The sequence below is a fragment of the Brachybacterium horti genome (assembly GCF_054777615.1).
Genome location: NZ_BAAHAM010000003.1, coordinates 505,329 through 560,783, shown reverse-complemented (window position 1 = coordinate 560,783; position 55,455 = coordinate 505,329). Strand labels below are relative to the sequence as shown.

The 55,455-nt window shown below is 73.7% G+C and carries 55 protein-coding genes (2 of these 55 running past the window's edge); 40 read left to right on the top strand and 15 right to left on the bottom strand.

The genetic code is table 11. The features are described 5' to 3' along the window. From groL to guaB, 5 genes are all read left to right on the top strand, one after another. Window positions 1–881, top strand: the 3' portion of a protein-coding gene (groL, locus tag ACYVAP_RS11995) for a chaperonin GroEL (protein WP_137771435.1). Its footprint begins 706 nt before the window's first position; only the last 881 of its 1,587 coding nucleotides appear in the window; its start codon lies beyond the left edge, outside the window; the stop codon is at window positions 879–881. Window positions 882–1,069: 188 nt separating this feature from the next. Beyond that, complete coding sequence (locus ACYVAP_RS11990) at window positions 1,070–1,759, top strand: hypothetical protein (RefSeq protein ID WP_498860794.1); 690 nt, start codon at window positions 1,070–1,072, stop codon at window positions 1,757–1,759. Then, a complete protein-coding gene (locus tag ACYVAP_RS11985) occupies window positions 1,756–2,763 on the top strand; it encodes a pseudouridine synthase (protein WP_498860793.1) in 1,008 nt (335 codons plus the stop codon). The genes ACYVAP_RS11990 and ACYVAP_RS11985 overlap by 4 nt, the downstream gene beginning before the upstream one ends. Then, window positions 2,760–3,584: a hypothetical protein gene (locus ACYVAP_RS11980; RefSeq protein WP_498860792.1), complete on the top strand. Its 825-nt coding sequence runs from the start codon at window positions 2,760–2,762 to the stop codon at window positions 3,582–3,584. The genes ACYVAP_RS11985 and ACYVAP_RS11980 overlap by 4 nt, the downstream gene beginning before the upstream one ends. Before the next feature lie 117 nt (window positions 3,585–3,701). Then, window positions 3,702–5,201 carry an IMP dehydrogenase gene (gene guaB / locus ACYVAP_RS11975; RefSeq protein ID WP_498860791.1) on the top strand — a complete coding sequence of 500 codons (1,500 nt, stop codon included), beginning with the start codon at window positions 3,702–3,704 and terminating at the stop codon, window positions 5,199–5,201. 18 nt (window positions 5,202–5,219) lie between these two features. Here guaB and ACYVAP_RS11970 read toward each other — a convergent pair whose 3' ends face one another. Further along, complete coding sequence (locus ACYVAP_RS11970) at window positions 5,220–5,645, bottom strand: VOC family protein (protein WP_264451008.1); 426 nt, start codon at window positions 5,643–5,645, stop codon at window positions 5,220–5,222. A 120-nt stretch (window positions 5,646–5,765) separates the two neighbouring features. On the opposite strand from ACYVAP_RS11970, the gene ACYVAP_RS11965 reads away from it, so the two are divergent. From ACYVAP_RS11965 to ACYVAP_RS11955, 3 genes are read left to right on the top strand one after another with little or no spacing between them, the layout of a single operon-like run. Next, entirely contained in the window at window positions 5,766–6,485 is a 720-nt protein-coding gene (locus ACYVAP_RS11965; RefSeq protein ID WP_498860790.1) for a 3'-5' exonuclease family protein, read from the top strand. 40 nt (window positions 6,486–6,525) lie between these two features. Beyond that, a complete protein-coding gene (locus ACYVAP_RS11960) occupies window positions 6,526–7,635 on the top strand; it encodes a GuaB3 family IMP dehydrogenase-related protein (protein WP_498860938.1) in 1,110 nt (369 codons plus the stop codon). A gap of 25 nt (window positions 7,636–7,660) precedes the next feature. Then, window positions 7,661–8,248, top strand: coding sequence for a GNAT family N-acetyltransferase (locus tag ACYVAP_RS11955; RefSeq protein ID WP_498860789.1), 588 nt, complete (start codon window positions 7,661–7,663; stop codon window positions 8,246–8,248). Window positions 8,249–8,254: 6 nt separating this feature from the next. Here ACYVAP_RS11955 and ACYVAP_RS11950 read toward each other — a convergent pair whose 3' ends face one another. The 3 genes from ACYVAP_RS11950 to pta form a co-directional block, all read right to left on the bottom strand. Then, window positions 8,255–8,830 (bottom strand): hypothetical protein, encoded by a 576-nt coding sequence (locus ACYVAP_RS11950; RefSeq protein ID WP_498860788.1) that lies wholly within the window; start codon window positions 8,828–8,830, stop codon window positions 8,255–8,257. Window positions 8,831–8,928: 98 nt separating this feature from the next. Further along, the gene (locus ACYVAP_RS11945) at window positions 8,929–10,209 is read right to left on the bottom strand and encodes an acetate kinase (RefSeq protein ID WP_498860787.1); all 1,281 of its coding nucleotides are present in this window, start codon (window positions 10,207–10,209) and stop codon (window positions 8,929–8,931) included. Continuing rightward, the gene (pta, locus tag ACYVAP_RS11940; protein WP_498860786.1) at window positions 10,206–12,314 is read right to left on the bottom strand and encodes a phosphate acetyltransferase; all 2,109 of its coding nucleotides are present in this window, start codon (window positions 12,312–12,314) and stop codon (window positions 10,206–10,208) included. Before pta ends, ACYVAP_RS11945 begins: the two co-directional genes overlap by 4 nt. Before the next feature lie 142 nt (window positions 12,315–12,456). Here pta and ACYVAP_RS11935 point away from each other — a divergent pair, with 142 nt between their 5' ends. The 4 genes from ACYVAP_RS11935 (at window position 12,457) to ACYVAP_RS11920 (ending at window position 15,772) form a co-directional block, all read left to right on the top strand. Continuing rightward, window positions 12,457–13,338: an SURF1 family protein gene (locus ACYVAP_RS11935; protein ID WP_498860785.1), complete on the top strand. Its 882-nt coding sequence runs from the start codon at window positions 12,457–12,459 to the stop codon at window positions 13,336–13,338. Next, window positions 13,313–13,693 carry a DUF3817 domain-containing protein gene (locus ACYVAP_RS11930; protein WP_498860784.1) on the top strand — a complete coding sequence of 127 codons (381 nt, stop codon included), beginning with the start codon at window positions 13,313–13,315 and terminating at the stop codon, window positions 13,691–13,693. The genes ACYVAP_RS11935 and ACYVAP_RS11930 overlap by 26 nt, the downstream gene beginning before the upstream one ends. A 96-nt stretch (window positions 13,694–13,789) precedes the next feature. Continuing rightward, window positions 13,790–15,379, top strand: a complete 1,590-nt coding sequence (gene guaA, locus ACYVAP_RS11925; RefSeq protein ID WP_498860783.1) for a glutamine-hydrolyzing GMP synthase — start codon at window positions 13,790–13,792, stop codon at window positions 15,377–15,379. Between the two features lie 222 nt (window positions 15,380–15,601). Continuing rightward, a complete protein-coding gene (locus tag ACYVAP_RS11920) occupies window positions 15,602–15,772 on the top strand; it encodes a hypothetical protein (RefSeq protein WP_168198122.1) in 171 nt (56 codons plus the stop codon). A 7-nt stretch (window positions 15,773–15,779) separates the two neighbouring features. Here ACYVAP_RS11920 and ACYVAP_RS11915 read toward each other — a convergent pair whose 3' ends face one another. Both ACYVAP_RS11915 and ACYVAP_RS11910 read right to left on the bottom strand, forming a co-directional pair. After that, window positions 15,780–16,850 (bottom strand): GNAT family N-acetyltransferase, encoded by a 1,071-nt coding sequence (locus tag ACYVAP_RS11915; RefSeq protein WP_498860782.1) that lies wholly within the window; start codon window positions 16,848–16,850, stop codon window positions 15,780–15,782. A 121-nt stretch (window positions 16,851–16,971) separates the two neighbouring features. Beyond that, complete coding sequence (locus tag ACYVAP_RS11910; RefSeq protein ID WP_498860781.1) at window positions 16,972–18,723, bottom strand: MDR family MFS transporter; 1,752 nt, start codon at window positions 18,721–18,723, stop codon at window positions 16,972–16,974. A gap of 171 nt (window positions 18,724–18,894) precedes the next feature. Between ACYVAP_RS11910 and ACYVAP_RS11905 the strand changes: the two genes are divergently transcribed. Then, window positions 18,895–19,530, top strand: a complete 636-nt coding sequence (locus ACYVAP_RS11905; protein ID WP_498860780.1) for a TetR/AcrR family transcriptional regulator — start codon at window positions 18,895–18,897, stop codon at window positions 19,528–19,530. 11 nt (window positions 19,531–19,541) lie between these two features. Here the strand turns inward: ACYVAP_RS11905 and ACYVAP_RS11900 are convergent, their stop codons facing one another. Continuing rightward, window positions 19,542–20,549 (bottom strand): acyltransferase domain-containing protein, encoded by a 1,008-nt coding sequence (locus ACYVAP_RS11900; protein ID WP_498860779.1) that lies wholly within the window; start codon window positions 20,547–20,549, stop codon window positions 19,542–19,544. Between the two features lie 92 nt (window positions 20,550–20,641). Between ACYVAP_RS11900 and ACYVAP_RS11895 the strand changes: the two genes are divergently transcribed. Continuing rightward, window positions 20,642–22,240, top strand: coding sequence for a P-loop NTPase family protein (locus ACYVAP_RS11895; RefSeq protein ID WP_498860778.1), 1,599 nt, complete (start codon window positions 20,642–20,644; stop codon window positions 22,238–22,240). Window positions 22,241–22,310: 70 nt separating this feature from the next. Here ACYVAP_RS11895 and ACYVAP_RS11890 read toward each other — a convergent pair whose 3' ends face one another. Genes ACYVAP_RS11890 through ACYVAP_RS11880 form a run of 3 tightly spaced genes read right to left on the bottom strand, consistent with a single transcriptional unit; the run spans window position 22,311 to window position 25,049 of the window. Beyond that, the gene (locus ACYVAP_RS11890) at window positions 22,311–23,057 is read right to left on the bottom strand and encodes a phosphoglyceromutase (RefSeq protein ID WP_137771420.1); all 747 of its coding nucleotides are present in this window, start codon (window positions 23,055–23,057) and stop codon (window positions 22,311–22,313) included. Window positions 23,058–23,104: 47 nt separating this feature from the next. Beyond that, the gene (gene dtd, locus ACYVAP_RS11885) at window positions 23,105–23,530 is read right to left on the bottom strand and encodes a D-aminoacyl-tRNA deacylase (protein ID WP_137771419.1); all 426 of its coding nucleotides are present in this window, start codon (window positions 23,528–23,530) and stop codon (window positions 23,105–23,107) included. 7 nt (window positions 23,531–23,537) lie between these two features. After that, window positions 23,538–25,049, bottom strand: a complete 1,512-nt coding sequence (locus ACYVAP_RS11880; protein WP_264451655.1) for a phosphotransferase — start codon at window positions 25,047–25,049, stop codon at window positions 23,538–23,540. Between the two features lie 57 nt (window positions 25,050–25,106). Between ACYVAP_RS11880 and ACYVAP_RS11875 the strand changes: the two genes are divergently transcribed. The 7 genes from ACYVAP_RS11875 (at window position 25,107) to purM (ending at window position 31,226) form a co-directional block, all read left to right on the top strand. Continuing rightward, entirely contained in the window at window positions 25,107–25,532 is a 426-nt protein-coding gene (locus ACYVAP_RS11875; RefSeq protein WP_137771417.1) for a DUF3151 domain-containing protein, read from the top strand. A 120-nt stretch (window positions 25,533–25,652) separates the two neighbouring features. Next, window positions 25,653–26,951, top strand: coding sequence for an adenylosuccinate synthase (locus tag ACYVAP_RS11870; protein WP_137771416.1), 1,299 nt, complete (start codon window positions 25,653–25,655; stop codon window positions 26,949–26,951). 1 nt (window position 26,952) lies between these two features. Then, entirely contained in the window at window positions 26,953–27,363 is a 411-nt protein-coding gene (locus tag ACYVAP_RS11865) for a sterol carrier family protein (protein WP_498860777.1), read from the top strand. After that, entirely contained in the window at window positions 27,360–28,157 is a 798-nt protein-coding gene (locus ACYVAP_RS11860; protein ID WP_498860776.1) for a copper homeostasis protein CutC, read from the top strand. The genes ACYVAP_RS11865 and ACYVAP_RS11860 overlap by 4 nt, the downstream gene beginning before the upstream one ends. Further along, the gene (locus ACYVAP_RS11855; RefSeq protein ID WP_498860775.1) at window positions 28,154–28,504 is read left to right on the top strand and encodes a hypothetical protein; all 351 of its coding nucleotides are present in this window, start codon (window positions 28,154–28,156) and stop codon (window positions 28,502–28,504) included. The genes ACYVAP_RS11860 and ACYVAP_RS11855 overlap by 4 nt, the downstream gene beginning before the upstream one ends. Window positions 28,505–28,578: 74 nt before the next feature. Then, the gene (purF, locus tag ACYVAP_RS11850) at window positions 28,579–30,078 is read left to right on the top strand and encodes an amidophosphoribosyltransferase (RefSeq protein ID WP_264450869.1); all 1,500 of its coding nucleotides are present in this window, start codon (window positions 28,579–28,581) and stop codon (window positions 30,076–30,078) included. Beyond that, entirely contained in the window at window positions 30,075–31,226 is a 1,152-nt protein-coding gene (gene purM / locus ACYVAP_RS11845) for a phosphoribosylformylglycinamidine cyclo-ligase (RefSeq protein WP_498860774.1), read from the top strand. The genes purF and purM overlap by 4 nt, the downstream gene beginning before the upstream one ends. Before the next feature lie 99 nt (window positions 31,227–31,325). Here purM and ACYVAP_RS11840 read toward each other — a convergent pair whose 3' ends face one another. Beyond that, the gene (locus ACYVAP_RS11840) at window positions 31,326–31,517 is read right to left on the bottom strand and encodes a DUF3073 domain-containing protein (RefSeq protein ID WP_103385032.1); all 192 of its coding nucleotides are present in this window, start codon (window positions 31,515–31,517) and stop codon (window positions 31,326–31,328) included. A gap of 422 nt (window positions 31,518–31,939) precedes the next feature. Between ACYVAP_RS11840 and ACYVAP_RS11835 the strand changes: the two genes are divergently transcribed. Genes ACYVAP_RS11835 through ACYVAP_RS11825 form a run of 3 tightly spaced genes read left to right on the top strand, consistent with a single transcriptional unit; the run spans window position 31,940 to window position 33,679 of the window. Beyond that, window positions 31,940–32,155 (top strand): BldC family transcriptional regulator, encoded by a 216-nt coding sequence (locus tag ACYVAP_RS11835; protein WP_137771409.1) that lies wholly within the window; start codon window positions 31,940–31,942, stop codon window positions 32,153–32,155. Continuing rightward, window positions 32,152–33,189, top strand: coding sequence for an alpha/beta hydrolase (locus ACYVAP_RS11830; RefSeq protein ID WP_498860773.1), 1,038 nt, complete (start codon window positions 32,152–32,154; stop codon window positions 33,187–33,189). The genes ACYVAP_RS11835 and ACYVAP_RS11830 overlap by 4 nt, the downstream gene beginning before the upstream one ends. Beyond that, window positions 33,179–33,679, top strand: a complete 501-nt coding sequence (locus ACYVAP_RS11825; RefSeq protein ID WP_498860772.1) for a hypothetical protein — start codon at window positions 33,179–33,181, stop codon at window positions 33,677–33,679. Before ACYVAP_RS11830 ends, ACYVAP_RS11825 begins: the two co-directional genes overlap by 11 nt. A 20-nt stretch (window positions 33,680–33,699) precedes the next feature. Here the strand turns inward: ACYVAP_RS11825 and ACYVAP_RS11820 are convergent, their stop codons facing one another. After that, entirely contained in the window at window positions 33,700–34,866 is a 1,167-nt protein-coding gene (locus ACYVAP_RS11820; protein WP_498860771.1) for a flippase-like domain-containing protein, read from the bottom strand. Between the two features lie 56 nt (window positions 34,867–34,922). Here ACYVAP_RS11820 and ACYVAP_RS11815 point away from each other — a divergent pair, with 56 nt between their 5' ends. Together ACYVAP_RS11815 and ACYVAP_RS11810 are read left to right on the top strand one after the other, a co-directional pair. Further along, a complete protein-coding gene (locus tag ACYVAP_RS11815) occupies window positions 34,923–35,258 on the top strand; it encodes a hypothetical protein (RefSeq protein ID WP_498860770.1) in 336 nt (111 codons plus the stop codon). A gap of 74 nt (window positions 35,259–35,332) precedes the next feature. Then, window positions 35,333–38,110, top strand: coding sequence for an ATP-dependent DNA helicase (locus tag ACYVAP_RS11810; RefSeq protein ID WP_498860769.1), 2,778 nt, complete (start codon window positions 35,333–35,335; stop codon window positions 38,108–38,110). An 81-nt stretch (window positions 38,111–38,191) separates the two neighbouring features. Here ACYVAP_RS11810 and ACYVAP_RS11805 read toward each other — a convergent pair whose 3' ends face one another. Both ACYVAP_RS11805 and ACYVAP_RS11800 read right to left on the bottom strand, forming a co-directional pair. After that, the gene (locus tag ACYVAP_RS11805; protein WP_259360541.1) at window positions 38,192–38,584 is read right to left on the bottom strand and encodes a hypothetical protein; all 393 of its coding nucleotides are present in this window, start codon (window positions 38,582–38,584) and stop codon (window positions 38,192–38,194) included. Window positions 38,585–38,616: 32 nt separating this feature from the next. Continuing rightward, window positions 38,617–38,880: a hypothetical protein gene (locus tag ACYVAP_RS11800; protein ID WP_498860768.1), complete on the bottom strand. Its 264-nt coding sequence runs from the start codon at window positions 38,878–38,880 to the stop codon at window positions 38,617–38,619. Window positions 38,881–39,069: 189 nt separating this feature from the next. Between ACYVAP_RS11800 and sucC the strand changes: the two genes are divergently transcribed. The 5 genes from sucC to ACYVAP_RS11775 all read left to right on the top strand — a co-directional run bounded on the left by sucC (window position 39,070) and on the right by ACYVAP_RS11775 (window position 44,130). Continuing rightward, window positions 39,070–40,236, top strand: a complete 1,167-nt coding sequence (gene sucC, locus ACYVAP_RS11795) for an ADP-forming succinate--CoA ligase subunit beta (RefSeq protein WP_264450875.1) — start codon at window positions 39,070–39,072, stop codon at window positions 40,234–40,236. 9 nt (window positions 40,237–40,245) lie between these two features. Then, window positions 40,246–41,136, top strand: coding sequence for a succinate--CoA ligase subunit alpha (gene sucD / locus ACYVAP_RS11790; RefSeq protein ID WP_264450876.1), 891 nt, complete (start codon window positions 40,246–40,248; stop codon window positions 41,134–41,136). 139 nt (window positions 41,137–41,275) lie between these two features. Continuing rightward, a complete protein-coding gene (locus ACYVAP_RS11785; RefSeq protein WP_498860767.1) occupies window positions 41,276–42,007 on the top strand; it encodes an iron dependent repressor, metal binding and dimerization domain protein in 732 nt (243 codons plus the stop codon). Between the two features lie 186 nt (window positions 42,008–42,193). Further along, entirely contained in the window at window positions 42,194–43,207 is a 1,014-nt protein-coding gene (locus tag ACYVAP_RS11780; RefSeq protein ID WP_498860766.1) for a C40 family peptidase, read from the top strand. Between the two features lie 95 nt (window positions 43,208–43,302). After that, window positions 43,303–44,130: a hypothetical protein gene (locus ACYVAP_RS11775; protein ID WP_498860765.1), complete on the top strand. Its 828-nt coding sequence runs from the start codon at window positions 43,303–43,305 to the stop codon at window positions 44,128–44,130. Between the two features lie 49 nt (window positions 44,131–44,179). Here ACYVAP_RS11775 and ACYVAP_RS11770 read toward each other — a convergent pair whose 3' ends face one another. After that, complete coding sequence (locus ACYVAP_RS11770; RefSeq protein ID WP_498860764.1) at window positions 44,180–45,025, bottom strand: HAD family hydrolase; 846 nt, start codon at window positions 45,023–45,025, stop codon at window positions 44,180–44,182. Window positions 45,026–45,143: 118 nt separating this feature from the next. Between ACYVAP_RS11770 and ACYVAP_RS11765 the strand changes: the two genes are divergently transcribed. The 9 genes from ACYVAP_RS11765 to ACYVAP_RS11725 all read left to right on the top strand — a co-directional run. Continuing rightward, entirely contained in the window at window positions 45,144–45,917 is a 774-nt protein-coding gene (locus ACYVAP_RS11765) for an IclR family transcriptional regulator (protein ID WP_498860763.1), read from the top strand. 25 nt (window positions 45,918–45,942) lie between these two features. Next, window positions 45,943–46,929, top strand: coding sequence for an alpha/beta hydrolase (locus tag ACYVAP_RS11760; RefSeq protein ID WP_498860762.1), 987 nt, complete (start codon window positions 45,943–45,945; stop codon window positions 46,927–46,929). Beyond that, window positions 46,926–48,380: a condensation domain-containing protein gene (locus tag ACYVAP_RS11755; protein ID WP_498860761.1), complete on the top strand. Its 1,455-nt coding sequence runs from the start codon at window positions 46,926–46,928 to the stop codon at window positions 48,378–48,380. The genes ACYVAP_RS11760 and ACYVAP_RS11755 overlap by 4 nt, the downstream gene beginning before the upstream one ends. Beyond that, the gene (locus tag ACYVAP_RS11750; protein WP_498860760.1) at window positions 48,377–49,060 is read left to right on the top strand and encodes a DUF6320 domain-containing protein; all 684 of its coding nucleotides are present in this window, start codon (window positions 48,377–48,379) and stop codon (window positions 49,058–49,060) included. The genes ACYVAP_RS11755 and ACYVAP_RS11750 overlap by 4 nt, the downstream gene beginning before the upstream one ends. Before the next feature lie 117 nt (window positions 49,061–49,177). Next, window positions 49,178–50,935: a urocanate hydratase gene (gene hutU / locus ACYVAP_RS11745; protein ID WP_498860759.1), complete on the top strand. Its 1,758-nt coding sequence runs from the start codon at window positions 49,178–49,180 to the stop codon at window positions 50,933–50,935. 5 nt (window positions 50,936–50,940) lie between these two features. After that, on the top strand, window positions 50,941–52,146 hold the full coding sequence (locus ACYVAP_RS11740; protein WP_498860758.1) for a Zn-dependent hydrolase: 1,206 nt from the start codon (window positions 50,941–50,943) through the stop codon (window positions 52,144–52,146). After that, complete coding sequence (locus ACYVAP_RS11735; RefSeq protein ID WP_498860757.1) at window positions 52,143–53,504, top strand: formimidoylglutamate deiminase; 1,362 nt, start codon at window positions 52,143–52,145, stop codon at window positions 53,502–53,504. The genes ACYVAP_RS11740 and ACYVAP_RS11735 overlap by 4 nt, the downstream gene beginning before the upstream one ends. Beyond that, window positions 53,501–54,760: an amidohydrolase family protein gene (locus ACYVAP_RS11730; RefSeq protein WP_498860756.1), complete on the top strand. Its 1,260-nt coding sequence runs from the start codon at window positions 53,501–53,503 to the stop codon at window positions 54,758–54,760. Before ACYVAP_RS11735 ends, ACYVAP_RS11730 begins: the two co-directional genes overlap by 4 nt. Window positions 54,761–54,813: 53 nt before the next feature. Beyond that, window positions 54,814–55,455, top strand: the beginning of a protein-coding gene (locus ACYVAP_RS11725) for a YjiH family protein (RefSeq protein ID WP_498860755.1). It continues 744 nt past the right edge of the window; 642 of the gene's 1,386 nt are visible here — the first part of the coding sequence; it begins with the start codon at window positions 54,814–54,816; its stop codon lies beyond the right edge, outside the window.

Genomic DNA, 55,455 nt, shown 5'->3' with positions numbered 1-55,455 from the left:
AGAAGGTCGTGGAGGGCGGCAAGCCGCTCTTCATCATCGCCGAGGACGTCGACGGCGAGGCCCTGTCCACGCTGGTCGTCAACCGCATCCGCGGCAACTTCAAGGGCGCCGCCGTGAAGGCCCCGGCCTTCGGCGACCGTCGCAAGGCGATGCTCCAGGACATCGCGGTCCTCACCGGTGCGCAGGTCGTCACCGCGGACCTCGGCCTGGACCTCAAGTCCGTGGGCACCGACGTGCTCGGCCACGCCGGCCGCGTCGTCATCACCAAGGACTCCACCACGATCGTGGGCGGGGCCGGCGACGAGCAGGCCGTGGCCGATCGTGTGGCGCAGATCCGCTCCGAGATCGAGAACACCGATTCCGACTGGGACCGCGAGAAGCTCCAGGAGCGTCTCGCCAAGCTCGCCGGCGGCGTGTCCGTCATCAAGGTGGGCGCCCACACGGAGGTGGAGCTCAAGGAGAAGAAGATGCGCATCGAGGACGCGGTCTCCGCGACTCGTGCGGCCATCGAGGAGGGCATCGTGGCCGGTGGCGGAAGCGCCATCGTCCAGGCGTCCACCGTCCTCGAGGGCGACCTCGGGCTCTCCGGCGACGAGGCCGTGGGCGTGCGCGCCGTGGCCCGCGCCGTCGTCGAGCCGCTGCGCTGGATCGCGGAGAACGCGGGCCTCGAGGGCTACGTCGTCGTCGAGAAGGTGCGCGACGCGCAGGCCGGTCACGGCCTGAACGCCGCCACCGACGAGTACGTCGACCTCGTCGCGGCCGGCATCATCGACCCGGTCAAGGTGACCCGCTCCGCGCTGCGGAACGCCGCCTCGATCGCGGCGCTGGTGCTCACCACCGAGACTCTCGTCATCGAGAAGAAGGACGACGAGGAGGCCTGAGCCCCCTCGCCCCACCGGGACGGCCGGTCGATCCTCGGATCGGCCGGCCGTCCTGCTGCGCGTCGGGCCGGGCGGCTCGGGGGACACCCGACCGCCCGGCCCGTGGCCGAGGGTCTCCGCCGTCAGGGAGGCGACCTAGGATGTGCGGGTCCGATGTGTCCGAACGTTGCGTGGCAGGAGGCGGTTCCGTGGCCGGTGGCCCCCGTGTCGATGAGGAGTCCCTGCCCACCCGGACCTTCTCCCCGCCGGCGATCGTGATCGGTGCGGCCCTGCTCGCCGGTGTCGTCTGCGGCGTGGTCCTCGAGTTCCTCGTCATCGTGAGCCTCGTCGGGCAGCGGCTGTGGCACGACCCCGCCCTCGGCCACGACCTCCTCTTCACGCTCCCGCTGCTGCTCTGGGCCGCCGTGCTCGCGGCGACCGTGCTGGGCGTGGTGCGGGTGGTCTCCTCGTGGCTCGAGGTGGACGCGCACGGCTTCCGTCTGCACGGGCTCGTGCGCCGCGACCGCGCCGCCGGCTGGGACGAGGTCGCCAAGGTGCTCGCCATCCGCGAGATCGACCGCGGCCTGACCCCCGTCGAGCTGCTCGACGTGCCCGAGACCGCGTACGACGGGGTCTACCTCCTCGACGCGCAGGGCCGGCGCATGCTCGCCGTCTCGAGCCGCATGTTCGGGCACCGCGCCCAGCGGATCACCCTCGAGCGGGCGCGCGCCGCCGGCGTCGAGGTCGAGGACATCGAGGTGCTCTCCTTCCCCGAGCTGCGGGCGCGGGTGCCCCAGGCGCTCACCGTGCTCGATCGTCACCCGAACCTCTGTCTGGCCCTGCTGGCGCTGTTCTACGTGGGCCACAACGTGCTCACCTTCGTCGTCTGGGGACTGTGAGCGCATCCGTCCCCGAGCCCCGGCCCGGCCGTGCGGCCCGTCGGCGAGCGCGGCGGCCTCGCGCCCCGCTCCCACAGCAGGACGGCCTGGACCCCGTGCGCTGGAGCGTCCCTCCCGCCTGGAACGGACCGACCACCGCGCTCGCCGCTCTGCTCCACCGCTTCCCTCCGCTCGCGGCTCCCGCTGCGACCCCGCTCGCGGATCGGTTCCTGGCCGGTGCGGTCGTGCGCACCGACGGCACGCCCTGGGACGCCGAGGACGCCGTGCACCCGGGGGAGGAGATGTGGTTCCACCGCGAGCTCGCCGCGGAGGAGGTGCCTCCGGCGCGGATCCCCGTGCTGCTGCACGACGCGCACCTGCTCGTGGTGGACAAGCCCCACGACATGGCCACCATGCCCCGCGGCGCGCACGTCCGCTCGAGCCTGCTCGTGCGCCTGCGCCGCGAGACCGGCATCGCGGAGCTGAGCCCCCTGCACCGGCTGGACCGGCGCACCGCCGGGGTGATCGCGCTCGGCATCCGCGCCGAGGAGCGATCCGCCTACCAGCAGCTCTTCGCCGCGCGCGCGGTGCGCAAGGAGTACCTCGCACGCGTGCGGCCCGCGGAGGGATCGACGCTGCCGAGGACCCTGGGGGAGCGGACGCTGCTCGAGGACCGGCTCGAGAAGCGTCGCGGGGAGCTCACCACCCGGGTGCTGCCCGGGGAGCCCAACTCCTCCACCGAGCTCGAGGTGCTCGCGGTGGAGAGCGACGGCACGCTCCTGCTGCGGCTCGTCCCGCTCACCGGCCGCACCCACCAACTGCGCGCCCAGCTCTCCTCCCGCGGCGCCCCGATCGTGGGGGAGGACCTCTACCCGAGCTCCGCGGAGGCCGCGCGCACGGCAGGCGGCGGAGCCCTCCAGCTGCTCGCCCGCACCCTCGCCTTCACCGACCCGGTCACGGGGGAGGCGCGTCACGTCACGAGCGCACGGAGCCTCGGACCGGGCCCCCGTACGCTGGCACGATGAACGAGAGCGCGCCTGCGGAGGGGCCCCGCGACGAGCCCGCGGGGATGCCCGACGGAGCCGAGGGGATGCCCGACGGGACCGTCGCCGCGCCTCCCGCGCCTCGGCGCACCCGATCCGGCGCCGTCGTCGTGGGTCCCACCGCGATCGCGCGCTGGCGACCGCTCGCCCTCGTGGGGCTCCCGATCATCGGCCTGCTCCTGTGCCCCTTCGCCGCGACCGGCATCGCCCAGTGGCAGCAAGGCCGCGCCGCCGCCGGCCTCGACGACCTGCTCACCCGGGCCCTCGGCCACGGAGCGCTCCAGCTGCTCGCCGGCGCGATCGTGCTGTGGAGCCTCTTCGCGCTGTGGGCGCTCGTCCCGATCCTCGCCACCCACAAGGTGGCCCTGCTCGACGAGGACGCCCGCACGCTCACCCTGCGTCGCGGGCTGCGCACCGCGGGGACCGCACCGCTCGCGCAGGTGGTCTACGCCGTCGGCGAGGCGGAGCGCGGCAGCACCGGTCTCATCGGCGTGGACCGCGGCGGCGAGGAGCCTGAGCGCTGGATCCTGCCCGAGGTCGCCTGGGACGAGGAGTCCTTCGACGGGCTGCGGGTCCTGCAGGCCGCGGCCGGACTGCGGCCCGCTCCGAGACGGCAGGTGCTCGCCGCCCTCGCGCGCCGCAGCCGCCGCGGCGCCGCCCACCGCGAGCTCGCCGCGCGTCTCGGCATGCCCTGGCGGCCCGAGTACGAGGAGGACGAGGCCGCCTTCCGCGCCGAGTTCGACCGCGTGCGCCGGGTGCTCGGCGGCAAGGAGCCGCCGCGCGAGGGGGACCCGCGGCCCTGACCCTCCCCGCCGGCCGCCGGCCGGGGGTCATGGGACGCCCCGCATCGGGGGACGACGTGGCCGGTCCCACGTCTCACGGCCTGCCGCCCCCCGGGACGCCCCGAGTAGCATCGGTGCATGACGAGCGCGGACCCCTTCGGCTTCATCGGACTGACCTACGACGACGTCCTCCTCCTCCCCGGGGAGACGGACATCATCCCCTCCGAGGTGGACACCAGCAGTCGCCTCACCAAGGAGATCTCGCTGCGGATCCCGCTGGCCAGCGCCGCGATGGACACCGTCACCGAGTCCCGCATGGCGATCGCCATGGCCCGCCACGGCGGCATCGGCATCCTCCACCGCAACCTCTCGATCGAGGACCAGGCCCACCAGGTGGACCTCGTCAAGCGCACCCAGACCGGCCGCATCACCAACCCCGTCACGATCGGCCCCGAGGCGACCCTCGAGGACTTCGACGCCCTGTGCGGCCAGTACCGCGTCTCCGGCCTGCCCGTCGTCGACGAGGGCCTGCGCCTGCTGGGCATCTGCACCAACCGCGACCTCCGCTTCATCCCCGTCGCCGAGTGGGCCACCACCAAGGTCGGCGACGTCATGACCACCGAGCTGTTCACCGCGCCGAGCGACGTCTCCCACGAGGACGCGACCGCGCTGCTGCGCAGGAACAAGCGCGAGCGCCTGCCGCTCGTCGACGAGCGCGGCATCCTCACCGGCCTCATCACCGTGAAGGACTTCGTGAAGTCCGAGCAGTTCCCCGACGCCTCCAAGGACGGGCAGGGCCGCCTCCTCGTCGGCGCCGGCGTCGGATTCTTCGGCGACTCCCTCGAGCGCGCGGGCGCCCTCCGCGACGCCGGGGTGGACGTGCTCGTCGTCGACACCGCGAACGGCCACGCGCGCCTCGCGCTCGAGATGATCCGCCGCATCAAGGGCGACCCGGCCTTCAAGGACGTCCAGGTGATCGGCGGCAACGTCGCCACCCGGGCGGGCGCGCAGGCGCTCGTGGACGCGGGCGCGGACGCCGTGAAGGTCGGCGTCGGCCCCGGCTCCATCTGCACCACGCGCGTCGTCGCCGGCGTCGGCGTCCCCCAGGTCACCGCGATCCACGAGGCCTCCAAGGCCACGAAGCCCGCGGGCGTCCCGCTGATCGGCGACGGCGGCCTGCAGTACTCGGGCGACATCGCCAAGGCGCTCGTCGCCGGCGCGGACACCGTCATGCTCGGCTCGCTGCTCGCGGGCACCGAGGAGTCCCCGGGCGAGGTCGTCCTCGTGGCGGGCAAGCAGTTCAAGGCCTACCGCGGCATGGGCTCGCTGGGCGCCATGTCCTCGCGCGGCAAGAAGTCCTTCTCGAAGGACCGCTACTTCCAGGCCGACGTCGACTCCGACGACAAGATCGTCCCGGAGGGCATCGAGGGCCGCGTCTCCTACAAGGGCCAGCTGCGCTCCGTGATCCACCAGCTCGTGGGCGGCCTGCACCAGACCATGTTCTACGTGGGCGCGCAGGACATCACGCAGCTCAAGGAGCGCGGTCAGTTCGTTCGCATCACGCCGGCGGGCCTCAAGGAGTCCCACCCGCACGACATGGCCGCGATCATCGAGGCGCCGAACTACACGGCGCGCTGAGCGGGCCTCCCCGCTGAGTCACTCCGCCCGCTGGGCGGGATCCGCCTCGGTGTGCTCGTAGCCGATCAGCCAGAGCACACCGAAGCGGTCCCGCACCTGCCCGTCGGAGGCGCCCCAGGGGCGACGCTGCAGTGCGTCGACCACCTCGCCGCCCTCGGAGAGCGCCGCGAACCAGGTGCGCAGCGTCGTCGGCTCCGCCGCGCCCAGGAGCGCCATCATGAGCCCGCGGGAGGCGAACACCTCGTCCCGCGGGGTCGCGTCGGAGGCGCACACGTCGACCGCGCCCCGCAGCTCGCCGTGCGCGATCGCGTGCGCGGGTCCGTCGGTGCGGGAGAAGTCCTCGTAGGTCGCGAGCACGAGCTCCCCGCCGAACACCCGCTGGTAGAACTCGAGCGCCTCGCGCGCGGTGCCGGGCAGGTGCAGATACGGGGTGGGCGCAGGCATCGTGATCTCCTCGGGGAGCGGGGGCAGGCGTCCCGTGATCATTCCTCCCCAGCGCGGCGCCGTCCACCGCCCCGTCCGGTGCGGGCGTGGACGGTCGGTTCCGGTGCATAGGCTGAGGGCATGACGACGGACACCGCCTCCCCCTGGATCGACCGGCCGCTGCTCGGCTTCGACACCGAGACCACCGGCACCTCGACGAGCGAGGACCGCATCGTCACCGTCGCCCTCGTCCATTCGGTGGGGCAGGGCCGGGAGAACGAGACCGTCGCGACCTGGCTCATCGACCCCGGTGTGCCGATCCCCGAGCAGGCGGCCGCGATCCACGGCATCAGCACCGAGCACGCCGCCTCCCACGGCATGGCGCCGGCTGCGGCCCTGGAGGAGGTCGCCGCGCTCATCGCGGAGTCCCTCGCGAAGGACGTCCCGCTCGTCGCCTTCAACGGCGCCTTCGACGTGCAGATCCTCGAGAACGAGCTGCGCCGCCACGAGCTGCCGACGGTCGCCGAGCGACTGGGCCATGACGTCGCCCCGCTCGTGGACCCGCTGGTCATCGACCGCGGCGTGGACCGCTACCGCAAGGGCAAGCGCAAGCTCGTGGACCTCCTCGACGTCTACGGCGTGCAGCAGGACGGCCGTCTCCACACGGCCGACGTCGACGTCTCCTCGACCCTCGACGTGCTGCGCGCGATGGTCGCCAAGCACCCGCAGCTCGGCGAGTCCTCCCTCGAGGAGCTGTTCCGCCAGGAGATGGAGTGGCACCGCGAATGGGCGGAGAACTTCATCGGCTACATGAAGAAGCAGGGCAAGACGGTCGACGTCAGCACGACCTGGCCGCTGTGATCCCGGTTCCGGGCCGCGTCGCCGGTAGACTCCTCGCGTGATGAACGAGATCGAGATCGGCCGGAACAAGCGCGGGCGCCGCAGCTACAGCTTCGACGACGTGGCGGTGGTCCCCTCCCGGCGCACGCGCGACCCCGAGGACGTCTCGACCGCCTGGCAGGTGGACGCGTACCACTTCGACATCCCCATCTTCGCCGCCCCCATGGACTCGATCATGTCCCCCGAGGTCGCGATCGAGCTGGGGCGCCTGGGCGGTCTGGGTGTGCTGGACCTCGAGGGCCTCTGGACCCGCTACGAGGACCCGACCCCCCAGTACGAGCGCATCGCGACCGCCTCCGAGGCTGAGTCCGTGCAGGTCATGCGTGAGATCTACAGTGAGCCCGTGAAGGGTGGGCTGATCCGCGACCGGATCGCGCAGCTGCGTGACGCGGGCGTCACGGCGGCCGGCTCGCTGTCCCCGCAGCGCACGCAGGAGCACTGGAAGACGGTCGTGGACGCGGGCGTGGACCTCTTCTTCATCCGCGGCACCACCGTCTCCGCGGAGCACGTCTCCTCGGACCGCGAGCCGCTGAACCTCAAGCGATTCATCTACGAGCTCGACGTCCCCGTCATCGTGGGCGGCTGCGCGACCTACACCGCCGCCCTCCACCTCATGCGCACGGGCGCCGCGGGCGTCCTCGTGGGCTTCGGCGGCGGCGCCTCGCAGACCACCCGCGAGACCCTCGGCATCCAGGTGCCGCTCGCGAGCGCGGTGGCCGACGTCGCCGCGGCCCGCCGCGACTACATGGACGAGTCCGGCGGCCGCTACGTGCACGTCATCGCCGACGGCGGCCTGGGCCGCTCGGGCGACCTCGTCAAGGCGATCGCCTGCGGCGCCGACGGCCTCATGGTCGGTGCGGCGCTCGCCCGCGCCGAGGAGGCCCCGGGCCGCGGCCACCACTGGGGGAGCGAGGCCCACCACCCCACGCTCACCCGCGGCCACCGCGTCGAGGTGGGCACGGCGGCGCCGCTCGAGCAGATCCTCTTCGGCCCCTCGATCTCCGCGGACGCGACGACGAACCTCGTGGGCGCCCTGCGCCACGCGATGGCCACCACCGGCTACACCGAGCTCAAGGAGTTCCAGCGCGTCGAGGTCGTCACCACGGCCTGAGCCGGCACGAGGAAGGAACCGACGCATGGAGCACAGCACGACGCTCACCCGGGACGGCGTGCGCCTGCGCCCGCTGCGCGTCGAGGACGCCCCGGCGTTCCGCGCGCTCGTGGACGAGGAGAGCTGGGCTGGCATGTCCTCCCCGCTGCCGGCGAGCGACGAGGCCATGGCCGAGCATCTCGCGGGCATGATCGCGGCCCCGGCACAGCTCGCCTTCGCCGTGGAGCAGGACGGCCGACTCGCGGGCCGCACGACCCTCTACGAGCTCGTGCCGGGACTGCGCGTCGAGATCGGCAGCACGATCTACGCCCGGGACGTGTGGGGCACCGAGGTGAACCCCACCGCGAAGCTGCTGCTGTTCACACACGCCTTCGAGGAGCTCGGCGTGGGCCGCGTCGCGCTGCGCTGCGATCACCGCAACACCCGCTCGCACCGAGCGATCGCCCGGCTCGGCGCCCGCTTCGAGGGCACGCTGCGGGCGTTCCGCCGCGCGGCCGACGGCACCGTCGCCGACGTCGACTACTTCTCGGTGCTGCGCTCGGAGTGGCCGGCGGTGCGGCAGGGGCTCGAGGCGCGGCTGCGCCCGGCCGAGCCCGTGCCGGGCATCGCCTGAGTCGGCTCAGGGTCGCGAGGAGCGCACGCGCGCCACGATTCCCCAGATGAGCAGGGCGATCGCGACCAGGCCCAGCAGCACCGGGATCAGCAGACCGACCACGAGCCCCACCAGGGTGCTGCCGAACCCCATCTCGCCCACGGCCACGTCGCTCACGCCCTGGCACGCGACGTCCACCTGCTGCGAGCTCGTCACCGTCACCGTGCCGACGCTCTCGTACGCGGCGCCGTCGACGGTGACCGGCATCCCCGAGGTGCTCGCGTCCCACTCGACGTCGCTCCCGGTCACCTCGCACGAGGCGGAGGCGGCCTCCCCCGCGGGAGCGTAGACGAAGATCATCGAGGAGGATGAGGTCTCGATCCTCGCGGTGGTGCCGCCCGCGCTCGTCGCGTCCACGTTCAGCACGGCGAACGCGGCGACCACGATGCTCGCGAGGAGCGGCATGACGACGAGCCCGATGAGGTTCGCGAGGATGCCGAGCGCGCCGAACACGATCCGCTTCATGCCGCGCTTGCGCGGTGGCGGTGCGTACGAGCCGTTGCCCGGGGCGGAGGGGTACGGGCTGGGTGCAGGGTAGGACACGGCGGGCTCCTCGAGGGTGCGGGACGGATGCTCCCAGCCTAGAGGAGCCGCAGGTCGGGGCCGACCTCCTTGTGGACGGCGGGCCCGCCCGTGCCGTGTCAGCGGGCGGAGCGCGCCACCTCGAGGGACTGCTGCGCGATCGCGAGCTCCTCGTCCGTCGGCACGACGAGCACCCGCACCGCGGAGTCCGGGCCGGAGATGGTGCGCACGCCCTTCTCGCGCCGCGCGTTCGCCTCGGGGTCCAGCACGATACCGAAGGTCTCGAGGCCCTCGAGGGTGCGCTCGCGCACCTCCGGCACGTTCTCCCCGATGCCGGCGGTGAAGGCGATCGTGTCCAGGCCGCCCAGGGTGAAGGCGTAGGATCCCACGTACTTGCGCAGCCGATGCACGTAGACCCGCATCGCGAGCTCCGCCCGCTCGTCCCCGGAGCGGATCGCGGCGGTGATGTCGCGGAAGTCGTTCATCCCGCACAGGCCCTGCATGCCCGAGGACTTGTTCAGCAGGGTGTCGATCTCGTCGATGCTCATGCCCGCGCTGCGGGACAGGTGGGCGTACACCGAGGCGTCGATGTCGCCGGTGCGGGTCCCCATGACGAGGCCCTCGAGCGGGGTCAGGCCCATGGAGGTGTCCAGCGGCGCGTCACCGCGCACGGCGGAGGCGGAGGCGCCGTTGCCGAGGTGCAGGACGATCTGGCGCAGATCGGTGACGTCCGTCCCCTCGGAGGCCAGCAGCGCGGAGACCTGCTCGGAGACGTAGCGGTGGCTCGTGCCGTGCGCGCCGTAGCGACGGATCCGGTACTCGGTGGCGACCTGCGCGTTCAGGGCGTAGGTGCGGGACTCCTCCGGCAGCGCGGTGAAGAAGGCGGTGTCGAAGACGGCCACGTGGGGGATGTCCGGCAGCAGCTCGCGGGCAGCGTCGATGCCCTGCACCGCGGCGGGGTTGTGCAGCGGGGCGAGGGCGCCGAGGTCCGCGATCTGGTTCCGCACCCAGGAGTCCACGAGCTGCGGGGTGGTGAAGCGGGCGCCGCCCTGGACGACGCGGTGCCCGACGGCGACGACGTTCGCCTCCTGGAGGCTCATGCCGGCGTCCTCGAAGAGGCCGGTGACGACCTGCATCGCGACCTTGTGGTCGGGGACCTCACCCGCGTAGGGCTGTCGGAGGTCGCCGGCCTCGAGGTGCGCCTGGCCGCGGTCCTGGCCGATCCGCTCGACGATGCCGGAGGCGTGGACCACCTCGGCGACGGGGTCCAGGAGCTGGAACTTCAGCGAGGAGGAGCCGGAGTTCAGCACCAGGACCGTCGCGGCGTCCGGGACGCCGGGGAGGCGGCCGCCGGCGTCGGACCGAGGAGCGGAGGAGGCGGGGGAGGCGGGGGGAGTCATGCGGTCTCCTTCGGGGAATCGGCCGGGGCCGGGCTCTCGTCGGCTGCCTGCGCCTGGATCGCCGTGATCACCACGGTGTTGATGATGTCGTCGACGAGCGCACCGCGGGAGAGGTCGTTGACGGGCCTGTTCAGGCCCTGCAGCACCGGCCCGATCGCGATCGCCCCGGCGGAGCGCTGCACGGCCTTGTACGTGTTGTTGCCGGTGTTGAGGTCCGGGAAGACGAACACCGTCGCGCGGCCGGCGACCGCGGAGTCCGGGAGCTTCGTGCGGGCCACGGAGGCGTCCACCGCGGCGTCGTACTGGATGGGCCCCTCGACGTCGAGCTCGGGGGCGAGCTCGCGCACCAGGGCGGTCGCCTCGCGGACCTTGTCGACGTCGGCCCCGCTGCCGGAGGTGCCGGTCGAGTAGGAGAGCATCGCGACCCGGGGCTCCACGCCGAAGCGGCGTGCGGTCTCCGCGGACTGCAGGGCGATGTCCGCGAGCTGCTCCGCCGTCGGATCCGGGTTCACGGCGCAGTCGCCGTAGACGAGCACCCGGTCCTGCAGCGCCATGAGGAACACGGAGGAGACGATCTTCGCGCCGGGCTTCGTCCGGATGATCTCGAAGCTCGGCCTGATGGTGTGGGCGGTGGAGTGGACGGCGCCGGAGACCATGCCGTCCGCCTGGCCCGTCTGCACCATCATCGTGCCGAAGTAGGAGACGTCCTGGACCTTCTCGCGGGCCTGCTCGAGGGTCACGCCCTTCTTCGCCCGCAGCCGCGCGTACTCGGCGGCGAAGGACTCCACGAGCTCCGGGTCCTGCGGGGAGACGATCCGGGCCTCGGAGATGTCGTGGCCCAGCTGCGCCGCCCTCGCCCGGATCGCGGTCTCCTCGCCGAGCAGCACGATCCGGGCCACGCCGCGCGCGAGGATCGACTCCGCCGCGGCCAGGATGCGCGGCTCGTCGCCCTCGGGCAGCACGATCGTCTTCTTCTCGCCGCGGGCCCGGGCGAGCAGCTCGAACTCGAACATCATCGGGGTGACGACCTCGCTGCGCGTGACCTCGAGGGCGGAGAGCACGGCGGAGGCGGGGAGGTGCTCGGCGACAGCGCGGCGGGCCGCGTCGAGCTTCTGCGGGCTGTCGCCGCTCAGCCGGCCGCGGGTCCCGGCGACCTTCACGGCGGTGTCGAAGGTGGAGAGGTCCGTCGCGATGATCGGGAGGTCCTGCTGCACGCCCTCGATGAGCCGGTGCACCGCGGGCGGGATGTCGTAGCCGCCGGTCAGCACGATCGAGGAGAGCGCGGGGAAGGTGCCGGAGTGCTGCGCGAGGATCAGCCCGGGCAGCAGGTCGTAGCGATCGCCGGGGGCGACGACGGTGCAGTTCTCGGTGAGCCGCTCGAGCACGTTGGGCAGGCTCATCGCGGCGACCACGGTGCCGGCGGAGACGCGGCCCAGCCACTCGGGGCTGCCCTGCAGGAGGGTGCCGGAGACGGCGTCCTTCACCTGCTGCACGGTGGGCGCGAGGATCACGGGGTTCTCCGGGATCGCGGAGACCAGCAGGCCCGGCACGCGGGCGCCCACCGCCTCGCGCACCGCGTCCAGGCTCGCCGGGTCCGCGCGGTTGACGACCACGGCGATGGGGGTCGCGTGATGGCCCGCGAACTCGCCCTGGGCGACCGCGGCGAGCGCGCCCACCTGGTCCGGGCTGCGGTCCATGCCGGAGAGCACGAGGATCACCGGGGCGCCGAGGTTCGCGGCGACCTCCGCGTTGAAGGCGAGCTCGGTGGGGTTCGCGAGGTCGTCGTAGTCCGAGCCGAGCACCACGAGCAGCGAGTACTTCGCGGAGAGCTCGCGGTGGCGGCGCAGGATCTCCTCCTGCGCGGCGTCCGGGTCCGCGAGCACCTGCTCGTAGTCGACGCCGACCGCCTCCTCGTAGGGCTGGTCCACGGCGGGATGCGCGGTCAGCAGGCTGACGGCGTAGTCCGGTGCGCCCGCGGACTTCACCACGGGGCGGAAGACGCCCACCCGCTCGGAGCGGGAGGCGAGGGCTTCGAGGAGACCGAAAGCCACGATGGACTTCCCGGTCATCCCCTCGGGGCTGGCGACGTACACGCTCTGGGACACGGGCTCACCCTACGGCGGGGACGGCGCGGTGGGGAGGCCGGAGGTCCCGTCCGGGTGTCCGTGATCGGTGCACGGGGCCGACGGCGGTGAGGAGGGCCACCTCGTCCCGGCCGCGTCCAGCCGCGGCTCCTACGATGTGGGCATGCTCCGTGCCGCCCTGCGCCCCCGCTCCCTCGGGATGCTCGCCCTCATGGTGGCGGCGACCGTCGCGTGCGGCATGCTCGCGGGCTGGCAGTGGGACCGTGCGCACCGGGCGATCACCGAGCGCACCTCCGCCCCGGCGGAGCTCGGCGACGTGCGCGACGTGCTCGAGATCGGCGGCGTGGTCACCAATGACGACTCCGGCGGCCTCGTCACCGCGACCGGCACCTACGACGCCTCCCAGCAGATCCTCGTGGGCGGGCGGCACATCGACGGGACGGACGCCGCGATCGTCGTCACCGCCCTTCACCTGACCCTGGCCGACGGCTCCGAGGCGCTGCTGCCCGTCGCCCGCGGCTGGGTCGCGGCGGAGGACGTCACCGGGGCCGACGGCGAGCTCGACCCCGCCCTCGCCCCCGCCCCGCCGAGCGGCGAGGTGACCGCGACCGGCCGGCTCGAGGCGAGCGAGGCCGCGACCGACGGCGTCGAGGACGGCATCGCCTCGGAGATCTCTACCCCGCTGCTCGTGAACGAGTGGGGCAGCCCCATGTACGCGGGCTACGTCGCGCAGACCTCCGCCGCGGAGGGCCTCGAGCCCATGCCGGAGGCCGAGTCCGCCTTCTCCCGCGGCCTGGACTGGCAGAACATCGGCTACGCGGCCCAGTGGATCGTCTTCGGCGTCTTCTTCCTGTACCTGTGGTGGCGCACCGTGCGCACCCACCACCTCGACGAGCAGGAGGCGCAGCGGGAGGCCCTGCGCGCCGCCCTCGACGAGGTGACCCCGCGTCCCGCCCCCGGTGCGGACGCCCCGACCCCCGCCGGCGCCCCGGGCGCCGCCCATCCCCAGGAGGACGCCGATGCCGGCACCCCGCCCGCTCGATGAGGTGCAGGTGCGCACCTCCTTCGCCCGCTTCCGGGTCGCCTCGATCGTCGAGGGCTGCGCCCTGCTCGTGCTCTGCGCGATCATGATCATGCGCTACCTCGTCTACGGGGGGACCTCCCACACCTGGGAGCAGGTCTCCTCGGTGTGGTCCCCGATCCACGGCCTCATCTACATGGTCTACGTGATCCTCGGCTTCGACCTGTGGCTGAAGATGCGGTGGGCGCTGTCGCGCATGCTGCTGCTCATGCTCTTCGGCGTCGTGCCGGTGCTGTCCTTCTTCGGCGAGCGCTGGACCCACGAGTCGGTCGAGCGGGAGCTCGCCCGTCGGCCCACCCTGCAGGACGGCGAGCGCTGAGCTCCCGCGCTCGGTGAGACGAGCACCGCTCGTTGAGACGAGCGCCCCACGGGACGCGGGCGCGCCCGGGGTGCCGCGGCCCGTAGACTCTGCCGGGTGACCGACACCGACCAGCGCCCCGTCCTCGTCGTCGACTTCGGCGCCCAGTACGCCCAGCTCATCGCACGCCGCGTGCGTGAGGCGCGCGTCTACTCCGAGGTCGTCCCCCACACCATGGGTGTGCAGGACGTGCTCGCGAAGCAGCCGCGCGCGATCATCCTCTCCGGCGGCCCGTCCTCCGTGTACGTCGAGGGTGCGCCGCGCCTGGACCCGGCGCTGCTCGAGGCGGGGATCCCCGTACTCGGCCTCTGCTACGGCTTCCAGTCGATGGCCGCGGCCCTCGACGGGACCGTCGCGCCGACGGGCGTGCGCGAGTACGGCGCCACGCGCCTCGAGGCCCTCGACGGCGCCTCCGAGCTGCTGCGGGACCAGGACCTCGAGCAGAACGTGTGGATGAGCCACGGTGACTCCGTGACCGAGGCCCCGGCGGGCTTCCGCGTGGTCGCCCGCTCGCAGGGCTCCCCGGTCGCCGCCTTCGAGCATCCCGAGAAGCGCCTCTACGGCGTGCAGTGGCACCCCGAGGTGGGCCACAGCGACCGCGGCCAGGAGGTGCTCGAGAACTTCCTGCACCGCGGCGCGGGCATCGAGCCCACCTGGACCACCGGCAACGTCATCGAGGAGCAGGTCGAGCGGATCCGCGCCCAGGTGGGCGAGGGCACCGCGATCTGCGGCCTCTCCGGCGGCGTGGACTCCGCGGTCGCCGCCGCGCTCGTGCAGCGCGGGATCGGTGACCGCCTCACCTGCGTGTACGTGGACCACGGGCTCATGCGCCAGGACGAGTCCGCGCAGATCGAGAAGGCCTTCGGCGAGTCCACCGGCGGCGCCCGGCTCGTCATGGTCGACGCCGAGGAGCAGTTCCTCACCGCGCTCGCCGGGGTCACCGACCCCGAGGAGAAGCGCAAGATCATCGGCCGTGAGTTCATCCGCTCGTTCGAGGGCGCCCAGGCGGAGATCCTCCGTGAGCAGGGCGTCATCCAGGGCGACCACGCCGAGGCGAAGACCTTCCTCGTGCAGGGCACGCTCTACCCCGACGTCGTCGAGTCCGGCGGCGGCGAGGGCGCGGCGAACATCAAGAGCCACCACAACGTGGGCGGCCTGCCGGAGGATCTCTCCTTCGAGCTCGTCGAGCCGCTGCGCGCCCTGTTCAAGGACGAGGTCCGCGCCGTCGGCTCCGAGCTGGGCCTGCCGGACGAGATCGTCTGGCGCCAGCCCTTCCCGGGCCCGGGCCTCGGCATCCGGATCATCGGCGAGGTCACCAAGGAGCGCCTGGACGTGCTGCGCAAGGCCGACGCGATCGCCCGCGCCGAGCTCACCGCCGCCGGCCTGGACCGCGACATCTGGCAGTGCCCCGTCGTGCTCCTCGCCGACGTCCGCTCCGTCGGCGTCCAGGGCGACGGCCGCACCTACGGCCACCCCGTCGTGCTGCGCCCCGTCACGAGCGACGACGCGATGACCGCGGACTGGGCGAAGGTCCCCTACGAGGTGCTCTCCCGCATCTCCACCCGCATCACCAACGAGGTCAGCGAGATCAACCGCGTCACCCTCGACATCACCTCCAAGCCCCCGGGCACCATCGAGTGGGAGTGACGGCGCGGCCCTGACGCGCCCGCCCCCCGCAATGGTCGATTCCGTTCCAGATCCGCCGGCGATCCGGAACGGAATCGGACCTCTTTGCATTCGGGCGCCTCGTCGACCGCGACCCGGTCGCGCAGCTCGACGACCTGTTCGCGATCGCGCAGCGCCACGGATGCGGGATCGACCTCCAGCTGCATGCCGGCGGTGAGCTAGCTCTGCTCTTTCGATGACGAGATGATCAAGGACCGCACGCGTCACAGCGGGCTCACGGGGCGGCGGGACGTGGCGCACGGCTCCGCGCTCGGCCGTCTGCCCGCGGCGCGGCGGGAGGAGCTGCTCGCGCAGTTCGCGGAGCACCGCGACCGGGGCCGGGCGGTCGTGGAGGACGGCGCGCTGGCCGTCTGAGCCGCGCTCAGCCCTCCGGCGGCTCGAGCAGCCGGGAGGGGTGGGACGCGGCCCGCGCGTGCCAGGTCTGCGTGCGCTCGAAGGCCCGGAAGCCCATCGCCTCGTAGAGGCCGTTCGCCCCGGTGGGGGAGTCCGCGTCGACCTCGAGCTCGAGACGGGCGCGGCCGCGCTCGGCGGCGTCGCGGAAGACGGCGTGCAGCAGCGCCTTGGCCACGCCCCGGCCGCGGGCGCTGCGGTGCACCCCGAGGTACTCGAGATAGGTGCCCTCGCCGAGGTCGCCGCGGGGCGCCTGGCGGGCGGCGACGAGACCGCCGGCGGGCAGCCATCGGCCCTCCCTTTCGACCTCGGCGATCCACCAGTGGTCCCAGTCCGCCTCGCGGGGGTCCTCGACCAGGCGCTGCACGAACTCGGCGAAGGACTCCCGGTAGGACCCCCAGTGGTCCGCGAAGGACTCCTCGAGCATGCGGTGCACGGTGGTGACGTCCTGGGCGACGGGCAGGCCCGAGGGGTGTCGGTGCACGCGCCGCACCCGTGTCCCCTCGCGAGGGGCGGGCAGGTCGGTCGCCTCGGCGGGGTCGACGGGGCGGCGCATGTGCAGCCAGGTGCGCACGTGGGTGAAGCCGGAGGCGGCCAGCAGCGCCGAGCGGTCCGTGTCCGTCTCGGTGACGGAGGCGTCCAGCCAGGTGGCCTCGACCCCGCGGTGGCGGGCGAAGGAGCCGCCCACCTCGCGGGCCCAGGCGAGCAGGGCCGCGGCGAGCTCCGCCCGGCGGGGCAGGTCGCGGGCGAGCACCCACTGCAGGTCGGTGCGGCCGCTCGCGCGGTCGGCCAGGGCGATCCAGCCCACCGGCTCCGCCGTGTCGCCCGCTCCGTCGGGCACGACGACGACCTGCCGGCGGGAGAAGGAGCGCAGCCCCACGAGCCGCGAGCGCAGCGAGTCGGCGGTGACCTCGGCGTCGGGGGTGTGGGTGCGCTGGTCCGCGGTGACCAGGGCGTCGAGCGGTCCTACGTCCGCCTCGACGGGAAGGCGCGAGGTGAACCCCGCGGGCAGGTCGGGCGGGAAGTGGTCGCGCAGGAGCATCCGCCCATGGTGGCACGGCCGTGCCTCGGAGGCGCCCCGGGACGACCACGGCCCCCTGCCGCGAGGGCAGGGGGCCGTGGGGGGAGCGGGGCGGACGCCGAGGTGCCGTCCGCGCCCGGGGTCAGCGCTCGGCGGGTCCGTCCGCCCGGTGCGAGTGCCGCTCCTCCGTGTCGACCACGCGGATCTCACCGGTCGTCGTGACCGACCCGCTCGCGCCGATCGCCGCGAGGGCGCCGGTCGTGGTGTCGCGGAACTCGTGCGTCTCCTCGACGGTCGCCGTCGCGTCCTGCTCGTGGAGCGTGTCGCGCAGCGGCATCTGCTTGATGAACAGCGAGAGCAGCAGCGCGGCGATCACGAAGGGCAGGGCGGTGAGGAACACGTCGTGCATGGCCTCGCCCATGCCGGTGCGGATCGGGTCCACGAGGAACGCGGGGAGCTTCGCGAGGGCCGACGGGTCCAGCACCGCGGCCTCGAGCTGGGAGGCGTCCAGCCCGCCCTGCTGCTGCAGGGCCGCCATCTGCTCGGCGGGGAGCTTCGCGAGCTGCTCGGGGATGGCGGTGGCCATCTGCGCGGTCATCACGGTGCCCAGCACCGCGGTGCCGATGGTCGAGCCGATGTTGCGGAAGAACTGGATCGCGGCGGTCGCGATGCCCAGCTCGCGCTGCGCGACGGCGTTCTGCACGACCAGCGTGTACACCTGCATGCACAGGCCGAGCCCCAGGCCGATCACGATCATCGCGAGGGTCAGGTGCCACTGCGAGTCGCCGTACTGCAGGTTCGCCAGCAGCAGGTAGCCGCCCACGAGCACGAGTCCGCCGAGGATCAGGAAGGGCTTGTAGCGGCCGGTGCGGGTGATGAGCAGGCCCACCACGATCGAGGTGACGATCATGGCCACGGACAGCGGGATCAGGATCGCGCCCGAGTTCGTGGCGGAGACGCCCATGACGCCCTGCGCATAGACGGGGATGTAGATGATCGCGCCGAACATGGCGACGGTGATCGCGAAGGACGCGCCGACGGAGAGCGCCACGATCGGGCGGCCCAGCAGGTGCATGGGCAGCAGCGGCTCTGACACGCGGGTCTCGATGATCACGAAGGCGGCGAGGAACACGGCGGCCACGGCGTACATGCCGATGATGGTCGCGGAGCCCCAGTCGTAGGTGTTGCCGCCCCAGGTGGTGGCGAGCAGCGCGATGACCAGGCCCGGGGTGAGGGTGAGGATGCCGAGGTAGTCGACCTTGCCGTGCTGGCCGGAGACCGGCAGGTGCAGGAAGCGCAGGATGAAGCCGAAGGCGACCACGCCGATGGGCAGGGTCAGGTAGAACAGCCAGCGCCAGCCGAAGTTGTCGGTGACGGTGCCGCCGATGAGCGGGCCGACCACGGAGGTCACGCCGAAGACGGCGCCCATGATGCCCTGGTACTTGCCGCGCTGGCGGGGCGGGATGATGTCGCCGATGATCGTCTGGGACAGCGGCATCAGGGTGCCCATGCCCAGGCCCTGCACGGCGCGCGCGAAGACCAGGAACCAGAAGCCCTGGGAGAGGCCGGCGAGGATCGAGCCGATCATGAACACGGCGAGGCCGCCGAGGTAGAACCAGCGGCGCCCGTAGAGGTCGGACAGCTTGCCGACGATCGGGACGGCCACGGCGGAGACCAGCATCGCGGCGGTGGCGATCCAGCTGTAGTGCTCCACGCCGCCGAGCTCGGCGACGATGCGCGGCATCGCGGGGCCGACGATGGTCTGGGAGAGGGAGGCCACGAACATGCCGAGCATGAGGCCGACGAAGACGAGCTTGCCCTGCCGGTCGAGGCCGGTGAAGGCGGTCTGGGGTTCGGCGCCGGAGCCCGGCGCCTGGGGGGTGGATGTGCTCACGGATACCTCGGAGTGATGGACGGTGGACGGATGGTGAGGGCGCGCGCGGACGCGCCCGGCGGTCGCAGCACGCCCTCGGGCCCGACCGGAACATGCTAGCCAACTGTTGCATTCACTGCACTATTGCACTGAGTGCAGTTTTTGTGAGATGGCGGACCTACGATGGACCCCGTGACCGACACCCGCACCCCGACCGACACCTCCGCGGCCGCCCCCGCCTGCGAGGAGCTCGGGCTGCGCGAGCAGAAGAAGCGCCAGACCCGCCTGGCCATGCACCGCGCCGCCCTCGAGCTCGTCGCCGAGCACGGGCTCTCCGCGGTCACCGCGCAGATGATCGCCCAGCGCGCCGGCGTCTCGACCCGGACCTTCTTCAACCACTGGTCCACCAAGGAGTCCGCCATCCTCGGCGTCGTCGGGGACGAGGGGCAGCGGGCCGTCGCCTCGCTGCGCGAGAAGCTCGACGTCATGACCGTGCGCCAGGCGCTGCACTCCGTCATGCGCGAGGGCATCGCGAACATCCCCGTCGACCCGGAGCTGCGCGAGCTCAAGAAGACCGTCATGGCCAAGGAGCCCTCGCTCCAGCTGATCTCCACCGGCAACCTGCAGGCCATGCAGGCGGAGCTCGTGGACGTGCTCACCGAGGCGCTCGACGGCGAGGACGCCCGCGATCACGCGGTGATCATGGTGCAGGTCGGCTTCGCCCTCACCCGCAGCGCCTTCGCGATCTCCATGCGCCGCGGCATCGACCTCGTGCGCTCCTTCGACCAGGTCGTCGCCCTCTACGAGCGGGACGACCTCGACATCTGACCGCAGCGGCCTCAGCGCAGCAGGCGCCCCGTGCCGCCCGTCCAGCCGCGGCCGTCGGCCAGGCGCTCCGCGACGCCCTGCTCGAGGCGGGTGCGGCGGGGGAGCGAGGCCGGGTCCACGGGCGGGCGCTGCCCGAACACGAAGAACAGTGCCGCGTCGTCCATGCGGGTGCGCTCGAGCATCTGCCAGAGCGCGGCGAAGCGCGCGAGGTTCGAGGTGGGTCCGGTGACCTCGGCGAGCTCCTCGCTCAGCAGCCAGGAGTCGCACGTGAACTCGTGGCCGAAGGCAGGCTCGTCCTCGGCGCGACCGGCGCCGAGATCGGCGTAGTGCTCTGAGAAGTAGGCGGTGGCCGCCGCGAAGGAGGCCTCGACCTCCGCGGGGTCCAGCGGCCCGGTCGCGGGGATGTGCGTGCCGACGACCCAGCGGGAGGGCTCGTCCGGTGAGGTCCGCTCGGCGCCGGTCGCGAGCCGGGCGACCCGCCGTTGCGAGAGGTCGAACTGGAGCCGGCCCAGGTGCACGAGGCGCCCCGCCCAGTTCCCGCTCACCCAGCTCAGCTGGTGCAGGCCCAGGCGGCCGGTGCCCGCGCGGTGCACGCGCATCTGCTGGCCGAGGTCCGCGAGCACGTGCCACGACTGCTCAGGGGTCAGCCCGCGGGCGGCGTGCCAGGCCCGCACGGTCGAGGTCGAGACCAGCAGGGCGAGGATCGGCACGAGGCCCTCGCCGGCGGCGAGGCGCTGCTGGAGGGCGTCGTGGCGGGACTTCTCCGTCTCGAGGTCCACGGCGGGCACCTCGAGGCCCGCGCCGGCGCGCAGACGGTTCGCGAGGGCGGTGACCTCGGTGAGGATCTCGCCGTCCGCCGCGGCGGCGTCGAGCAGCGCGGGGAGCTCCGCGGCGTCCTCTCCCGTGATCCCGAGGTGGTCGAGGAGGGTGGGGCGCGAGGGGGCGGTGAGCATGACGCGCACGGCGGCGGCCTCGAGCTCGTCCTCGGCGTGCAGGGCGGTGGGCGCGGGCGACGTCATGGGGACACGCTAATGGGTGACGGGCGCCACGGTGGTTACGATCACGGGGTCCCGTCCACCAGCGCCGTCCCCCGGCGACCAAGGAGCCCTCGATGACCGCCACGCCGCAGGATCCCTCCGCCCCTGCCACCCCGCCCGCCGCCGGCTCCGAGGAGGCGCAGAAGGTCCGCGACGCGTACGCCTTCGAGGGCGGCCGCATCCACCTCGGCGCGATGCTCGACGGCGAGGAGCCCGACCCCTCCGTCCCCGTGAACCTCGCGGTCTCCATGCTCAACCGCCACGGTCTCATCGCGGGTGCGACCGGCACCGGCAAGACCCGCACCCTGCAGGTCATCGCCGAGCAGGCCGCGCACGCGGGCGCGGCCGTCTTCGTCGCCGACATGAAGGGCGACCTCTCCGGCATCGCCGTCCCCGGCACCGCCTCGGAGAAGCTCACCGCGCGCGCCGCCGCCCGCGGCCAGGAGTGGGTCTCCCGCGCCGCGCCGACGGAGTTCTTCTCGCTCGGCGGGCAGGGAGCGGGCGTGCCGATCCGCACCACCGTGAGCGACTTCGGCCCCGTGCTCATGGCGAAGGTGCTCGAGCTCAACGAGACCCAGGAGTCCTCGCTGGGCCTGATCTTCCACTACGCGGACTCGAAGGGCCTGGCCCTGCTGGACCTCAAGGACCTGCGCGCGCTCATCCAGTTCCTCACCTCGAAGGAGGGCAAGGGCGAGCTCCAGGGCATCGGCGGGATCTCCTCGGCGACCGCGGGCGTCATCCTGCGCAGCCTCACCGCCTTCGAGGCCTCCGGGGCCGACGTCTTCTTCGGCGAGCCGGCCTTCGACACCCAGCAGCTGCTGCGCACGAAGGACGGCGCGGGGATCATCTCCTGCCTCGAGCTGCCCGGCGTCGCGACGCGGCCCGCGCTCTTCTCGACCTTCATGATGTGGATGCTCGCGGAGCTCTACCAGGAGCTGCCCGAGGTGGGCGACCAGCCCGTCCCCAAGCTCGTGTTCTTCTTCGACGAGGCGCACCTGCTGTTCAAGGACGCCTCCAAAGCGTTCCTGGACCAGGTCGTGCAGACGGTCCGCCTGATCCGCTCGAAGGGCGTGGGGATCTTCTTCATCACCCAGACCCCCAAGGACATCCCCTCCGAGGTCCTCGCCCAGCTCGGCAACCGGGTCCAGCACGCCCTGCGCGCCTTCACCCCGGACGACGCGAAGGCCCTCAAGGCGACCGCGAAGACCTTCCCTACCTCGAGCCACGATCTCGAGGAGGTCATCCCGGCGCTCGGCACCGGCGCCGCGATCGTCACCGTCATGAGCGAGGACGGTGCCCCCACGCCCGTCGCGATCACCGCGGTGCGCGCCCCCGAGTCCTCGATGGAGCCCGCGGGCGCGGAGGTCATCAACGGGATCGTCGCCGCCTCCCCGCTGCAGGCCGAGTACGGCACCCCGGTGGACCGCGAGTCCGCCTACGAGATCCTGCAGAAGCGCGCGGCCGGCGCCCCGGAGGCCGGTGCGGCCGACGGCGCACCCGCCCAGCAGGGCCGGGCCGCGGAGCCCGAGGCCGAGCCGGCCGCGAAGGCGAGGAAGAAGAAGGAGGAGGGGGTGCTCGACAACCCCGCCGTGAAGTCCTTCCTCCGCTCGGCGGGCACCGTCCTCGGCCGCGAGATCAGCCGCTCCCTGTTCGGCACCCGCAAGCGGCGCTGAGCCGCCCCGGACACGACGGCGCCCTCACCCCGGAGCGGGGTGAGGGCGCCGTTCGCGCGGAGCGCTCAGCTCACTTCTTGCCCTGGTTGGCGACGGCCTCGGCGGCGGCCTTCGCGGCGACCGGGTCGAGGTAGCGGCCGCCCTTCTCCACGGGGGAGAAGGACTCGTCGAGCTCGTAGACCAGCGGCTGGCCGGTCGGGATGTTCAGGCCGGAGATCTCGTCGTCGGAGATGCCGTCGAGGTACTTCACGAGCGCGCGCAGCGAGTTGCCGTGCGCCGCGATCAGCACGACCTTGCCGGAGACGAGGTCGGGCTTGATGCCCTCCTCCCAGTAGGGGAGGAAGCGCTCGACGACGTCCTTGAGGCACTCGGACTTCGGGAGCTGGTCGCCGAGGTCCGCGTACTGCGGGTCCTGGTCCTGCGAGAACTCGGAGCCGAACTCGATGGGCGGCGGCGGGGTGTCGTAGGAGCGGCGCCAGGCCATGAACTGCTCCTCGCCGTACTTCTCCCGGATCTCGGTCTTGTCCAGGCCCTGCAGGGCGCCGTAGTGGCGCTCGTTCAGGCGCCAGTCGCGGCGCACGGGGATCCAGTGACGGTCCGCGGCGTCGAGCGCGAGGTTCGCGGTCATGATCGCGCGGCGCTGCAGGGAGGTGTGCACGACGTCCGGGAGGATGCCGGCCTCCTTGAGGAGCACGCCGCCGCCGGCGGCCTCCTCACGGCCCTTCTCGGTGAGGGCCACGTCGACCCAGCCGGTGAACAGGTTCTTCGCGTTCCATTCGCTCTCGCCGTGGCGGAGCAGCACGAGTGTGTAGGTCATGCCCTCAGCGTACTGGGCGCGCCCCGGCAGCCGCCGGGCCTCTCATCTCAGGCCTCGACGAGCACCGTGAAGGGGCCGTCGTTCAGCAGGCCCACGCGCATCTGCGCGCCGAACACGCCGGTCGCGACGGTGATCCCGCGGCCGCGCAGGTCCGTGACGACGGCGTCGACGAGCGGCTCCGCGACCGGTCCCGGGGCGGCGGCGCTCCACGAGGGCCGGCGGCCCTTGCGGGTCTCGCCGTAGAGCGTGAACTGGGAGACCACGAGGACCTCCGCGCCGGCGTCGGCCACGGAGCGCTCGCCGTCGAGGATCCGCAGCTCCGCGATCTTGCGGGCGATCGTCGCCGCCTGCTCGGGGCCGTCCTCGTGGGTGACGCCGACGAGGGCGAGCAGACCCTCGCCCGCGATCGCGCCGACGACCTCGCCGTCGACCTCCACGCTCGCGCCGTCCACGCGCTGCAGCACCGCTCGCACCGTCGCCTCAGCCCGGGAGGTTCGTGGGCAGGCGGCGCTCCTGCGTGGGGGAGTCGTCCTCCGCCGCGGCGGCCGCGTCGAGGGGAGCCTGGGGCGCGGTCGCGACGCCGGGCGCCGAGGGGACCGAGCGCGGCGGGGACGTCATCGGGGCGCCCGATGACGGAACGGGGTGCGGTGCCGGGGCCGCCGCAGGGACGGGACCCGGGGCCGACGGCGTGGGCACGACGGGCAGGCGCTGGGACTCCGCCGCCCGCGCCCGCTCGACCCAGCGCTCGGCGACCCGCACGATGGCCTCGGTCGCCGCCTCCCAGGACGCCTCCTGCTGGCGGTGCGGGCCGGTCGCGAGCGAGAGGACCACGCCCGCGGAGCGCAGCGCGAGCTCGGTGGGGTCCACTCGCTGGGCGAAGGTGACCTGCCAGGTCGTGATCGCCTCCTCGACCCGCTGCTGCATCGCCCGGTCGATCCGGCCGGCGTTGCCGTAGTCCGCGAGCACGCTCAGGTGCGCGAGCAGGCACGCGAGGTCGTCGGAGCGGCGGCCCGGACCCACGGTGTCGATGTCCAGCAGGCCCACCACGCGGCCGTCCTGCACGAACACCTGCGCCTCGTAGAAGTCGCCGTGGACGACGTCGTGCGGGCGCACGTCCATCCGCCGCTCGAGCGCCGCGAGGCCCTCGCGGATCGCGCGCACCAGACCGTCCAGGCGCGGCCCGAGGGCGGGGACGGAGGAGGCGACGATGCCGGCGTAGAACTCGACGGAGTCCGTCCACGGCGGGCGCAGCGGCAGCGGGTACAGCGAGGCGGGGAGACGGTCCAGCAGCGCGACGAGGTCGTCGGCCGAGCAGGCCCGCACCCCCTCGTCCACGACCGCCCGGGAGAGCGGGCGACCCGGCAGCTCGCGGAGCACGACGAGGCCGTCGTGATGGGCGAGGACCTCCGGGACGGGCACGCCGGCGCCGAGGAGGCGCTGGTGGCGGTCCACGATCTCGCCGCTGCGGTGGGGCTGCATGACCTTGAGGAAGACGGCCGCCCCGCCCTGGCTCGCACGGAGCACCGCGCGCCGACCGGGACGGTAGGAGACGACGTCGATCGCGATCGGCGCCTGCGGGTCCGGCCCGAGCGCGACGCCCAGGTCGCGGAGGGTGCGGCCGACGACGTCCGGGTAGCAGACCTGGGGGAGCATCGGCAGCCACGGGTCGTGCGGGTAGCGCCACACGCGCACGTTGATGTCGCCGTCGGTCATGACGAGGGTCTGCTCGGCGACGTAGAGGTCCTTCTCCCGCTCGCCGATGTGGGCGCTCGCCCCGAACAGCTCCTCGCGGGCGGGGGCGTCCGGCCCGTCGAGCTCCGGCCAGGAGACCATCGTGCGGTACAGGGCCTTGGTGCTCCGGCCGGGACGGTGGTCGACGTGGTCGAGCTGCCAGCTGTGCAGCACCCCACCGGAGTTGCCGACGGCGGAGCGGAGGAGGCCCCCGGCGCCCGTGCCGGTGAGCAGCTCCGAGCCGTCCTGCGTGCGTGCCATGGATCGTTTCTACCAAGCGTCGGGGGATCGTGAGGCGGGCTCGCCTACGATGCGTGCATGGCTGATCGTACCGATACCCCGCGCTCCGCGAACCTCCTGGGGATCCCGGAGACCCTCCTCCCCGACGACTTCGTCGACGTCGAGGTGGCCGAGCTGCTCGTCGACGGGGACCCCCGGGAGATCGCGAGCACCCACCTGGATTCGCCCCTGGCCTGGGCGATCCTCGCCCAGGACGCCCTCGAGGACGGTGACGAGGTCGCCGCCTACGCCTATGCCCGCACCGGCTACCACCGCGGTCTGGACGCATTGCGACGCAACGGCTGGCGCGGCCAGGGCCCGGTGCCCGCCTCCCACGCCCCCAACCGCGGCTTCCTGCGCGCGCTGGTCATGCTGGGGGAGACCTCCCGCCGGCTGGGCGACGAGGCCGAGCACGAGCGCGTGCAGGACTTCCTCCGCGAGGCGGATCCCACACTGTTGCCCTGAGCCCCGGGATCCCCTCGGGGACTCCGAGACCCCTGTCGCCGCGGCGGCGGCTCCCGGCCCGGTCACGGGTGGCGCTTGGTACGATCCTCGCGTCCTTCCACCGTCCTCCGAGGAGTCGCCATGCCCGCCGTCGTGATCGTCGGAGCCCAATGGGGCGACGAGGGCAAGGGAAAGGCCACCGACCTCCTCGGTGAGCGCGTCGACTTCGTCGTCAAGCCCAACGGCGGCAACAACGCCGGGCACACGGTCGTCGTCCACGGCGAGAAGTTCGAGCTCAAGCTCCTCCCCGCCGGCATCCTCTCCCCGCGGGTGACCCCGGTCATCGGCAACGGCGTCGTCGTGAACCTCGAGGCGCTCTTCGAGGAGATCGCGACGCTCGAGTCCCGCGGCGTGGACACCAGCCGCCTGCGGATCAGCGCGAACGCGCACGTCGTCGCCCCGTACCACCAGACCCTCGACAAGGTCACCGAGCGCTTCCTCGGCAAGCGCGCGATCGGCACCACCGGCCGCGGCATCGGCCCGGCCTACATGGACAAGATCGGTCGCCTCGGCATCCGCGTCCAGGACCTGCTGGACGCGTCGATCCTGCGCCAGAAGGTCGAGGGCGCCCTGCGCCAGAAGAACGAGCTGCTGGTCAAGCTCTACAACCGCCGCTCCGTCGACGTCGACGAGATCACCGACGGCCTGCTCGCCTACGCCGACCGCCTGCGGCCGATGATCGTGGACACCACCGAGCTGCTGAACTCGGCGCTGGACCGCGACGAGGTCGTCCTCATGGAGGGCGGCCAGGCGACCTACCTCGACGTGGACCACGGCACCTACCCGTTCGTCACGAGCTCGAACCCCACCGCGGGCGGCGCGTGCACCGGCACGGGCATCGGCCCCACCCGGATCGACCGCGTGATCGGCATCGTCAAGGCCTACACGACCCGCGTGGGCGCCGGCCCGTTCCCGACCGAGCTCGAGGACAAGTGGGGCGAGTACCTCCAGCGCGTGGGCCACGAGGTGGGCGTGAACACCGGTCGTCCCCGGCGCTGCGGCTGGTACGACGCGCTCATGATCCGCCACGCGGTGCGCATCAACGGCTTCACCGACATCGTGCTCACGAAGCTCGACGTCCTCACCGGCATCGAGGAGGTGCCGATCTGCACCGCCTACGACGTGGACGGCGTGCTCCACCACGACATGCCGATGACGCAGACGGACTTCCACCACGCGAAGCCGGTGTTCGAGACCCTCCCCGGCTGGACCGAGGACCTCTCGCTCGCCCGCAGCTTCGAGGAGCTGCCCGAGAACGCGCAGAACTACGTGCGCCGCCTCGAGGAGCTCGCCGGCTGCCGGATCAGCGCCATCGGCGTGGGCCCGGACCGCGAGGACACGATCGTCGTGCACGAGCTGCTCCCGGCGGCGACCCGCTGACGTGGTGACCCGCCGCACCGATCCGCAGGAGGGACGGGACGCGCTCGCCGCCTGGGCCCTCGACCCCGAGGGTGCCCGGCGGCCCGTGCTCGCCCCGGCCGTGCGGCACACCCTCGAGCTGTTCGCCGAGGAGTTCCCCGGCGGCGCCGTCGAGCTGCGGGTCCCGCCCTACGCCGCGGTCCAGGCGGTCCCCGGGACCCGGCACACGCGCGGCACCCCGCCGGCCGTCGTCGAGACCGACGCCGCGACCTGGCTCGCGCTCGTGACCGGCGGCCTCACCTGGGCCGAGGCCCGCGACGCGGGCCGTCTGTCGGCCTCGGGGGAGCGCAGCGACCTCTCCGAGCTGCTGCCGCTTCCCGGTCCCCGCCGCACCGTCCGCGCGGCTGTGGCCGCGGGGGAGGACACCGCATGAGCGTCGCCGTCGAGATCGCCGTCCAGGACCTCGCGGGGCTCGAGATCGCCGCCCTCGCGGGCGCCGACCGTGTCGAGCTCTGCGTGGACCTCGAGCGCGGCGGCATCACCCCGCCCGCCGAGCTGGTCGCCGAGGCCGCGGATCGCGCCGCGGCGCTGGTCTCCGTGCGCGACGCCCGGCCGCAGTTCGACGTCCACGTGCTCCTGCGCACCCGCGCGAGCACGGGCGACTTCCTCGGCCGGCCCGAGGAGTTCGTGCACGACGCCGAGGAGATCGCCCTGCTCGCAGCCCAGGCCGCCGAGGTCGTCGAGGCGGGCGCCGCCGGCGTGGTCCTCGGCGCGCTGACCCCCGCCGGGGAGCTCGACGTCCCCGCGCTCACCACGATCCGCGACGCGGCCCTGGGCGCCGCGCAGTCCGCGATGCGCGGGCTCACCCTCACGGCGCACCGCGCCGTGGACGCCCTGCCCGACCGGGCCGCCCGCGAGGAGGCCGTGCGCACGCTGCTCGGCCTCGGCTTCCACCGGGTGCTGAGCTCCGGCGGCGCCGCATGCGCCCTCGACGGCGCCGCCGACCTCGCCGCCATGGTCCGCGCCGGCGAGGAGCTCATCGACATCTGCGCCGGAGCCGGCATCCGCCCGGCGGACATCGCCGAGCTCGTGCGCACCACGGGCGTCGCCGACGTCCATCTCTCCGCCCGCCGCCGCCCCGGCTCCGCCGTCGAGGCGGACGCCCCCGACACTCCCACCGACCCGGCGATCGTCGCCGCCGCGGTCGACGCCGCAGGAGCACTGTGAACGACACGTCCCACCCCGCCAGCCCGTCCACCCCCGCGACCGCCCCGGTGGCCCCCGCCGCCGAGGACGCCCCGACGGAGTCCGAGCTCGCGGGCGCCACCACGCTCTACAAGCGCACGGGCCGCGTGCCCACGCTCGGGTTCTGGATCGTGATCGCCTTCCTCGCCCCCGTGCTGGTCGCCCTGATCGTCTCGCCGTTCCTGCAGCTCGGCGGTCTCGCCGGCGCCGTGACGCTCGCGCTGGACGCGGCGCTCTTCGTCGGCGTGCCGCTCGCGGCGATCGTCTGCCTCGTGGAGATGCTCGTGCTCCGCGCACGGTCCCGCCGCACCGACCGCACCGACCGCTGACCAGCGATTCCGTCGCCCGAGCGGGCGCGCGGACGACCGTCGCCGGGGATCTGGCGCTGTGGCAGAATGGCCGGGTGGCACGCGGCGACGGAACCCTCTCCCACGACCTCCTCCCCGGCGAGAAGGGCCCCCAGGACGCCTGCGGCGTCTTCGGAGTCTTCGCCCCGGGGGAAGAGGTCTCCAAGCTCACCTATTACGGGCTCTACGCCCTGCAGCACCGCGGGCAGGAGTCCGCAGGCATCGCGACCTCCGACGGCTCGCAGATCCTCGTCTACAAGGACATGGGGCTCGTCTCCCAGGTCTTCGACGAGACCAGCCTCGAGGCGCTCCAGGGGCACATCGCGATCGGGCACACCCGCTACTCGACGACCGGCGGCTCGATCTGGTCCAACGCGCAGCCCACGCTGGGCCCGCGGCCGGACGGCACCGTCGCGCTCGCCCACAACGGCAATCTCGTGAACACCGAGGAGCTCCTCGCGCTCGTCGAGGAGCGTCACGGCGGGCAGTCCCGCGGCGAGATCGCCCGCGGCAACACGACGGACACCGCCCTGGTGACGGCCCTGCTGAACACCGAGGGATCGCTCGAGGACTCCCTCGCCGAGATCATGCCCCGCCTGCACGGCGCCTACTGCTTCACGCTCATGGACGAGCGCACCCTCTACGCCGCGCGCGACCCCCAGGGGATCCGCCCGCTCGTGCTGGGCCGTCTCGAGCGCGGCTGGGTGGTCGCCTCGGAGACCGCCGCCCTGGACATCTGCGGCGCGAGCTTCGTGCGGGAGGTCGCCCCGGGCGAGATGCTCGTCATCGACGAGCAGGGCCTGCGCAGCCGCCAGGTCATCGAGCCGAAGCCCAAGGGCTGCGTCTTCGAGTACGTCTACCTCGCCCGCCCGGACACCCGCATCGCCGGCCGCAGCGTCAACGAGTCGCGCGCCGAGATGGGCCGCCGCCTCGCCCGCGAGCATCCCGTCGAGGCGGATCTCGTGATCCCCACGCCGGAGTCCGGCACGCCCGCCGCGATCGGCTACGCGCAGGAGTCCGGCATCGCCTACGGCCAGGGCATGGTGAAGAACGCCTACGTGGGCCGCACCTTCATCCAGCCCAGCCAGACGATCCGCCAGCTCGGCATCCGCCTCAAGCTCAACCCGCTGCGCGAGGTCATCGCGGGCAAGCGTCTCGTCGTCATCGACGACTCGATCGTGCGCGGCAACACGCAGCGCGCGGTCGTGCGGATGCTGCGGGAGGCCGGGGCCGCGGAGGTGCACGTGCGCATCTCCTCCCCGCCGGTGCGCTGGCCCTGCTTCTACGGCATCGACTTCGCCTCCCGGGCGGAGCTGATCGCCAACGGGCTGGACACCGAGGAGATCGCGCGCTCGATCGGTGCGGACTCCCTCGGCTACATCTCCGAGGACGGGATGATCGCGGCGACCGGCCAGGAGCGCGGCGCCCTGTGCACCGCCTGCTTCTCCGGCGAGTACCCCGTGTCCCTCCCCGATCCGGTCGCCCGTGCGCAGGGGATCCCCGCCTCGGCGAACTCCGCCCCCCTCGAGCACCGCACCGTCAAGGAGCCCGCATGACCACGAGCGAGTCCGCCTCGCCCTCCGGCCTGACCTACGCCGCCTCCGGCGTCGACACCGCGGCGGGGGACCGTGCGGTGGACCTCATGAAGGAGGCGGTGGCCGCGACCCACGGCCCCGAGGTGATGGGCGGGATCGGCGCCTTCGCCGGCCTCGTCGACGTGAGCGCCCTCAAGGACTACCGTCGCCCGCTGCTCGCCTCGTCGACCGACGGCGTGGGCACGAAGATCGCGATCGCCCGCGCCCTGGACGTGCACGACACGATCGGCCAGGACCTCGTGGGCATGGTCGTCGACGACATCGTCGTGGTCGGCGCCCGCCCGATCGCGATGACCGACTACATCGCCACCGGCAAGGTCCTCCCCGAGCGGGTCGCGGACATCGTCCGCGGCATCGCCGAGGGCTGCCGGCTCGCGGGCTGCGCGCTCGTGGGCGGCGAGACCGCGGAGCACCCCGGCCTCATGGCCGCCGACGACTACGACGTGGCCGGAGCGGCCGTCGGCGTCGTCGAGGCCGATGCGATGCTGGGCCCGGAGCGGGTGCGGCCGGGGGACGTCGTGCTCGGCATGGACGCCTCGGGACTGCACTCCAACGGCTTCTCCCTCGTGCGCGCCGTGCTCGAGGGCGCCGGCATCGCCCTGGACCAGCACGTGGAGGCCCTCGGCCGCACGGTGGGGGAGGAGCTCCTGGAGCCCACCCGCATCTACGCGGCGGACGTCCTCGCCCTGCTCGAGGACGCGCGCACCACGGGCGCCGTGCACGCCCTGAGCCATGTCACCGGCGGCGGGCTCGCCGCGAACCTCGCCCGCGTGGTGCCCGAGGATGTCGGCGTGCGGATCGACCGCTCGTCCTGGACCCCGCTGCCCGTCTTCGGGGAGATCGCCCGCTGGGGCTCGGTGCCGCAGCTCGACCTCGAGGGGACCCTCAACATGGGGATCGGCATGATCGCCGTCCTCGACGCGGGGAGCGCCGAGGCCGCGATCGCCGTGCTCACCGAGCGCGGTCTCGGGGCGCGCGTGATCGGCGAGGTCCTCGAGCCCGCGGCGCTGCCCGCCGCATCCGGCCCGATCGAGCACGTCGTCACCGGTGCCAAGGGCGTCGAGGGCGGCGCGGTGCTCATGGCCGGCCAGCACCCGGGCTGGGCCTGAGCGGGCTCGGACGAGCACCAGGAGCATGACGGACAGACGGAGGGCCGCCCCATCGGGGCGGCCCTCCGTCGCACGGATCCGGTGCGTGACCGGGGAACGTCAGCGGCGACGTGCGGACGGTGCGTCCTCGTCGGCCCAGTCGTCGCTGTCCTCGTTCCCGTCGCTCTCGCCGACCTCGCCCCGCTGGTTCTGCAGCTCGCGCTGGAGCGCGGTGAGGTCGGTGGGCGGGCTGTAGTACTTGAGGTCCCGTGCCACCTTGGTCTGCTTGGCTTTCTGTCGGCCGCGACCCATGGATCTGACCCCCTGTGCGTCGGCTGGCGGGCGCTCTGACGGGCCCGGGAGATGGCAATGTTTCGGATCCCAAGAATACATGCCTGCACCGCCCCGCGCCCACCGCGCCCGAGGAGACGTGAGCGACTCCCTCGACACGGGGGCCGTCGGGGCCCCCGACGAGGCGGGGGCCGAGGTCAACGGCGCGCGCCGCGCGGGGAGAGGTCGTGCATATGTGGACACCTGTCGCGGGACACGGCACCGTGATCGTTTTACGATACTGTGGATAGACGTGCACGATGCAGGCCGCATCGGTGTGCGATGGGTCCGCTCCGCCTTCTCAGATGAACGGCCCCGATCGTGGGCGTCTACGCTGGTCCCCGGCTCGTCGGATTCCCCGCCGCGCAGCCGCTCTTCCCGCCCCGTCGAAAGGCCCACCTCCGATGAACGGATCCTCGGACGCTCCCACGAACGGTGACGAGCAGACGCAGCTGCTCACGCCGGCCGAGGTGGCCCAGATGTTCCATGTCGACCCGAAGACCGTGACCCGCTGGGCGCAGGCCGGGAAGCTGTCCTACATGCGGACCCTCGGCGGTCACCGCCGTTACCACCGCCACGAGGTCATCGAGCTGCTCAAGGAGAGCTCCGGGGACGCATGATCCGCGACCCCGTCTTCGGGGCCGGATACACGGCGCGGCGGATCGATCTCGGCGAGGACGCCGAGGGGCCGCTGATCGCCACCCTCGTCCATCGCGAGCAGGAGGACGCACCGCAGGAGCGACGACGCCCCCCGGTGCTCGCCCTGCACGGGTGGTCCGACTACGTGCTGGACCGCGACCTGCTCGACCACCTCGGCGCGTCCGGTCACGACGTCTGGGGACTGGACCTGCGCAAGCACGGCCGCAGCCTGCTGCCGGGCCAGACGCCCACCGCGATCGACCACCTCTCCCGGTACGACCGTGAGCTCGATGCCGCACTCCGGATCATCGGGACGCCTCCCGTCCTGCTCGCCCATTCCACGGGCGGTCTCGTCGCTGCGCTGTACGCGCAGCGTCGTCCGGGCGCCGTCGCCGCGCTCGCGCTGAACTCGCCGTGGCTCGAGATGCACCTGGGGCGGGCCGCCCGGGCCCTGCTCGGGGCGCCGATCGCGGCCCTCGCCGCGCGGCGAGGCGACCTGCCCGTGCTCCCGCCGGGGCCGTCGCACTACGTGCGCACCGTGCACCGCGACTACGGCGGCGAGTACCACTACGACCTCGCGCTCAAGCCGCCCGGCGGCCATCGCTTCCCGACCTCCACGTTCGCCGCGGTGCTCGACGGCCAGCACCGCCTCGCCGCGGCCGGACCGCTCACCGTGCCGGTGCTCGTCCTGCACTCCGAGCGCAGCCGGCTCGGGTTCCGCTTCCAGGAGTCGATGCGGCGCGCGGACGTGGTGCTCGACGTCCGCGCGATCGCCTCCGCCGGGAGGCGGCTCGGGCCGTCCGTGCGGGTCGTCGCGCTCCCCGGCGCCCGCCACGACGTGTTCCTCTCGGAGGAGTCCGTGCGGAGAGCCGCGATCGACGTGCTCGACGGGTGGCTCGAGGAGCTTCCTGCGCCCCCGGACGGCCCTACGATGGGCAGGCAGCAGTCCCCGGGCGGCACGGCCGGGGGCCCGAGGACGGCGAGCAGCGGGGGTGCACCGAGCGATGGACTCTGACCTGCGACATCACGCCTCCGCCCTACGTCGCGGCGCGGACCGCCTGACCCTCCTGCGGCTGCGCGTCTCCCACGGGCTCGGCGCCCTCGCCGGATCCCGGCCGGAGGCGGAGCCGTCCGGGGCCGACGGTCCTGCCGCGGGGGAGGCCGTGGGGGAGGACCTCCTGGAGCAGTGGTCGGAGGGCGCCTATCCCGCGCTGGGCCGGGCCGCCGCGATGCTGCGCGGACGCGCCGGGGAGCTCGAGCGGCACGCCGAGCGGATCGAGCGCCGCAGCGGTCGCCGGCTCGGCGGCTACGCGGGCGCCGGGTTCCTGGGGCGCGGCGAGGAGGCCGGGCACCAAGTGCGGGCCGTCGCGCGCTTCGTGGGGGCGGAGCAGGGCGCCGGGATCGGCGGGTTCCCGCTGACCGGAGGGGCGACGCCCGCCGCGCTGCACGTCTCCGACGACCTCGGCCAGGCCACGCCGGACGATCTCGAGAACCTCGAGAACTGAGGCGTCGCCTGAGGCGACCCTCAGGCGGCGGCGCTGCGCCGCCGGGGCAGCAGCGCCGCGGCGACCGCGCCGATCGCGATCGGCACGAGGGTCGTCGTCACCATGAGCAGCAGCATCGCGGAGGCCGCGGCGGCGGCCGGGACGCCGATCGCGACGAGCAGCGCCGCCCCGGCGGTCTCCGCGATCCCCGTGCCGCCGGGGGTGAGCGGGACCAGGGCGAGCAGCCGCCCCAGGGCGTAGACGATGAGCACGAGCAGCAGCGGGAGCGCGACGCCCACCGCCCGCAGCGCCAGCCAGAGCGAGAGCAGCTGCACGGCGCGGGCGAGCAGGGTGGGGACCAGCAGGCCCGCGGGGCGACGCCGGAGCAGGGCGACGAGCCGGTCCCGCTGCTCGAGCACGGTGCCGAGGAAGACGGCCCGGCGGGACTCCTCTTGCTCCGCCGGGCCGAGGGCGGCGTCGGCCTCCTTCTGTGCGGGATCGCGCAGGTCCGGGAGGTCCGTGAGGCGACCCGCCTGCTCCAGGAGGGTGCTCAGCACCCCGCGGCGCAGCGCGAGCATCAGCAGACCCAGGCACAGCAGCGCGACGAGGACGGTCGCGATCGCCGCGCCGATCCCCCCGGGCAGGTCCACGGACGCCGCACCCGTCGACGAGACGACCGCGTAGCTCCCGAGCCCGAGCACGGGGATCAGCATGGAGCCGATCACGAGCTCGACGAGGGAGGCGGCGACCACGCCCACGAGGATCGTGAGCAGGGCGCTGCCGCGCCGGCGGAGCACGAGACCCAGCAGGAAGGTCCCGATGATCCCGCCGCCGGGCACGGCCACGGAGACCGCGGTCGCGGCGGCATGCCCCTGCAGCGCCGCGGGATAGCGGGAGCCGGTGACGGCGACCTGCACGGTGCGGGCCTCGAGCGCGAGGGCGAGCGCCCCGGCGAGCACCGCGGCGGGCATCGCCCAGGCGGGCAGGGCGCCCAGCGCACCGCCGATCTCGGCCCAGGTGGTGCCGGTCAGGCGGGGCAGCGCCCAGCCCAGCAGCGCCGCGACCAGGAGCAGCGAGGCGAGGGCGGCGAGGACCCGGCCCCGGCCCAGGCGCGGGGCCTGCGCGGCGAGCTGCTCGTCGGTCAGCCAGGCCGGATCCGCCGGCTCGTGCGAGGGCGGGGGAGCGGCGTCGCGGCGGGGCTCGGGCATCTGCCGATTCTCGCACGTGACCTGGGGAACAGGGGGAGGGGACGTACCCTGGGGGCATGTCCTTCCTGATCTCCCTGTTCGTCGTCCTGCACATGATCTGCTGGGCCATGGCCCTCGGCACCTGGGTCGCGGCCGCCCGCACCAAGGAGCCGAACCCCGGCATGGCGCACGCCGCCGCGGGTGCCCTCGTGTTCGGCCTCGTGCTGATGATCCTGGTGTCCGTCGGCGGTGACTCGAACCAGGCCAAGCTCGGCGTGAAGTTCCTGCTCGCGCTCGTCGCGACCGCCTTCGCCTTCGTCGCGAAGAACCGTCGTGCCGAGACGCCCGGCGTCGTCTGGTTCGGCATCCCCGTCGCGATCATCGCGAACATCGTCATCGCCGTCTTCGTCTGAGCCGCGGAGACCTCGTCCACACCGGGCCCCGTCGGCGCTGCGCCGTCGGGGCCCGCGCCTATCCTGGGTGGGCCATGAGCTCACTCTTCGACGACCTCTCCCTCCCCGACTCCTTCCGCACCCTCGAAGGGGTGCGTGCGGATCCGGCCGCCCCCGCGCGCCGGGACGATTCCGAGGCGGACGTCCCGCCGGAGGAGGCGCCCGTCGAGGACGCCCCGCCGGAGGAGGACGGCCCCGAGGAGGAGGATCCCTTCGCGGGGGACGCCCCGTGGACCCCGGCCCCGCCCGCGCCGCAGCAGGCAGTCGCCCGCGTGCCCGCGCCGCGCCGCCAGGTCGACCCCGCCGCCCTCGCCGTGCTCGTCGAGGACCTCAACGGGCCCCAGCGCGAGGCCGTCGAGCACCGCGGCGGGCCGCTGCTGATCGTCGCCGGCGCCGGCTCCGGCAAGACCCGGGTCCTCACCCGGCGCATCGCCCACCTGCTCCGCTCCGGCGAGGCGCTGCCCGGCGAGATCCTGGCGATCACCTTCACGAACAAGGCCGCCGCGGAGATGCGCGAGCGCGTCGCGGAGCTCGTGGGCCCCGCGTCGGCCGGTATGTGGGTCTCCACCTTCCACAGCGCCTGCGTGCGGATCCTGCGCCGCGACGCGCAGGCGGCGGGCCTGAAGAGCTCCTTCACGATCTACGACAGCGCGGACTCCCTGCGGCTGATCACCACGATCTCCAAGGACCTCGAGCTGGACACGAAGAAGAACGCGCCGCGCGCGATCGCGGCGCGGATCTCCGCGCTCAAGAACGAGCTCGTGGACCCGATCGACTTCGCGGACCAGGCGGAGACCGCGAAGAACCCCTTCGAGAAGACCCTCGCGCGCATCTACACGAACTACACCGAGCGCCTCCGCCAGGCGAACGCGGTGGACTTCGACGACCTGATCGGCCTCACGGTGCAGATGCTGCGGGAGAACCCGGCGATCCGCGAGGGCTACCGGCGCCGCTTCCGCCACCTCATGGTGGACGAGTACCAGGACACGAACCCCGCCCAGTACGCGCTCGTCCAGGAGCTCGTGGGGGAGGACCCGCGGGCGGACCTCACCGTCGTCGGCGACTCCGACCAGTCCATCTACGCGTTCCGCGGTGCGACGATCCGCAACATCGTCGAGTTCGAGCAGGACTTCCCCTCCGCGCGCACGATCGTGCTGGAGCAGAACTACCGCTCGACGCAGAACATCCTCTCCGCGGCGAACACGCTCATCGCGGGCAACGAGGGGCGGCGCCGCAAGAACCTGTGGACCGACCACGGCTCCGGGGAGAAGATCACCCTCTACGTCGCTGACGACGAGGCCTCCGAGGCGCGCTACATCGGCCGGCAGATCGACGCCCTCGTCGACGCCGGGCGCCGCGCGGGCGACGTCGCGATCTTCTACCGCGCCAACGCCCAGTCGCGCGCGCTCGAGGACCAGCTGATCCGCGTGGGCCTGCCGTACAAGGTCGTGGGCGGGACGCGCTTCTACGAGCGCCGCGAGATCAAGGACGCCCTCGCCTACCTGCAGGTCCTCGCGAACCCCGAGGACGAGGTCAACCTGCGCCGCATCCTCAACGTGCCCAAGCGCGGCATCGGTGACCGGGCGGAGGCCGCGGTCGCGATGCTCGCCGAGCGGGAGCGGATCGGGTTCGGCGAGGCGCTGCGCCGCGCCGAGGAGGCGCCGGGCATCGCCACGCGCTCCCTGAACGCCGTGCGTCTGTTCGTCGTCATGCTCGACGAGCTGCGGGAGCTGAGCGAGCAGGGCGTGACGCCCGCGGAGCTGCTCGAGGCGATCCTCACGAAGTCCGGGTACTACGCGGAGCTGCAGGGCAGCGACGACCCGCAGGACGAGTCGCGCCTCGAGAACCTCGCGGAGCTCATCAGCGTCGCCGCCGAGTTCGAGGCGCAGCAGGAGGCCATGGCCGCCGCCGCGAGCGAGGCGGAGGACGAGGAGCTCGACGGAGCCGTCGGCACCGTCACGGCTGACGGCGCCGACGGGGCCGGGGCCGCCACGGCCGGCGGGGCTGCTGCCGCGGGGGCCGACGCGGCGTCGGCCGCCGAGGGGGCGGGGGACGGCGCGGCGGGCACGCGCCTGCCGAGCGTCGAGGACCCCGACGCGACGCTGCTGGACGCCTTCCTCGAGAAGGTCGCCCTCGTGGCGGACGCCGACCAGGTCCCCGGCGGAGAGGACCAGTTCGTCACCCTCATGACCCTCCACACCGCGAAGGGTCTCGAGTTCCCGGTCGTGTTCCTCACCGGCATGGAGGACGGCACCTTCCCGCACCAGCGCACCCTCTCGGACCCCACGGAGCTCGAGGAGGAGCGGAGACTCGCGTACGTGGGCATCACCCGTGCCCGCGAGAAGCTCTACCTCACGCGGGCCCAGATGCGGGCGACCTGGGGCGCCCCGCAGTTCATGCCCGCCAGCCGCTTCCTGGACGAGGTCCCCGACGAGGTGCTCGACGTCGCGCGCGCCGGCTCCTCGCTGAGCGGCGTCGGCTACGGCGGCGGCTACGGGGGCCGGGGCGGCTCCGGCGGCTACGGGGGCTCGGGCGGATCCGGTGGTCGCGGGCCCTCCTTCTCCGGCGGGATCGGCGGCGGCCGCAGCGACGTCAGGCGCGCGAGCAGCTTCGGCTCGGGCCGCACGCCCACCCCGACCGCCTCGCTGCCGCAGCTCGCGGTGGGGGACCGGGTCACCCATGACTCCTTCGGCATGGGCACGGTCTCCGAGGTCGCCGGCCAGGGGGAGAAGACCCAGGTCGAGGTGCAGTTCAAGGCGCCGCACGGCACCAAGCGGCTGCTGCTGCGCTACGCCCCGCTCACGAAGCTCTGAGCCCCGGTGAGGCGGCGGCGAGGTCGCCGGTCCACAGCTCGAGGTGGTGCAGCGCGCCGCCGGTGCCGGGGGAGGAGGACGTCACCGGTCGCGGGGATCCGCGGCGCGCTCCCGCTGCCGGCGGACGTTCGCGTAGAGGCTGCTCGCGAAGGCGATGAGCACGATGATCAGCACCGCGACGATCACGGCCGTGAACGGGATGGGCAGCCCGGCGGCGTAGAGCACGCCCCAGATCGCGAGCAGCGAGCCGCCGATCAGCAGCGCGTCGCGGAAGGCGCGGGCGATCTTCCCGCCCAGGCCCTCCGCCTTCGCCCGGTCCCCCGCGCGCTGCGCGGTGCGGCCGGCGACGGTGGCATACGCGTTCGCGCTGCGCCGAGCACGGTCCGCGGAGTCCTGCACGGCGCGCTTCGCCCCGGGCGCCTGCTTCTTGGCCGTGTTCTGCGCGGCCTTCACATAGGTCTTCCAGTCGGCCATCGCGTCTCCTCGTGCTCCGTCCTCGCCGCGGCTCAGCGGCGGTCGTCCTCGCGCCAGCGGATGTCCCCGCCGCCCTGCGCCGGCGGGTTCCGCCGCGCGGTGCGGGCGCGGTGCTCCGACCAGTAGGACAGGCCGACGTTCAGCGCGAGGGTGATGAGTACGCTGAAGAAGAAGCCGGAGACCGTGGAGCGGACCCCGAGCAGGCGCAGCAGGACGAACAGCACGAGGATCGCGACCACGCTGAAACCGAGGTGCTCGCGGATGCGCTGGGAGAGGCTGCGGGAGGAGCGGCTCATCACGCCATCGTAGTCGTGGACCCTGGGACCTGCGTCACGGGAGCCGCGGCCGCTGTGACGGCGGGCACGCTGCCGCGGAGGCGTCCGGGAACCCCTGGTGGAGCGGCTACGCTGGCACCGATCACAGGGGCGGCCCCGAGGCCGAAGGCGGCCGGTCGCCCGCTGCCGACTGGGAAGGAAACTCACCCCGTGGACCTGTTCGAATACCAGGCCCGCGACATCTTCGAGAAGCACGGGGTTCCCGTGCTCGGAGGAGTCGTCGCGGAAGATCCCGCCGCCGCCCGAGCAGCCGCAGAGCAGCTCGGCACCCCCGTCGTCGTCGTCAAGGCCCAGGTCAAGACCGGCGGTCGTGGCAAGGCAGGCGGCGTGAAGGTCGCGAAGTCCCCCGAGGAGGCGGAGCAGAAGGCCTCCGAGATCCTCGGCATGGACATCAAGGGCCACACCGTGCACCGCGTCATGGTCGCCGCCGGTGCCGACATCGCCGAGGAGTACTACTTCTCGCTGCTGCTGGACCGCGCGAACCGCAACTACCTCGCCATGTGCTCCGTCGAGGGCGGCATGGAGATCGAGCAGCTCGCCGTCGAGCGGCCCGAGGCCCTGGCGCGCGTCGCCGTGGACCCGAACGTGGGCATCGACGAGGCCAAGGCGAAGGAGATCGTCGAGGCCGCGCGGTTCGACGCCGAGACCGGCGCGAAGGTCGCCCCCGTGCTGCAGAAGCTCTGGGACGTCTACCGCGAGGAGGACGCGACCCTCGTCGAGGTGAACCCGCTCGTGAAGACCGGCGCCGGCGACATCGTCGCGCTCGACGGCAAGGTCACCCTCGACGAGAACGCCGGGTTCCGCCACGAGGACCACGCCGCCCTCGTGGACACCAAGTCCGAGGACCCGCTCGAGGCGAAGGCCAAGGCCCTCGACCTCAACTACGTGAAGCTCGACGGCGAGGTCGGCATCATCGGCAACGGCGCCGGCCTGGTCATGTCGACCCTCGACGTGGTCGCCTACGCCGGTGAGGCGCACGGTGTGAAGCCTGCGAACTTCCTCGACATCGGCGGCGGCGCCTCCGCGGAGGTCATGGCCAACGGCCTCGACGTCATCCTCGGCGACGAGCAGGTCTCCGCGGTGTTCGTCAACGTCTTCGGCGGCATCACCGCCTGCGACGCGGTCGCCAACGGCATCGTCGGCGCGCTGCAGAAGCTCGGCGACGCCGCCACCAAGCCGCTCGTGGTGCGCCTCGACGGCAACAACGTGGAGGAGGGGCGGAAGATCCTCGCGGACTTCGCCCACCCCCTCGTCACCCAGGCCGACACCATGGACGGCGGCGCGGCCAAGGTCGCCGAGCTCGCCGCCGGAAAGTGAGGGACCGCCATGTCGATCTTCCTCGATGAGAACAGCAAGGTCATCGTCCAGGGCATGACGGGCTCGGAGGGCATGAAGCACTCCCAGCGCATGCTCGACTCGGGCACGCAGATCGTGGGCGGCGTGAACCCCCGCAAGGCCGGCCAGTCCGTCGCCTTCGACGGCGGCCACGAGGTGCCGGTCTTCGGCTCCGTGGCCGAGGCCATGGAGGCCACCGGCGCGAACGTCTCGGTCGTCTTCGTGCCGCCGAAGTTCGCCAAGGACGCGGCGCTCGAGGCCATCGATGCGGCGATCCCGCTGCTCGTGGTCATCACCGAGGGCATCCCGGTGAAGGACTCGGCGGAGTTCTTCAACTACGCGCAGGGCAAGGGCACCACCCGCATCATCGGCCCGAACTGCCCGGGCCTCATCAGCCCCGGGAAGTCCAACGCCGGCATCACCCCGGCGAACATCACGGGCGCCGGCAAGCTGGGCCTGGTCTCCAAGTCCGGCACGCTGACCTACCAGATGATGTACGAGCTCGCGGACATCGGCTTCACGACCGCGATCGGCATCGGCGGGGACCCGGTCATCGGGACCACGCACATCGACGCGCTCGAGGCCTTCGAGAACGATCCCGACACCGTGGGCGTCGTGATGATCGGCGAGATCGGCGGCGACGCCGAGGAGCGCGCGGCCGCGTACATCAAGGACAACATGTCCAAGCCGGTGGTCGGCTACGTCGCGGGCTTCACCGCCCCCGAGGGCAAGACCATGGGCCACGCCGGCGCGATCGTCTCCGGCTCCGCCGGCACCGCGCAGGCGAAGAAGGAGGCCCTCGAGGCCGCCGGCGTGAAGGTGGGCAAGACCCCCACCGAGACCGCCGATCTCATGCGGGAGATCGTCAAGGGCCTCGCCTGAGCGAGCCCGCACCGCACCGGCGCCGCCGGTGGGCGCGCCCCGGAGCCGAACGGCTCCGGGGCGCGCCCGCGTCGGGGCGGGGCGTCCGCCCGGACGACTAGGCTGGGGTGATCTGCCGGACGACCAAGGAGGGGACCGAGTGAGCGGCGATCTCATCGACACCACCGAGATGTACCTGAAGACGGTGTTCGAGCTCCACGAGACGGGCACCGCGCCGATGCGCGCCCGCATCGCCGAGCGGCTGGGCCATTCGGGGCCCACCGTCTCGCAGACGGTCGCGCGCATGGAGCGGGACGGCCTGCTGCACCTCGACGAGAACCGCCGGATCCAGCTGACGGACGCGGGCCGGGAGCTCGCGACGGACGTCATGCGACGCCACCGGCTCGCCGAGCGGCACCTGCTGGACGTGATCGGGCTCGACTACGCGCTCGTCCACGAGGAGGCGTGCCGGTGGGAGCACGTCATGAGCCGTGAGGTGGAGCGTCGCATCGCCGAGCGCATCACCCCGCCCTTCGTGGACCCCTACGGCAACCCGATCCCGGGGCTGCGCGAGCTCGGCGTCACCCTCGCGGGCGGCGAGGAGCAGGTCACCCCGGAGGGTCAAGAGCGCGCCAAGGCGATCGCGGACCTCGCGAGCGTCGTCGCCGACGGCGCCCGCGCGGAGGTGCGCATCGAGCGGATCGGCGAGGTCCTGCAGTCCGATCCTGGCCAGCTCGGCGAACTCGCAGACCACGGCATCGTCCCCGGCGCGGTCGTGGACGTCGACCGGGTCGCCGACAGCTTCGTGCTGCGCGGGCCGGCCGGGGGCGAGATCGGGGTCCCGCTCGTCGTCGCAGGTCAGCTCCGTGTGACCGTGATCACCCGCGGGTAAAGGGTTCTCCAAGCTCTTCCCCAGAAGCGCCCAGCGGGCGCGCAGGGGCGGAGGGGTCCCCCTAGGGTCGAACGCGTGCCGCGGCGAGGATCGCCCGGCTCGTCCCCCGGGTCCCCCACTGCGCACCGGGCAGGACAGCGAGGAGATCCGTGCGCAGGGCGAGAGCCCCGGGGGTCGGGAGCTCACGTGTCGAAGACTGCGAACAACACCCACCGTCGCGCCATGCGCACGGTGACCCCTGCCGTCCGCGCCGGACGCGCCGCCGCCGGTGCCGCCGTGACCGCGGGCCTCATGCTCGGCGGGGCCTCCGCCGCCCTCGCTGATCCGCAGTCCGACTCCGCTCCCCAGGCCGACGCCGCCGCCGCGGTCGTCCTCGCCCCGGTGACGGCCCCCGCCGTCGGCATCCCCGCCGTGCAGGCCGCCGCGGACGACGAGGCCGAGGTCGCCCCGGCGCTCGCCCCCGCCGCCGGCACGATCTCGATCGAGCTGCCGCCCGAGCCCGAGCCCGTCGTCGAGGAGACCACGACCGAGGACGACACCACCTCGGACGAGGCCACCGACGAGGAGGCCACCACGGAGGACACCTCCTCCGAGGCCGCCGACGACTCCTCGGAGGGCACCTCCTCCTCGCAGGAGACCCGCTCGGAGAGCTCCTCCTCGCGCAGCACCGAGCGCACCTCGACCGATGACGACGATGACGAGGACTCCTCGAGCTCCTCCTCCTCGAACGCGGAGAAGTCCTCCTCGAAGAAGTCTTCCACGAAGAAGAAGTCGACCTCCTCCTCGTCCTCCTCGGACAGCGACTCCTCGGACGACTCCTCCTCCTCGAAGGAGTCGGAGAGCTCCACCCCGGCGCCGTCCGCCGGCAAGGGCTCCTCGATCCTCGCGACCGCTCGCAACGGCATCGGCGTCCCGTACGTGTACGGCGGTTCGACGACCTCCGGCTGGGACTGCTCGGGCTTCACCGCCTGGGTCTACGCCCAGCACGGCGTCAAGCTGCCCCACAGCGCCGGCGCGCAGGCCGCCATGGGCACGAAGGTCTCCGCCTCCGAGGCCCGTCCCGGCGACCTCGTCTACAAGCCCGGCCACATCGGCATCTACGCCGGCAACGGCAAGTTCGTGGACGCCGGCAACAAGCGCGTGGACACCTCCGAGCGCAACATCTACTCCGGCAGCTGGACCTACATCCGCATCGGCTGATCCTCGGCCCGCCTGCCGCGGCCCCGCATCCCTCCTCGGGTGCGGGGCCGCGGTGCGTCCGGCGACCCTCAGGCGTCGCCGGTACCGTGGGGCCCGTGACCGCCCTCCGCGACCTGCTCTCCGTCCTGCTGCTCCTCGGTGCCCTCGTGCTCGGGGCGGCCTGGCTGCCCGCCGTGTGGTTCGAGCAGAACGTCGTCGACCAGGAGGGCTTCCTCGCGGTGACGCAGCCGCTCGCGGACGATCCCGCCTTCCGCACCACGCTCACGGACAGCGCCGTCGAGCAGCTCCTCGCCGATGACGCCGTGCCCTCCTGGATCCAGGAGTCGCTGACCCCGCTCGCCCAGGACCAGGCCTCGCGGCTCGCCGGGACCGACGCCTACGCCGGCATGTGGGACGAGACGATGCTCCAGCTGCACGGCGCGCTGTTCACCCCCGGCGGCGCCCCGGTCGACGTCGACCTCGCCCCCGGGATCGATGCGATCCTCGACGGGGTGGAGACGCACCTGCCGATCACCCTGCCGCGCCCGGACAGCGCCTCCGTCACGCTCTTCACGGTGCCGGACGTCCCGTTCCTCCACCATGCGACGGTGCTGGACCCGTGGGCGCAGCGTCTGGGGCCGATCGCCCTGGGCATGGCGCTGCTCGCCCTGCTGATCGGCGGCCACCGCCGAGGGCTGCTGCTGCTCGCCGGGATCGCCGCGGCGGCCGCGGGGGCGCTCGACTGCCTGCTCGCCTCGAGGATCGAGCAGGTGGTGCCCGATGCCGTGGACCAGGCCGCGTTCCTGGGCCCGCTCGTGCAGGTCTTCGAGGGCCGCTTCGCCGATCAGCTGCCGGCGCAGGCGGTCGTGCTCATGGGGGCCGGGGCGCTCGTCGCCGTCGCGGGCCTCGTGCTCCTGGGCCTGCGCCGGCGTCCGGTGCGCTGAGGCCGCCGGGCGCCGGGCGCTCGTTCGCGGCTCCGTCGCGGGGAGGGCCTCAGAGCAGGCCGAGGCGCTCGAAGGCCAGGGCGAGGCCTGCCTCCTCCGGGCCGGGGACCACAAGATCCGCCGCCTCGAGCACCGACGCCGGGGCGCCCTCGATCGCGATCGAGGTGCCCGTGGCCCGCAGCATGCCGAGATCGTTCAGCCCGTCGCCGGCGCCGACCGTGGCGTCCATGCCGAGCCCGAGGTGCTCCGCCGCCAGCTGCACGCCGCCTGCCTTGTCGAGGTGGCGCAGGAAGAGCTCCCCGGCGCTGCCGTCCACCCGGCTCATCGAGCTGGGCAGCGCGGCGATCTCCTCACCGATCTCCGCAGCGAGCTGCTCGACGGTCACGGGGGAGCGCCACAGCGAGATCTTCGCGAAGGAGCAGCTCGTCAGATCCTCGGGGAGCCGCACGGCGCGCGCCAGGTCGAGGGTGCCGCCGCCCACGGTGCCGGCTGCGGCGGGCGGGAGCGCCTCGGCGCGGTCGCGGATCCAGTCGGCCATCGCCGGGGTGCAGAACAGGGCGTCGGGGGCCTCGAGCACGAAGGGGACCTCGTGCGCGGTGAGGACCTCGACGGCTCGCCGGCCCAGGTCCTCCGGGTAGCGCTCGTCCCGCAGCAGGGCGTCTCCCACCCTCACGTGGGCGCCCGCGGAGCAGACGGCGCCGTCGAGCAGGTCGAGCACCTCGGGGGCGACGATCGAGGCGCAGCGGCCGGTGCTGAGCAGCACCGCGTGGCCGTTCTCGCGCACCGCGCGCACGGCCTCGACATGGGCGGCGGGCACGACGCCCTGCTCCGCGAGGGTCCCGTCGTAGTCGAGGAAGACGGCGCGGCGGTGGGACGGGGCGGGAGTGGTGGGCACGACGCTCCTGGTGCGGTCGGGACGGATGCTCCCAGCCTATGTCGTGGGCACGGTCGGGGGAGCGACCTCGCCCGCCTGGGCGGCGCCGGTCGGGCCCCGGGATGGCATCCTGGCCCCGATGCCCCATTCCAAAGTGCCCGCGGCCGATGCCACCCTGCGCATCCTCACGCATCTCGCGACCCAGCAGGGCCCGGTCGCCGCGGCGCGGATCGCGCAGGACCTCGATCTCCCGCGATCGCGGACCTACGACCTGCTCGCCGCCCTCACCGAGCACGGGTACGTCGTGCACCTGGGGGAGGAGCGCCTGTACGGGCTCGGGCCGGCGGCGCACGAGCTGGCCGGCGGCCACCTGCGCCAGGTGCCGCTCGCGAGGATCGGCCGGCGGGTCGTGGAGACGATGGTCGACGAGGTGGGGGAGTCCGGGCACCTCGCCGTCCTGCGCGGGGCCGACGTCCTCTACGTCGTCGAGGAGCGCGCGCCGCGGCGCCCGAGCCTCGTCACCGACATCGACGTGAGGCTCGCCGCGCACCTCACGGCGAGCGGTCGCGCGATCCTCGCGCTGCTCCCCGCCGCGCAGCTGCGCGCCCTCTACGGCCGCGAGGCGGACTTCTCCGCCCGCACCGACGCCCCCGGGCCCACCTCCCCGCGGGAGCTGCGGGAGCTGCTCGCCCGGGTGCGCGCCGAGGGCGTCGCCCACGAGCACGGGGAGGTGACGGCGGAGCTCGCCTCCGTCGCGGCGGTGGTCCGTGACCACGCCGGGTATCCCGCGGCCTCCGTCGCCCTCACCTATCCCGCCCCGCAGGAGGGCGGCGACCTCGCGGCGCGCTGCGAGGCGGCCGTGCGCGGCGCCGCGGCGGAGATCACCCGGCGGCTGCGGGGCGTCGCGGGCTGAGCCGCACGCCGCCTATCCTGCGCCCATGGACCCGACCGACAGCTCCCGCCCCCGGGCCCGCTCCGAGCGCCCTCCGGTGGGGGAGCTGCGGTCGTGGCTGCTCGGCCTGTTCTCCGCGCCCCGCGTGAACATGCGCGAGGACTACGCGAAGGTGCGCCGCCTGCAGCGCGCGCTCGCCGGGCTCCCCTCACTGCGGTACCAGCCGATCGACGTCACCGCCCGCTACGGCGAGGGCACCCATCCCGTGCCGATCCGGATGTTCCTTCCGCGCGAGCGGAGCCGCGAGGAGGTGGTCCTCTTCCTCCACGGCGGGGGCTGGGTCACGGGCGACGTCGAGAGCTACACACCCGCCTGCGCCGTGATCGCGGACGCGCTGGGATGCCCCGTGGCCTCCGTCGACTACCGGCTCGCGCCCGAGCACCCGTTCCCGGCCGGCCTCGAGGACTGCTACCGGGTCGCGCGGATGTTCCTCGCGGAGCCCTGGCGGGTGGGCCTCGAGGACGCCCGTTCGCTCGTGCTCATGGGCGACTCGGCCGGCGGGAACCTCGCCGCCGTCGTCTCCCAGCGGCTCGCCCGCGAGGGCCATGCGGTGCCGCGGCGGCAGATCCTGCTCTACCCGGTCACGCAGGAGGACCACGACCCGGCGACGAGCGCCTTCGAGTCCGTGCGTCGCTACGGGGAAGGGCTGCGGCTGACCTCCGCCGAGGTGCGCGACTACCTGGAGCTCTACGTCCCCGATCCCGAGCGCAGGCGCGACCCGGAGGTGGCGCCGCTGCACGGCGCCGATCTCACGGGGCAGCCGGACACGCTCGTGATCACCGCGCAGCTCGACCTGCTCGCGGACGAGGGCGCCGCCTACGCCGCCGCGCTCGAGGCGGCCGGGAACCGGGTGCTCCTGCACGAGGTCGCGGGCGCCCTGCACGGCTTCATCACGCTGCCCCGCCGGGCGCGAGCTCCCCGTGAGGCGCTCGGCGTCATGACGGCCTTCCTCGACGACGGGCCGCCCGGGTGAGCACCCGCGCCTGGGCACGGCTGGACAACGCCTCGAACATCTTCCTCGCGGCGCGCAGCGCCCGCGATCCCAAGGTGTTCCGTCTCGGTGCGGAGCTCGACCACGAGGTGGATCCGGTGCTGCTCCAGCGGGCGCTCGAGCTCACCGTGGACCGCTACCCGCTGTTCCGGGCGGTGCTGCGGCGCGGGCTGTTCTGGTACTACCTGCAGGGCAGCGACAAGCATCCGCAGGTCGTGGCCGACGTCCTGCCGCCCTGCGCCCCGCTCTACGAGCCGGGCCACCCCGGCCTGCTGTTCCGCGTGGTCCACCACGGGGATCGGGTGGGCCTCGAGGTCTTCCACGCGCTCGTCGACGGCACCGGAGCGCTGTGGTTCCTCGGCGACCTGCTGGCCGCCTACCTGCGGCTGCGGGGCGAGGGACCGGGCACGGACGCCGAGCGGGAGAGCGGGGAGGGGACCGAGGCGGAGTCCTCCGAGCACCGGGGCATCACGGGCGACGCCTTCCGCCACCACTTCCGGCGCCGCCGGATCCGCGGCCGGGCGCCCGATCCCGCCCGCTTCGCCCGCGACGCCGCCCCCGCGGCCCTGCGCTCCGCCGAGGAGCTCGCCTCCCTCGTCTCCACCGGGGCGACCCGTCGGGGCGGTCGCGCCGGTCGCGACGCCGGGGGCGGCGGCGGCCACCACCGCCCGCGCGTGCACCGCGTGCACGGGGAGCTCACCCCGGACCTCCGCCCCCGCACCGTCGAGCTGTCGATGCCCGCGGACCAGGTGCTCGTCCTGTCCCGCGCGGCGGGGGTGTCCCTCTCCTCGTACCTCACGGCGCTGCTGCTCGAGGGGGTGCGCCGCTCCTCCGGCGGCCTCGGCACGGGCCGCACGCTCGCGGTCTCCGTGCCCGTGAACCTGCGGCAGTTCTTCCCCTCGCGCTCCCCGCGCAACTTCTTCGCGACCGTGCGCCTCGAGCACACCTATGCGCCCCACGAGGCGGATCCCGAGGTCGAGGTGGACCTCGACGAGCTCGCCCGCTCCCTCGAGGAGGGGTTCCGCCCGCAGGTGAGCGCGGAGGCGCTCGCGGCGCGGCTGCGCCGGCTGATCGGCCTCGAGCAGATGCTCGTGCCGCGACTGGTGCCCCGCCCGCTCAAGGACCTGCTGCTGCGCATCGTCAACGCGCGCGTGAACCGCAGCCTCACGCTCGCCGTCTCGAACCTGGGCCGGGCGCAGCTGCCGGAGCCGGCGGAGGCCCACGTGCGGCGGATGATGTTCGAGGTCTCCGCGGTGCGCCCGCAGTTCTGTGCGATCTCCCACGCGGGGGTCCTCACCGTGAGCTTCACCGCGCCGTTCGTGCGCACGGACCACGTGCGGGAGGTGGTGCGGCTGCTCGTCGCGCGCGGCGTCGAGGTCTCCGTCGCAGCGACGCGCGTGACCGAGCACGAGCTCGCCGAGGCGGGCGCGTGAGCCGCTGCCGCGGGTGCGAGGCCCGGGTCGAGGGGAGCTGGGCTCGCTGCCCGCTGTGCGGCACGGAGCTCGAGCCGCTCACGGACGGGACCGGCCCCGGCTCGCCCCGTCCCGCGGAGCCGTTCCCCGTCGTCGCGCTGCGCTACTCGGGACGGCGCGTGCTGCGGGTGCTGCTGCTGGTCTCGTTGGTGATGGTGATCGCCTCCTTCGCGCTGCAGCTGCTGCTGCCGCACACCGAGTCCGGCTGGGGCTGGCTGCGCGCCTCCTGGCTGGGGCTCGCGACGACCTGGCTGCTCGTCCTCATCGCGCTGCGGGAGCGGCGCAACCTCGCCCGGGCGACGGCCTATCTCGTGGTGCTCGTGGGGCTCGTGAGCGCGTACTGGGACTACCTCACCGGCTGGCACGCCTGGTCGGTGACCTACACCGTGCCGATCGTCTGCGGCAGCTCGATCATCGCGGTGCTCGTGCTGGTCCGGGTGCTGCGCCTGGAGCCGGGTGACCACGTCCTGTACGCGGCGCTCACGATCGCGCTGGGCCTGGTCCCGCTGGTCTTCCTGGTCCTGGGGTGGGTGACGACGCCGCTTCCCTCGCTGCTGTGCGCCGCGCTCGCGCTCGCGCAGATCACCGTCTCGCGGGGCCGGGAGGTCCTCCGCGAGCTCTCCAGGAGGCTCCATCTGTGACAGGCGTGTGAACTGTCCGGTATCCCGGACAGCGACTGCTCGGGGGCCCTCGACGGCCGGGGGTGCGGATGGTGTCCTGGATCTCACCCCGATCCCCACCCTGCAGCAGGAGCCCCGATGTCCCTCCCCGGCGCACGCCCCGTCCGCGCACCGCGCGGCACCGATCTCACCGCGAAGTCCTGGCAGACCGAGGCCCCGCTGCGGATGCTCATGAACAACCTCGACCCCGAGGTCGCCGAGCGTCCCGACGACCTCGTCGTCTACGGCGGCACCGGCCGCGCCGCCCGCAGCTGGGAGGCCTTCGACGCGATCGTCGCGACCCTGCAGGACCTCGAGGAGGACGAGACCCTGCTCGTGCAGTCCGGCAAGCCGGTGGGCGTGCTGCGCACCAACCCCTGGGCGCCGCGCGTGCTCCTCGCGAACTCGCACCTCGTCCCGGACTGGGCGACCTGGCCCGAGTTCCGCCGCCTCGAGGGGGAGGGCCTGCTCATGTACGGGCAGATGACCGCCGGCTCCTGGATCTACATCGCGACCCAGGGCATCCTCCAGGGCACCTACGAGACCTTCGCGGCTGTCGCCCGCGCCCGCTTCGGCGGCACCCTCGCCGGGACGATCACCCTCACCGGCGGCTGCGGCGGCATGGGCGGCGCGCAGCCCCTCGCCGTGACCCTCAACGGGGGCGTGTGCCTCATCGCCGACGTCGACCGCTCGCGCCTCGAGCGCCGCGTCGCCAAGCGCTATCTCACCGAGATCGCGGAGGATCTCGACGACGCCGTCGCCCGCGCCCGCGCCGCCCGCGACGAGGGGCGCGCCGTCTCCATCGGGATCGTCGGCAACGCCGCCGAGGTCTTCCCCGCGCTGCTCGAGCGCCACCGCGCGGGGGACCTGCGGATCGACGTCGTCACCGACCAGACCTCCGCGCACGACCCGCTCTCCTACCTCCCGCTCGAGCACGAGGTGGGCACCTGGCAGGCCGAGGCCGCCGCGGACCCGGAGGGCTTCACCAAGAAGTCCCGCGAGTCCATGGCCCGCCAGGTCCAGGCCATGGTCGACTTCCAGGACGAGGGCGCCGAGGTCTTCGACTACGGCAACTCGATCCGCGACGAGGCCCGCACTGCCGGCTGCGAGCGCGCCTTCGCCTTCCCGGGCTTCGTGCCCGCCTACATCCGCCCGCTGTTCTGCGAGGGTCTCGGCCCGTTCCGCTGGGTCGCCCTCTCCGGCGACCCGCAGGACATCGCCGTCACCGATGCCGCGCTCAAGGAGCTCTTCCCCGAGAACGAGCACCTGCACCGCTGGCTCGACGCGGCCGGCGAGTACGTCGAGTTCGAGGGGCTCCCCGCCCGCATCTGCTGGCTCGGCTACGGCGAGCGCCACCTCGCCGGGCAGCTCTTCAACCGCCTCGTGAAGGAGGGCAAGGTCTCCGCGCCGATCGTCATCGGCCGCGACCACCTCGACTCCGGCTCCGTCGCCTCCCCGTACCGGGAGACCGAGGGCATGCTCGACGGCTCCGACGCGATCGCCGACTGGCCGCTGCTGAACGCCCTCACCGCCGCGAGCTCGGGCGCGACCTGGGTGTCCCTCCACCACGGCGGCGGCGTCGGCATCGGCCGCTCGATCCACGCCGGTCAGGTGGGCGTCGCCGACGGCACCGACCTCGCCGCCGCGAAGCTCACCGCGCTGCTCACCAACGACCCCGCCATGGGCGTGATCCGCCACGTCGACGCCGGCTACTCCCGCGCCGCCGAGGTCGCGGACGAGCGGGGCGTGCGCGTCCCCCTGCCCCCGCACGTGCGCGACGCGGGGGACCCCGCCGCCGCGCAGCGCGAGGCGACCGCCCGCGCCGCCTCCCGACAGGCACCGAAGGCCGGGGCCTGAGCGCCGTGGCCGGTGGGTTCGACCGCCGCTGGGCGGAGCTGCTGCCCGTGGGCCGCGACGGCACCACGGGCGGCTACCGCCGCTTCGCCTGGACCCGCGAGGACCACACCCTGCGCGAGTGGTTCGCGGGGGAGTGCGAGGCCCTCGGCCTCGACCTCACAGAGGATCGCATGGGCAACCAGTGGGCCTGGTGGGGCGACCCCGACGCCGCGCCCGGCGTCGTCATCGGCTCCCACCTCGACTCCGTGCCCGACGGCGGCGCGTACGACGGTCCGCTCGGCGTGGTCTCCGCGCTCGCAGCCGTGCAGGTCCTCCAGGAGGAGGGCTTCCGCCCCTCCGTCCCGATCGGCGTCGTGAACTTCGGGGACGAGGAGGGCGCGCGCTTCGGCGTCGCCTGCGCGGGCTCCCGCGTCATCACGGGAGCCATGACCGCCGAGCGGGCCCTGGGCCTGCGCGACGCGGACGGCGTGAGCATGGCCGAGGCCCTGCGCGCCGCCGGGCGCGGCCTCGACCTCGGCCCGGACCCGGCGACCCTCGCCCGCGTCGGCTCCTTCGTCGAGCTGCACGTCGAGCAGGGGAAGGCGCTCGCGCTCATGGACCCGGCGACCTCAGCGGTCGCCGTCGGCACCGACATCTGGCCGCACGGCCGCTGGCGCGCGGACTTCGCCGGCCGCGCCGATCACGCCGGCACCACGGCCCTCGCCGACCGGACGGACGCGATGCTCGAGGCCGCGGCCTTCGCCCTCGCCGCGCGGGAGGCCGCCGCCCGCCGCGACGACCACGAGCACCGCTGCGTGGCGACCGTCGGCAAGCTCGAGGTGACCCCGGGCGGGATCAACGCGATCCCCTCCCACGTCACCGCCTGGCTCGACGCCCGCTCCCCGCGCGAGGACCTCGTGCAGGGGGTGATCGCCGACCTCCACGGACTGTTCCCCGAGGCGCTGCGCGAGGAGTCCTGGACCCCCGCGACCCGCTTCGACGAGACGCTCACGCTGCGGGTGCGGGACGCGCTCGGGGAGACCACGCCGCTCCTGGGCACGGGCGCCGGACACGACGCCGGGATCCTCGCGAACGCCGGCGTGCCCACCACCATGCTGTTCGTCCGCAACCCGACGGGCTCCTCCCACACCCCGGAGGAGCATGCGGACGCCGCGGACTGCCACGCGGGCGTGGACGCCCTGGTCACCGTCGTGAAGGAGCTCGCGGCATGAGTGCGCGACGCACCCTCTGGTGCGAGCACGCGCTGCTGCCCGAGGGGCACCGCTGCGGGGTGCGCCTCGGCATCGACGCCGCGGGCCGGCTGGACCGGGTCGAGGTCGCCCCGCGGCAGGACGGCGACGAGATCCTGCCCGGCGTGACCCTGCCGGGCCTCGCGAACACCCACAGCCATGCCTTCCACCGGGCGCTGCGCGGTCGCACCCATGATGCGGGCGGCACCTTCTGGACCTGGCGCGAGCGGATGTACCACGTGGCCGCGCGCCTGGACCCGGATGCGTACCTCGCGCTGGCCCGGGCCGCCTACGCCGAGATGGCGCTCGCCGGCGTCACCGCCGTCGGCGAGTTCCACTACGTCCACCATGCACCCGGCGGCACGCCCTATGCGGATCCGAACGCCATGGGCCGCGCGCTCGAGCAGGCCGCCGCGGAGGCCGGGGTGCGGCTCACCCTGCTGGACACGCTCTACCTCGCGGGCGGCCTCGACGCGGGCGGGCACCTGCCCCCGGCCCCCGAGCAGCGCCGCTTCACCGATCGCGACGCGGACGCCTGGGCGCAGCGGGTCCGGGCCCTGCAGGAGCGCGAGGACCCGCAGGGCGACATGCTCGTGGGCGCCGCCGCGCATTCCGTGCGCGCCGTGCCGCTCGACCAGCTCGAGCGGCTCGCCGTCCTGCTCCCCGAGCTCGGCGGGGACGGGCCCCGCCTGCCGCTGCACGTGCACGTGAGCGAGCAGCCCGCGGAGAACGCGGCCTGCCTCGCCCACCACGGACGCACCCCCGTGCGCCTGCTCGCCGATGCGGGCCTGCTGGACGAGCACCTCACCGCCGTCCACGCCACCCACCTCACCACGCAGGACCTGCACCTGCTGGGGGAGGCCCGGGCCTGGGCGAGCTTCTGCCCCACCACCGAGCGGGACCTCGCCGACGGCATCGGACCCGCGCGGGCCCTGCGCGAGGCCGGGGCGCGGCTGTGCCTGGGCAGCGATCAGCACGCCGTGATCGACCTCGTCGAGGAGGCCCGCGCCCTCGAGATGCACGAGCGGCTGGCGAGCGGAGAGCGCGGTCGGTTCACGCCCGCACAGCTGCTCGAGGCGGCGACGGGCCACGGCAGCATCGGGCGGCCCGACGCCGGACGCCTCGCCGTCGGCGCCCCCGCGGATCTCGCGGTGCTCTCCTTGGACACGGTGCGCACCGCCGGCTCCGACCCCGCGCAGATCCTGCTCACCGCCACCGCGGCCGACGTCACGACCGTGATCCGCGGCGGGGAGACCATCGTCGCCGCGGGCCGTCACCGCCTGGGTGACGTGGCCCGCCTGCTCCAGGACGCCATCAGCCCCCTCTGGGAGGACGCATGACCAGCACCCTGCTCACCGGCATCGGCGAGCTCTGGACCCTCGACCCGGCCCTCGAGGAGCCGGGGGAGCGGGGCGCGGCCCCCGGCCAGGTGCTCCACGACGCCGCGCTTGTGGTCGAGGAGGGCCGCGTCGCCTGGACCGGCCCGGCCGCGACGGCCCCTGCCGCGGACCAGCGCGAGGACCTCGGCGGCCGCGCCGTGCTCCCCGGCTGGGTCGACTCCCACACCCACCTCGTCTTCGACGGCGACCGCGCCGCCGAGTTCGAGGCCCGCATGGCCGGGGAGTCCTACGCCGCGGGCGGCATCGCCGTCACGACCGCCGCGACGCGCGCCGCGAGCGACGAGCGGCTCCTCGCGCTCGTGCGCTCACGGCTCGCGGAGGCCGCCGCGGGCGGCACCACGACCCTCGAGACGAAGACCGGCTACGGACTCACCGTCGCCGAGGAGGGCCGCGCCGCGCGCCTGCTCGACGCCCTCGCCCGGGCCGGGGAGATCGACGAGGTGACCTTCCTCGGCGCGCACCTCGTGCCCGAGGAGCACGCGGGCCGCGCGGAGGAGTACGTGGACCTCGTGGTGGGGGACATGCTGCAGGCGGTCGCCCCGCACGTGCGCTGGATCGACGTGTTCTGCGAGGCGGGTGCCTTCGACCCGGAGCAGTCCGCCCGCGTGCTCGCGGCGGGCGCCGCCGCGGGCCTCGGACTTCGCGTGCACGGCCATCAGCTGGGCCGCAGCGGCGGCGTGGAGCTCGCCGTGCGCCACCGCGCCGCGAGCGTCGACCACCTCAACCACCTCGACGCGGGGGACGTGGACGCGCTCGCCGCGACCGCCTCCCTCCCCACCGCCCCCGGGGACGCCCCGGGCCGCCTCGCCGTGGACGCGGGGCCGACGGTCGCGACGGTGCTGCCCGCGTGCGACCTCTCCACCCGCGCCCCGCTCGCCCCCGCCCGCGCCCTGCTCGACGCGGGCGCCCAGCTCGCGATCGCCTCGAACTGCAACCCCGGCACGAGCTACACGAGCGCCATGGCCTTCTGCGTCGCGACCGCGGTGCTGCAGATGCGCCTCACCCTCGCCGAGGCGATCCGGGCCGCGACCCGCGGCGGGGCGCTCGCCCTGCGCCGCGACGACGTCGGCCACCTCGGTGTGGGCGCCCGCGCGGACCTCCACGTGCTCGACGCCCCCGCCGCGATCCACCTCGCCTACCGCCCCGGCATGCCGCTCACCCATCAGGTGCGCCGTGCGGGGAGCCGGCTCGCCTGACCCGGGACACCCCGCTCCCCGCCCTCCCCGCCCCCCGCACCGAAGAGGTCTTCATGATGACGACGCCCGACGCAGTCCAGGACCCCCGCCGCGAGCCCTTCGCGGGTTCCGCCGCCGATCGCGCCCGCTCCGTGATCGGCGCCGACGGCGCCGAGCGTCCCGTCCCACCCCACCGCTGGCGGTTCTTCCTCTACAGCGCGATCGGCATCGCGATGTTCTTCGTCTCGGTCGAGATCGGCGGGAGGTCCACGATCCTCGTCGACCACGCCCTGACGTTCGTGCGGTGGGTGCTCGGCCCCGCCGTGCCCTGGGTGGTCGTGGGGCTCGTGCTCGTCGGCACCGTCCGCCCCTTCGTCACCGGCACCTGGAGGGACGGCGCGCTGCGCACCGTCTTCGCCCTCGCGAACATCGTGGGCCTCGTCGTCGCGGTCTGCGCGGCCGCGGGCTTCTATCCGGGCCCGCTCGCGAACCCGGACATCGGCCCGTTCCTGTGGGAGAAGCTCGGCATCCCGGTGGGGCTGATCGTGCCCGTCGGCGCCGTGTTCCTCGCTCTGCTGATCAACTACGGCCTGATGGAGTTCATCGGCGTGCTGGTCCAGCCGATCATGCGTCCGGTGTGGAAGGTCCCCGGCCGCGCCGCGGTCGACGCCGTCGCCTCCTTCGTCGGCTCCTACTCCCTCGCCCTGCTCATCACC

What these genes read in the sequence shown, in the direction of transcription:
- ACYVAP_RS11980 (WP_498860792.1), top strand. Translation starts at nt 2,760, where the DNA reads ATGAACGAGAGCGCGCCTGCGGAGGGGCCCCGCGACGAGCCCGCGGGG.
- guaB (WP_498860791.1), top strand. Translation starts at nt 3,702, where the DNA reads ATGACGAGCGCGGACCCCTTCGGCTTCATCGGACTGACCTACGACGAC.
- ACYVAP_RS11970 (WP_264451008.1), bottom strand. Translation starts at nt 5,645, where the DNA reads ATGCCTGCGCCCACCCCGTATCTGCACCTGCCCGGCACCGCGCGCGAG.
- ACYVAP_RS11965 (WP_498860790.1), top strand. Translation starts at nt 5,766, where the DNA reads ATGACGACGGACACCGCCTCCCCCTGGATCGACCGGCCGCTGCTCGGC.
- ACYVAP_RS11960 (WP_498860938.1), top strand. Translation starts at nt 6,526, where the DNA reads ATGAACGAGATCGAGATCGGCCGGAACAAGCGCGGGCGCCGCAGCTAC.
- ACYVAP_RS11955 (WP_498860789.1), top strand. Translation starts at nt 7,661, where the DNA reads ATGGAGCACAGCACGACGCTCACCCGGGACGGCGTGCGCCTGCGCCCG.
- ACYVAP_RS11945 (WP_498860787.1), bottom strand. Translation starts at nt 10,209, where the DNA reads ATGACTCCCCCCGCCTCCCCCGCCTCCTCCGCTCCTCGGTCCGACGCC.
- ACYVAP_RS11935 (WP_498860785.1), top strand. Translation starts at nt 12,457, where the DNA reads ATGCTCCGTGCCGCCCTGCGCCCCCGCTCCCTCGGGATGCTCGCCCTC.
- ACYVAP_RS11930 (WP_498860784.1), top strand. Translation starts at nt 13,313, where the DNA reads ATGCCGGCACCCCGCCCGCTCGATGAGGTGCAGGTGCGCACCTCCTTC.
- ACYVAP_RS11920 (WP_168198122.1), top strand. Translation starts at nt 15,602, where the DNA reads ATGATCAAGGACCGCACGCGTCACAGCGGGCTCACGGGGCGGCGGGAC.
- ACYVAP_RS11915 (WP_498860782.1), bottom strand. Translation starts at nt 16,850, where the DNA reads ATGCTCCTGCGCGACCACTTCCCGCCCGACCTGCCCGCGGGGTTCACC.
- ACYVAP_RS11900 (WP_498860779.1), bottom strand. Translation starts at nt 20,549, where the DNA reads ATGACGTCGCCCGCGCCCACCGCCCTGCACGCCGAGGACGAGCTCGAG.
- ACYVAP_RS11895 (WP_498860778.1), top strand. Translation starts at nt 20,642, where the DNA reads ATGACCGCCACGCCGCAGGATCCCTCCGCCCCTGCCACCCCGCCCGCC.
- ACYVAP_RS11890 (WP_137771420.1), bottom strand. Translation starts at nt 23,057, where the DNA reads ATGACCTACACACTCGTGCTGCTCCGCCACGGCGAGAGCGAATGGAAC.
- ACYVAP_RS11880 (WP_264451655.1), bottom strand. Translation starts at nt 25,049, where the DNA reads ATGGCACGCACGCAGGACGGCTCGGAGCTGCTCACCGGCACGGGCGCC.
- ACYVAP_RS11875 (WP_137771417.1), top strand. Translation starts at nt 25,107, where the DNA reads ATGGCTGATCGTACCGATACCCCGCGCTCCGCGAACCTCCTGGGGATC.
- ACYVAP_RS11870 (WP_137771416.1), top strand. Translation starts at nt 25,653, where the DNA reads ATGCCCGCCGTCGTGATCGTCGGAGCCCAATGGGGCGACGAGGGCAAG.
- ACYVAP_RS11860 (WP_498860776.1), top strand. Translation starts at nt 27,360, where the DNA reads ATGAGCGTCGCCGTCGAGATCGCCGTCCAGGACCTCGCGGGGCTCGAG.
- purM (WP_498860774.1), top strand. Translation starts at nt 30,075, where the DNA reads ATGACCACGAGCGAGTCCGCCTCGCCCTCCGGCCTGACCTACGCCGCC.
- ACYVAP_RS11840 (WP_103385032.1), bottom strand. Translation starts at nt 31,517, where the DNA reads ATGGGTCGCGGCCGACAGAAAGCCAAGCAGACCAAGGTGGCACGGGAC.
- ACYVAP_RS11835 (WP_137771409.1), top strand. Translation starts at nt 31,940, where the DNA reads ATGAACGGATCCTCGGACGCTCCCACGAACGGTGACGAGCAGACGCAG.
- ACYVAP_RS11830 (WP_498860773.1), top strand. Translation starts at nt 32,152, where the DNA reads ATGATCCGCGACCCCGTCTTCGGGGCCGGATACACGGCGCGGCGGATC.
- ACYVAP_RS11825 (WP_498860772.1), top strand. Translation starts at nt 33,179, where the DNA reads ATGGACTCTGACCTGCGACATCACGCCTCCGCCCTACGTCGCGGCGCG.
- ACYVAP_RS11820 (WP_498860771.1), bottom strand. Translation starts at nt 34,866, where the DNA reads ATGCCCGAGCCCCGCCGCGACGCCGCTCCCCCGCCCTCGCACGAGCCG.
- ACYVAP_RS11815 (WP_498860770.1), top strand. Translation starts at nt 34,923, where the DNA reads ATGTCCTTCCTGATCTCCCTGTTCGTCGTCCTGCACATGATCTGCTGG.
- ACYVAP_RS11810 (WP_498860769.1), top strand. Translation starts at nt 35,333, where the DNA reads ATGAGCTCACTCTTCGACGACCTCTCCCTCCCCGACTCCTTCCGCACC.
- ACYVAP_RS11805 (WP_259360541.1), bottom strand. Translation starts at nt 38,584, where the DNA reads ATGGCCGACTGGAAGACCTATGTGAAGGCCGCGCAGAACACGGCCAAG.
- ACYVAP_RS11800 (WP_498860768.1), bottom strand. Translation starts at nt 38,880, where the DNA reads ATGAGCCGCTCCTCCCGCAGCCTCTCCCAGCGCATCCGCGAGCACCTC.
- sucD (WP_264450876.1), top strand. Translation starts at nt 40,246, where the DNA reads ATGTCGATCTTCCTCGATGAGAACAGCAAGGTCATCGTCCAGGGCATG.
- ACYVAP_RS11765 (WP_498860763.1), top strand. Translation starts at nt 45,144, where the DNA reads ATGCCCCATTCCAAAGTGCCCGCGGCCGATGCCACCCTGCGCATCCTC.
- ACYVAP_RS11760 (WP_498860762.1), top strand. Translation starts at nt 45,943, where the DNA reads ATGGACCCGACCGACAGCTCCCGCCCCCGGGCCCGCTCCGAGCGCCCT.
- hutU (WP_498860759.1), top strand. Translation starts at nt 49,178, where the DNA reads ATGTCCCTCCCCGGCGCACGCCCCGTCCGCGCACCGCGCGGCACCGAT.
- ACYVAP_RS11735 (WP_498860757.1), top strand. Translation starts at nt 52,143, where the DNA reads ATGAGTGCGCGACGCACCCTCTGGTGCGAGCACGCGCTGCTGCCCGAG.
- ACYVAP_RS11730 (WP_498860756.1), top strand. Translation starts at nt 53,501, where the DNA reads ATGACCAGCACCCTGCTCACCGGCATCGGCGAGCTCTGGACCCTCGAC.